Origin of the sequence: Pseudooctadecabacter jejudonensis, from assembly GCF_900172275.1 — a bacterium.
GTDB lineage: Bacteria > Pseudomonadota > Alphaproteobacteria > Rhodobacterales > Rhodobacteraceae > Octadecabacter > Octadecabacter jejudonensis.
In genome coordinates, this window is sequence record NZ_FWFT01000001.1 from 508188 (window position 1) to 564890 (window position 56703).

Annotated in this window: 56 protein-coding genes and 1 tRNA gene (2 of these 57 running past the window's edge); 25 read left to right on the plus strand and 32 right to left on the minus strand. The window is 60.6% G+C overall.

Annotated features, from left to right (window positions below; all coding sequences use genetic code 11):
* Positions 1–28 carry the end of an invasion associated locus B family protein gene (locus tag PSJ8397_RS02410; protein ID WP_085862954.1) on the plus strand. The gene continues 605 nt to the left of window position 1, outside the view, so only the last 28 of its 633 coding nucleotides appear in the window; its start codon lies beyond the left edge, outside the window; its stop codon occupies positions 26–28.
* A 102-nt stretch (positions 29–130) separates the two neighbouring features.
* On the opposite strand, the gene PSJ8397_RS02415 is transcribed toward PSJ8397_RS02410, so the two are convergent.
* The 4 genes from PSJ8397_RS02415 to PSJ8397_RS02430 form a co-directional block, all read right to left on the minus strand.
* Complete coding sequence (locus tag PSJ8397_RS02415) at positions 131–1339, minus strand: beta-ketoacyl-[acyl-carrier-protein] synthase family protein (RefSeq protein ID WP_085862955.1); 1209 nt, start codon at positions 1337–1339, stop codon at positions 131–133.
* Positions 1336–1596 (minus strand): acyl carrier protein, encoded by a 261-nt coding sequence (locus PSJ8397_RS02420; RefSeq protein ID WP_085862956.1) that lies wholly within the window; start codon positions 1594–1596, stop codon positions 1336–1338. Before PSJ8397_RS02420 ends, PSJ8397_RS02415 begins: the two co-directional genes overlap by 4 nt.
* 75 nt (positions 1597–1671) lie before the next feature.
* Positions 1672–2718: a UDP-3-O-(3-hydroxymyristoyl)glucosamine N-acyltransferase gene (locus tag PSJ8397_RS02425; protein ID WP_085863460.1), complete on the minus strand. Its 1047-nt coding sequence runs from the start codon at positions 2716–2718 to the stop codon at positions 1672–1674.
* A gap of 33 nt (positions 2719–2751) precedes the next feature.
* Entirely contained in the window at positions 2752–4356 is a 1605-nt protein-coding gene (locus PSJ8397_RS02430; protein ID WP_085862957.1) for a L,D-transpeptidase family protein, read from the minus strand.
* Between the two features lie 341 nt (positions 4357–4697).
* Between PSJ8397_RS02430 and PSJ8397_RS02435 the strand changes: the two genes are divergently transcribed.
* Both PSJ8397_RS02435 and PSJ8397_RS02440 read left to right on the plus strand, forming a co-directional pair.
* Positions 4698–5267, plus strand: coding sequence for a YcbK family protein (locus tag PSJ8397_RS02435; RefSeq protein ID WP_085862958.1), 570 nt, complete (start codon positions 4698–4700; stop codon positions 5265–5267).
* Positions 5268–5423: 156 nt separating this feature from the next.
* Positions 5424–8135 carry a peroxidase family protein gene (locus tag PSJ8397_RS02440; RefSeq protein ID WP_085862959.1) on the plus strand — a complete coding sequence of 904 codons (2712 nt, stop codon included), beginning with the start codon at positions 5424–5426 and terminating at the stop codon, positions 8133–8135.
* A 3-nt stretch (positions 8136–8138) separates the two neighbouring features.
* On the opposite strand, the gene PSJ8397_RS02445 is transcribed toward PSJ8397_RS02440, so the two are convergent.
* Both PSJ8397_RS02445 and PSJ8397_RS02450 read right to left on the minus strand, forming a co-directional pair.
* Complete coding sequence (locus PSJ8397_RS02445; protein ID WP_085862960.1) at positions 8139–10382, minus strand: molybdopterin cofactor-binding domain-containing protein; 2244 nt, start codon at positions 10380–10382, stop codon at positions 8139–8141.
* Between the two features lie 2 nt (positions 10383–10384).
* Entirely contained in the window at positions 10385–10846 is a 462-nt protein-coding gene (locus PSJ8397_RS02450; protein ID WP_085862961.1) for a (2Fe-2S)-binding protein, read from the minus strand.
* A gap of 59 nt (positions 10847–10905) precedes the next feature.
* On the opposite strand from PSJ8397_RS02450, the gene PSJ8397_RS02455 reads away from it, so the two are divergent.
* Entirely contained in the window at positions 10906–11472 is a 567-nt protein-coding gene (locus PSJ8397_RS02455) for a TetR/AcrR family transcriptional regulator (RefSeq protein WP_085862962.1), read from the plus strand.
* A 51-nt stretch (positions 11473–11523) separates the two neighbouring features.
* On the opposite strand, the gene PSJ8397_RS02460 is transcribed toward PSJ8397_RS02455, so the two are convergent.
* The 13 genes from PSJ8397_RS02460 to iscR form a co-directional block, all read right to left on the minus strand.
* Positions 11524–13965 carry a sensor domain-containing protein gene (locus PSJ8397_RS02460; RefSeq protein ID WP_085862963.1) on the minus strand — a complete coding sequence of 814 codons (2442 nt, stop codon included), beginning with the start codon at positions 13963–13965 and terminating at the stop codon, positions 11524–11526.
* A 136-nt stretch (positions 13966–14101) separates the two neighbouring features.
* Positions 14102–14178, minus strand: a tRNA-Arg gene (locus PSJ8397_RS02465).
* A gap of 42 nt (positions 14179–14220) precedes the next feature.
* A complete protein-coding gene (locus PSJ8397_RS02470) occupies positions 14221–15444 on the minus strand; it encodes a cysteine desulfurase (protein ID WP_085862964.1) in 1224 nt (407 codons plus the stop codon).
* Positions 15444–16058 carry a YIP1 family protein gene (locus tag PSJ8397_RS02475; RefSeq protein ID WP_085862965.1) on the minus strand — a complete coding sequence of 205 codons (615 nt, stop codon included), beginning with the start codon at positions 16056–16058 and terminating at the stop codon, positions 15444–15446. The genes PSJ8397_RS02470 and PSJ8397_RS02475 overlap by 1 nt, the downstream gene beginning before the upstream one ends.
* Positions 16058–16543: a hypothetical protein gene (locus PSJ8397_RS02480; protein WP_085862966.1), complete on the minus strand. Its 486-nt coding sequence runs from the start codon at positions 16541–16543 to the stop codon at positions 16058–16060. Before PSJ8397_RS02480 ends, PSJ8397_RS02475 begins: the two co-directional genes overlap by 1 nt.
* Positions 16543–17832 (minus strand): Fe-S cluster assembly protein SufD, encoded by a 1290-nt coding sequence (gene sufD, locus PSJ8397_RS02485; RefSeq protein WP_085862967.1) that lies wholly within the window; start codon positions 17830–17832, stop codon positions 16543–16545. The genes PSJ8397_RS02480 and sufD overlap by 1 nt, the downstream gene beginning before the upstream one ends.
* A complete protein-coding gene (sufC, locus tag PSJ8397_RS02490) occupies positions 17832–18587 on the minus strand; it encodes a Fe-S cluster assembly ATPase SufC (RefSeq protein WP_085862968.1) in 756 nt (251 codons plus the stop codon). The genes sufD and sufC overlap by 1 nt, the downstream gene beginning before the upstream one ends.
* A gap of 81 nt (positions 18588–18668) precedes the next feature.
* Positions 18669–19193: a hypothetical protein gene (locus PSJ8397_RS02495; RefSeq protein ID WP_085862969.1), complete on the minus strand. Its 525-nt coding sequence runs from the start codon at positions 19191–19193 to the stop codon at positions 18669–18671.
* A 119-nt stretch (positions 19194–19312) separates the two neighbouring features.
* Positions 19313–20188 carry a polysaccharide pyruvyl transferase family protein gene (locus tag PSJ8397_RS02500; RefSeq protein WP_085862970.1) on the minus strand — a complete coding sequence of 292 codons (876 nt, stop codon included), beginning with the start codon at positions 20186–20188 and terminating at the stop codon, positions 19313–19315.
* The gene (locus PSJ8397_RS02505) at positions 20185–21087 is read right to left on the minus strand and encodes an FkbM family methyltransferase (RefSeq protein WP_085862971.1); all 903 of its coding nucleotides are present in this window, start codon (positions 21085–21087) and stop codon (positions 20185–20187) included. Before PSJ8397_RS02505 ends, PSJ8397_RS02500 begins: the two co-directional genes overlap by 4 nt.
* A gap of 65 nt (positions 21088–21152) precedes the next feature.
* Positions 21153–22676, minus strand: coding sequence for a Fe-S cluster assembly protein SufB (sufB, locus tag PSJ8397_RS02510; RefSeq protein ID WP_085862972.1), 1524 nt, complete (start codon positions 22674–22676; stop codon positions 21153–21155).
* Positions 22677–22691: 15 nt separating this feature from the next.
* A complete protein-coding gene (locus tag PSJ8397_RS02515; protein WP_085862973.1) occupies positions 22692–23735 on the minus strand; it encodes a cysteine desulfurase family protein in 1044 nt (347 codons plus the stop codon).
* Positions 23736–23880: 145 nt separating this feature from the next.
* Entirely contained in the window at positions 23881–24339 is a 459-nt protein-coding gene (gene iscR / locus PSJ8397_RS02520; RefSeq protein ID WP_085862974.1) for a Fe-S cluster assembly transcriptional regulator IscR, read from the minus strand.
* Positions 24340–24514: 175 nt separating this feature from the next.
* On the opposite strand from iscR, the gene PSJ8397_RS02525 reads away from it, so the two are divergent.
* The 8 genes from PSJ8397_RS02525 (at position 24515) to PSJ8397_RS02560 (ending at position 30591) form a co-directional block, all read left to right on the plus strand.
* A complete protein-coding gene (locus PSJ8397_RS02525; protein ID WP_085862975.1) occupies positions 24515–25168 on the plus strand; it encodes an alpha/beta hydrolase in 654 nt (217 codons plus the stop codon).
* A complete protein-coding gene (locus tag PSJ8397_RS02530) occupies positions 25168–25401 on the plus strand; it encodes a hypothetical protein (RefSeq protein WP_085862976.1) in 234 nt (77 codons plus the stop codon). The genes PSJ8397_RS02525 and PSJ8397_RS02530 overlap by 1 nt, the downstream gene beginning before the upstream one ends.
* Positions 25382–25834 carry a hypothetical protein gene (locus PSJ8397_RS02535; RefSeq protein WP_143515324.1) on the plus strand — a complete coding sequence of 151 codons (453 nt, stop codon included), beginning with the start codon at positions 25382–25384 and terminating at the stop codon, positions 25832–25834. Before PSJ8397_RS02530 ends, PSJ8397_RS02535 begins: the two co-directional genes overlap by 20 nt.
* 125 nt (positions 25835–25959) lie before the next feature.
* Positions 25960–27126, plus strand: coding sequence for an HD domain-containing protein (locus PSJ8397_RS02540; RefSeq protein WP_085862978.1), 1167 nt, complete (start codon positions 25960–25962; stop codon positions 27124–27126).
* A gap of 205 nt (positions 27127–27331) precedes the next feature.
* Positions 27332–28543 (plus strand): NADP-dependent isocitrate dehydrogenase, encoded by a 1212-nt coding sequence (locus PSJ8397_RS02545; protein WP_085862979.1) that lies wholly within the window; start codon positions 27332–27334, stop codon positions 28541–28543.
* Between the two features lie 96 nt (positions 28544–28639).
* Positions 28640–29269, plus strand: a complete 630-nt coding sequence (locus PSJ8397_RS02550) for a YitT family protein (RefSeq protein ID WP_085862980.1) — start codon at positions 28640–28642, stop codon at positions 29267–29269.
* Positions 29270–29277: 8 nt separating this feature from the next.
* Positions 29278–29613, plus strand: coding sequence for a DMT family transporter (locus PSJ8397_RS02555; RefSeq protein ID WP_085862981.1), 336 nt, complete (start codon positions 29278–29280; stop codon positions 29611–29613).
* A 159-nt stretch (positions 29614–29772) separates the two neighbouring features.
* Entirely contained in the window at positions 29773–30591 is an 819-nt protein-coding gene (locus tag PSJ8397_RS02560) for an isocitrate lyase/PEP mutase family protein (protein WP_085862982.1), read from the plus strand.
* A gap of 59 nt (positions 30592–30650) precedes the next feature.
* Here PSJ8397_RS02560 and PSJ8397_RS02565 read toward each other — a convergent pair whose 3' ends face one another.
* Positions 30651–31250 (minus strand): outer membrane protein, encoded by a 600-nt coding sequence (locus PSJ8397_RS02565; RefSeq protein ID WP_085862983.1) that lies wholly within the window; start codon positions 31248–31250, stop codon positions 30651–30653.
* A 429-nt stretch (positions 31251–31679) separates the two neighbouring features.
* On the opposite strand from PSJ8397_RS02565, the gene PSJ8397_RS02570 reads away from it, so the two are divergent.
* Complete coding sequence (locus PSJ8397_RS02570; RefSeq protein ID WP_085862984.1) at positions 31680–33269, plus strand: trimethylamine methyltransferase family protein; 1590 nt, start codon at positions 31680–31682, stop codon at positions 33267–33269.
* A gap of 115 nt (positions 33270–33384) precedes the next feature.
* Here PSJ8397_RS02570 and PSJ8397_RS02575 read toward each other — a convergent pair whose 3' ends face one another.
* A complete protein-coding gene (locus PSJ8397_RS02575) occupies positions 33385–34494 on the minus strand; it encodes an anhydro-N-acetylmuramic acid kinase (RefSeq protein ID WP_085862985.1) in 1110 nt (369 codons plus the stop codon).
* Positions 34495–34553: 59 nt separating this feature from the next.
* On the opposite strand from PSJ8397_RS02575, the gene tyrS reads away from it, so the two are divergent.
* The 6 genes from tyrS to eno all read left to right on the plus strand — a co-directional run bounded on the left by tyrS (position 34554) and on the right by eno (position 40162).
* On the plus strand, positions 34554–35837 hold the full coding sequence (gene tyrS / locus PSJ8397_RS02580) for a tyrosine--tRNA ligase (RefSeq protein WP_085862986.1): 1284 nt from the start codon (positions 34554–34556) through the stop codon (positions 35835–35837).
* Positions 35838–35981: 144 nt separating this feature from the next.
* Positions 35982–36767 (plus strand): GNAT family N-acetyltransferase, encoded by a 786-nt coding sequence (locus PSJ8397_RS02585; RefSeq protein WP_235000544.1) that lies wholly within the window; start codon positions 35982–35984, stop codon positions 36765–36767.
* A 56-nt stretch (positions 36768–36823) separates the two neighbouring features.
* The gene (locus PSJ8397_RS02590; protein WP_085863461.1) at positions 36824–37246 is read left to right on the plus strand and encodes a Fur family transcriptional regulator; all 423 of its coding nucleotides are present in this window, start codon (positions 36824–36826) and stop codon (positions 37244–37246) included.
* Positions 37236–37937 carry an NYN domain-containing protein gene (locus tag PSJ8397_RS02595; RefSeq protein WP_085862987.1) on the plus strand — a complete coding sequence of 234 codons (702 nt, stop codon included), beginning with the start codon at positions 37236–37238 and terminating at the stop codon, positions 37935–37937. Before PSJ8397_RS02590 ends, PSJ8397_RS02595 begins: the two co-directional genes overlap by 11 nt.
* Before the next feature lie 4 nt (positions 37938–37941).
* Positions 37942–38832 carry a DMT family transporter gene (locus tag PSJ8397_RS02600; protein WP_085862988.1) on the plus strand — a complete coding sequence of 297 codons (891 nt, stop codon included), beginning with the start codon at positions 37942–37944 and terminating at the stop codon, positions 38830–38832.
* Between the two features lie 55 nt (positions 38833–38887).
* Positions 38888–40162 carry a phosphopyruvate hydratase gene (gene eno, locus PSJ8397_RS02605; RefSeq protein WP_085862989.1) on the plus strand — a complete coding sequence of 425 codons (1275 nt, stop codon included), beginning with the start codon at positions 38888–38890 and terminating at the stop codon, positions 40160–40162.
* 74 nt (positions 40163–40236) lie between these two features.
* On the opposite strand, the gene PSJ8397_RS02610 is transcribed toward eno, so the two are convergent.
* Both PSJ8397_RS02610 and PSJ8397_RS02615 read right to left on the minus strand, forming a co-directional pair.
* On the minus strand, positions 40237–41295 hold the full coding sequence (locus PSJ8397_RS02610; RefSeq protein ID WP_085862990.1) for an NAD(P)/FAD-dependent oxidoreductase: 1059 nt from the start codon (positions 41293–41295) through the stop codon (positions 40237–40239).
* A 221-nt stretch (positions 41296–41516) separates the two neighbouring features.
* Positions 41517–42116 (minus strand): superoxide dismutase, encoded by a 600-nt coding sequence (locus PSJ8397_RS02615; protein ID WP_085862991.1) that lies wholly within the window; start codon positions 42114–42116, stop codon positions 41517–41519.
* A 141-nt stretch (positions 42117–42257) separates the two neighbouring features.
* On the opposite strand from PSJ8397_RS02615, the gene PSJ8397_RS02620 reads away from it, so the two are divergent.
* From PSJ8397_RS02620 to PSJ8397_RS02630, 3 genes are read left to right on the plus strand one after another with little or no spacing between them, the layout of a single operon-like run.
* Complete coding sequence (locus PSJ8397_RS02620; protein WP_235000545.1) at positions 42258–44156, plus strand: glycosyltransferase family 2 protein; 1899 nt, start codon at positions 42258–42260, stop codon at positions 44154–44156.
* Positions 44153–45181, plus strand: a complete 1029-nt coding sequence (locus tag PSJ8397_RS02625) for a glycosyltransferase family 2 protein (RefSeq protein WP_085862992.1) — start codon at positions 44153–44155, stop codon at positions 45179–45181. The genes PSJ8397_RS02620 and PSJ8397_RS02625 overlap by 4 nt, the downstream gene beginning before the upstream one ends.
* Positions 45178–45990: a sulfotransferase domain-containing protein gene (locus tag PSJ8397_RS02630; protein WP_085862993.1), complete on the plus strand. Its 813-nt coding sequence runs from the start codon at positions 45178–45180 to the stop codon at positions 45988–45990. Before PSJ8397_RS02625 ends, PSJ8397_RS02630 begins: the two co-directional genes overlap by 4 nt.
* Here PSJ8397_RS02630 and PSJ8397_RS02635 read toward each other — a convergent pair.
* From PSJ8397_RS02635 to PSJ8397_RS02670, 8 genes are all read right to left on the minus strand, one after another.
* Positions 45963–46973: a glycosyltransferase family 2 protein gene (locus PSJ8397_RS02635; protein ID WP_085862994.1), complete on the minus strand. Its 1011-nt coding sequence runs from the start codon at positions 46971–46973 to the stop codon at positions 45963–45965. The genes PSJ8397_RS02630 and PSJ8397_RS02635 overlap by 28 nt on opposite strands.
* Before the next feature lie 123 nt (positions 46974–47096).
* A complete protein-coding gene (locus tag PSJ8397_RS02640) occupies positions 47097–47624 on the minus strand; it encodes a sarcosine oxidase subunit gamma (RefSeq protein ID WP_085862995.1) in 528 nt (175 codons plus the stop codon).
* Entirely contained in the window at positions 47617–50625 is a 3009-nt protein-coding gene (locus PSJ8397_RS02645) for a sarcosine oxidase subunit alpha family protein (protein WP_085862996.1), read from the minus strand. Before PSJ8397_RS02645 ends, PSJ8397_RS02640 begins: the two co-directional genes overlap by 8 nt.
* Positions 50622–50951, minus strand: a complete 330-nt coding sequence (locus tag PSJ8397_RS02650) for a sarcosine oxidase subunit delta (RefSeq protein ID WP_085862997.1) — start codon at positions 50949–50951, stop codon at positions 50622–50624. The genes PSJ8397_RS02645 and PSJ8397_RS02650 overlap by 4 nt, the downstream gene beginning before the upstream one ends.
* A gap of 33 nt (positions 50952–50984) precedes the next feature.
* Entirely contained in the window at positions 50985–51188 is a 204-nt protein-coding gene (locus tag PSJ8397_RS02655) for a hypothetical protein (protein WP_085862998.1), read from the minus strand.
* 120 nt (positions 51189–51308) lie between these two features.
* Positions 51309–51542, minus strand: coding sequence for a hypothetical protein (locus PSJ8397_RS02660; protein WP_085862999.1), 234 nt, complete (start codon positions 51540–51542; stop codon positions 51309–51311).
* A gap of 403 nt (positions 51543–51945) precedes the next feature.
* Entirely contained in the window at positions 51946–52458 is a 513-nt protein-coding gene (locus PSJ8397_RS02665) for a hypothetical protein (RefSeq protein WP_085863000.1), read from the minus strand.
* Positions 52458–53702: a sarcosine oxidase subunit beta family protein gene (locus tag PSJ8397_RS02670; RefSeq protein ID WP_085863001.1), complete on the minus strand. Its 1245-nt coding sequence runs from the start codon at positions 53700–53702 to the stop codon at positions 52458–52460. Before PSJ8397_RS02670 ends, PSJ8397_RS02665 begins: the two co-directional genes overlap by 1 nt.
* Before the next feature lie 174 nt (positions 53703–53876).
* On the opposite strand from PSJ8397_RS02670, the gene ccmI reads away from it, so the two are divergent.
* The 3 genes from ccmI to PSJ8397_RS02685 are packed head-to-tail and all read left to right on the plus strand — an operon-like array spanning position 53877 to position 55813.
* Positions 53877–55088, plus strand: coding sequence for a c-type cytochrome biogenesis protein CcmI (ccmI, locus tag PSJ8397_RS02675; protein WP_085863002.1), 1212 nt, complete (start codon positions 53877–53879; stop codon positions 55086–55088).
* On the plus strand, positions 55085–55558 hold the full coding sequence (ruvX, locus tag PSJ8397_RS02680; RefSeq protein ID WP_085863003.1) for a Holliday junction resolvase RuvX: 474 nt from the start codon (positions 55085–55087) through the stop codon (positions 55556–55558). The genes ccmI and ruvX overlap by 4 nt, the downstream gene beginning before the upstream one ends.
* The gene (locus PSJ8397_RS02685) at positions 55559–55813 is read left to right on the plus strand and encodes a DUF1289 domain-containing protein (RefSeq protein WP_085863004.1); all 255 of its coding nucleotides are present in this window, start codon (positions 55559–55561) and stop codon (positions 55811–55813) included.
* Positions 55814–56284: 471 nt separating this feature from the next.
* Here the strand turns inward: PSJ8397_RS02685 and PSJ8397_RS02690 are convergent, their stop codons facing one another.
* Positions 56285–56703, minus strand: the 3' portion of a protein-coding gene (locus PSJ8397_RS02690; protein WP_085863005.1) for a hypothetical protein. The gene runs 322 nt beyond the window's last position; 419 of the gene's 741 nt are visible here — the last part of the coding sequence; the start codon falls outside the window, past its right edge — the gene reads right to left on this strand; its stop codon occupies positions 56285–56287.

Here is a 56703-nt window from a genome sequence, read left to right on the forward strand (position 1 = left end):
CGCCTTTGACGCGGTTGCCGCACAATAGACGCGTTCAGGCGTGTTGAAGCGCCGGGTTTCAGGTATTTTTGACCCAAAGAAACAGAAGGTCGCGCCCCTCAGGTGCGGCCTTTTTCAATGGCGGCGGGGTTTAGATGGACCGTAGGGCGATTACGGCGTTGAGGCCACCAAAGGCAAAGGCGTTGGACAAGGTGGCTGTCACTTTTGCGTCGCGTGCAATGTTGGGGACCACGTCTAGCGCGCATTCGGGGTCCGGTTCTTCGTAGCCGATGGTGGGCGCAATGACACCGTCGCGCAGTGCCATGAGACAGGCCAAAAGTTCGACCGCGCCGGTCCCGCCGATCAGGTGGCCATGCATGGATTTCGTGGATGAGATCATCAGATCGTCGGCGTGCGCCCCAAAAACATCCGCAACTGCGGCGCATTCGGTCTTGTCGTTGGCCGCTGTCCCTGTTCCGTGGGCGTTGATATACCCCACATCCCAAGCGTTCAGTTTGGCGTCGTGCAACGCGCCCGCGATGGCACGGCCTGCGCCTTGTTTGCTGGGCGTCACAATGTCGGAGGCATCAGAGGTCATGGCAAAGCCCGCGACCTCTGCCAGAATATCCGCGCCACGCGCGCGGGCGTGGTCATACTCTTCAAACACGAAAACGCCGGCACCTTCACCCTGCACCATGCCGTTGCGGGTCGCGGAAAACGGGCGGCAGGCGTCCTTGGACATCACCCGCAGCCCTTCCCAGGCTTTGACCCCGCCAAAGCACAACATGGATTCCGACCCGCCCGTGATCATCACATCCGCCATGCCGCCGCGGATCATCGCAAAGGCCTGTCCCATGGCGTGATTGGACGAGGCACAGGCCGTGGCCACCGTAAAGGACGGCCCCCGCAGGTTGTGTTGCATCGACACATGAGACGCGGCGGCGTTGTTCATCAGTTTGGGGACGATAAATGGATGGACGCGGTTCTTCCCGTCTTCATAGACCGCGCGGTAGTTTTCATCCTGCGTGTTCAGCCCCCCACCTGAGGTTCCCAACACAACGCCCGACCGATCAGACAGCGCGCCCGAAAACGACAGCCCCGCCTGCGCCAACGCCTGGTCAGCGGCCAGCAGCGTGAATTGCGTAAACCGGTCGTAAAGGCTGATCTGCTGGCGGTTGAAGTGGGCGTGTTCGTCATACCCCGTCACCTGTCCGCCGATCTTGACCGCCAAGCGGTCCACATCTCGGATGTCCAGCCGCCCGATGCCACAGCGCCCTTCGCGCATGGCCTCAAGGGTTGAGGCCACGTCATGCCCCAGCGCGTTGATCGTTCCCGCACCGGTGATGACAACCCGTCTCACCCGCGTTGATCCTGAATAAGCTTTTCCACCGCCTTGACGATGGCACCGACGGACGAGATGTCAAAGTCGCTGGCCTGTGGATCATTGGCATTGAAGGGCACATTGATATCGAAGGCTTCTTCGATGGCAAAAATGCTCTCGACGAGGCCTAGGCTGTCAATCCCCAGATCTTCGAGCGATTTTTCAGCGGTCACGTCGCTGATATCCAGCAACGCCTGCTCTGCGATAATTTGTCTGACTTCGGTGTCGATGGTCATGGGCACGGATCCAGGTCTTGAGGTCTTGGGGATGATGTAGTGCGCGCGCAGGAAATTTGAAACCCAATTGCGGCGCTACCCTGTCGTCAACCGGCGCAACGCCTTTAGCCCTGCGCGGTAAAGGTGGGTGGGCTGCGCGGGATGGCCCGACACAAACACGCCGTCCGCCACGTCCGACAGGATCACCGCCCCGCCGCCTGCAACCACATCGCGGCCCAGCGTCAGGTTGTCGGCCACACCCGCCTTACCGCCCAGGATCACCCGCGCGCCCAGCACGGAGGAGCCCGCCACCGCGGCCTGCGCGCACAACAAACAGTCCTCGCCCAGCACCACGTTGTGGCCAACCTGCACAAGGTTGTCGATTTTCACGCCATGGCCCACGCGCGTGGCACGGATCGTGCCGGCATCAATCGTAGCATTCGCGCCGACCTCAACATCATCGCCAATCTCAACCGCGCCCAGCGAATGAATGCGGTGCCAGGTCCCGTCTGTGGGTTCAAGCGGCACACCGGGCCGCGCCCGCACGGCGCGTTCCACGTTGGACGGCCCTTGCGTGGTAAAGGAGAACCCGTCGCCGCCAATCGCAGCCCCCGCTTGCGCGATGAACCTGTCACCGATGGTCACGCGCGCACCGATTTTTACGCCTGCAAAAAGGGTCGCCGCTGCGCCAATCTGTGCCTCAGGCCCGATGGAGACGTGGGACGCAATCCGCGCGCCCGCCCCCACCACAGCGCCCGCACCGATGACCACGAAGGGACCGATCTGTGCGCCCTCCCCGACAACCGCCGCAGGATCAATCACCGCAGATGGGTGTACGCTAGCCCCGGCCGCAAAGGTCGGATCATCATCCATCGCTTGGGTCAGGCCTGCCATGGCAAGCCGCCCGCGCGGGGCCACGATAGCGCCCTTTAGCCCCAGCGCGTCCAAATCGGCCCCCGCCCAGACCACCGCCGCCCGCGCCCTGGAGGCGGCCAGTTGGTCTGCGAATTTCGGGGCCACGGCCAGCGCCAGATCGGCCTCGCGCGCCTCAGCCGGTTCCGCCAAACGGTCCACAATCAAAGACGCATCGCCAAGGGTGTCAGCCCCCAGAGATGCGGCAAGATCTTTCAAACGATGTGGCATGATGGCCCCTTCCATGCGGTTCGGGGGCCAGATTTAGCCTTCAAACGCGCGGACAACCACCCCTTCGTTGGCCAAGGCGTTCCAGATGCGACTGTCCCGGCTGTAGACGTCGCGGCGGAAGTTCAGCAGACCGGTCGTATGCGTGAACGCGGTCCGGTAGACCAAATGCACAGGCACGGGGGCGTCCAGATTGACGCGGCGTTCGCGGCCCGTGTTCAGGATCCCCTGAAAGACCCCGACGGGGTCGGCTTCCTGCACCGCCAACAACGCATAGGCGAAATCAAACGGGTCATTGAGACGGATACAGCCGTGGGAAAACGCCCGCACCTCACGTCCGAACAGGGATTTGGCCGGCGTGTCGTGCAGATAAATGTTGTACTGATTGGGGAACATAAACTTCACCAGACCCAGCGCATTGCGGCTGCTGGGGGGCTGGCGCATGGCAAACGGGAAAGTCCGCGCATTGTACTGGCTGAAGTTCACGGCGCCACGGTTGACGACCCGCCCGTTGCGATCCGTAATCTCGATGTGACCAACCGCATTGCGGTTGCGCTGCAACGCCGGAAGGTATTCGCCCACGATGATGGACCGTGGAACGTACCAGCTGGGGTTGATGACCATATGGCTCATCACGTCAGAAAATTCGGGGCTCTGACGATCCTCATCCAGCGCACCAATCACAGACCGTGTGGAAAACGTGACCGACCCGTGGTCAACAATCGCCGCACTGAAATCGGTCATGTTGACCCAGATATGGCGGTCGCCCCGTTCGAAATTGGTCCAGCGTTCCCGCTCCATCGCGACAATCACCTGTTCCAACCGGCGCGATGCGGGGATGTTGAGTTCTTGCAAGGTGCCCTCACCCGCGATGCCATCCGCGGTCAGACCATGGGCCGTCTGAAAATCCATCACGGCAACCTGCAGTGCCGCGTCATAGCTGCGCGTCACCGACCGATCCATGAACCCCATGGCGACCAGCCGATCCCGTAAGGCCACGACCCGCGCGCCCGTGTCACCCGGTTCCAGCTTCCCGCCGGGCACCGTGGGGCCCCAGCCGCCATTGGCCAACAAGACCTCCATCCGTAACTTTTCACGCAACAGCCGCGCATATTCGGGGGAGCTTGGCGGCAAGCTTGCAAGATAGGCCTGCGGATTGCCCGCCATAATGCCATCAAGGTAGCCGGATCGATCCCGCAACGGGACCTCTCGTTTGATGTCGGACACAACACGACCCGGTGTCAAAATGCCGGTCTGAATATCGCGGGCATAGGACAGGTACAGCTGTGTCAGCTCAACCTCCACCGCGCCTTGATCGGCTGCCGTTGTGGCCGCCTGCATCCGCGCCATCAGCGCCTGTGGGTCATACAGATCCTCAGGCAGGCCGTGATCGGACGCATTGGCAAAGGCCGTCAGCAGCGCATTGCGGCGCGCCTGTGCGGCCTCAGACGTGCCCGTCCAGATGCCTTCAAACGTGCGGGCACGGTAAAATTCCGCGACAACATCGTCCCGCGCGGCCCCTTCGGCCACGGCCTGACGAAAGGCTGTCGTTTGGGCGACCGCAAAATTCGGCGCCACAGCCGTCATCGAAACAGCCAAAGCGATCGCCGCAGCAGCGCGGCTTGCAAAATGCATAAACATAAATCATCCCCCGAGGACTTATCTTAAAATGTCGTGCAAAAACACGGACATGTCTATTGGCAGACAGCAGACTTCGCTTGTCTACTCACAAACCTGTCACAGGGCGATTTGTTTCGAAATCGTTGCGCCAGAGGGCCGATTTAGAGCGACACAAATGCCACAAATCACCTATTGCACACAAATTGCGCAAAATTTCGCCTATTTCCCCCTTGAGGATGGAACCAAATCCAAAGGGGCTTTTTCGAAGATTCGTTTTGTGCAATACAGCACGGGCATCTGGGGATAGATCGCAAAAACGTCCGGACAACGGGCACACAGGTAGACGACGGGACAGCGTTTATATGACAAGTTTGACAGCATCGAGCATTTCTCGACGTGGCCTTCTGGGCGCGTTTGCCGCAACAGCAGTCGTTGCAGCCCCAACGTATTCAAATGCCGCTGGGTTCCTGCGTGGCGGTGGCGACATCCGCCGCATCAAAATGTACAACGGCCGCACCGGCGAAAACATTGACACCATCTACTGGATCGAAGGCCAGTATGTGGGCGACGCAATGTCGGAAGTGTATCGGTTCTTCCGCGATTGGCGGAACGGTCAGACCCATGAAATCGACAGCCGGACGATCGACATCATCGCGGCGACACAGAACCTGCTGGACAGCGATCAGCCCTACACATTGATCTCCGGCTACCGCTCCCCGCAGACAAATTCCATGCTCCGGTCAAATTCGTCCGGCGTGGCGCGCACATCGTTGCACCTGCGCGGTCAGGCCGCTGATTTGCGCATGCAGGGCCGGTCAGTTGCCCAGATGGCCCGCGCCGCGGCCGCATGTCGTGCGGGCGGCGTTGGCCGCTACTCCGGATCCAACTTTGTGCACATGGATTGCGGCCCTGTTCGCAGCTGGGGCAGCTAAGACAGCACCATCGTTACCATAACGTCAACAATCCGAAAGACCGGCCAGAATTGTCCGGTCTTCTCTATATTATATACCCTTTTTTCACCTTAAATTTGCCTCCTCCGTCAGGCCCTATATCACCCTGCTTGGGGGGGACCAAAGGGTGAGTGTGTTGTGGTAAAGAGTTGTCCCTTCCTTGCAGACCTTGAAGAACAAGACCGTCTGACGGACGCGCGATACGACGACGGCGTGTCAGAGACCTTCTCGGGCGGCGCCGATCCGGTCACCGTGTCCATGGTCGTGTTCGATCAAGACGGCGACATGCCCAACAGCGCGGGGCTCAGCACGCTGTTCACCACATTCGGCCAGTTTCTGGATCACGACATGGTCCTCTCCCCCGAGGACCACGACGCGGGCGTTCTGGATCTGGTCGGCATGCCCCACGACATCGCGCGCTCCGCCGTGGCCGACGGCATCGAAGACGGCGAAACCATAGCCCCCACCAACGTTGTCACATGGCAGCTGGACGGAAGCCAGATTTACGGCTCAACCGAAGGCCGCGCCGACGATCTGCGCAGTTTCGAAGGCGGCCGCCTGCGCGTGCAAGAGGATGACACCTCAACCCAAGGCCTTCTGCCCGATGCGGACGCAGACAGCTTCATGGCGGGCGACGTGACCGGCGACGATCCCGTGCATCTGGCCGGTGACGTGCGCGCCAACGAAAACCCCAACCTGTTGTCCATGCACACGATGTTCGTGCGCGAACACAACTATTGGGCCGAACGTCTGGCAGAGGAAAACCCCGATTGGGATGATCAACAGCTGTATGCCGCCGCGCGTTCAATCGTCGAAGTCGAACTTCAACAGATCACCTATGATGAATGGCTGCCCCATCTGATCGGGGACGCGGTGCCCGAAGACGCAGACCATGACCCGGACGCCAACGGTCAGGTCTCGGTGGAATTTTCCACCGCCGCATTCCGGTTCGGCCACACGCTGGTCTCTGAGACCATCGACATTCTGAATGACGCAGGCATCGACATCGGCACCATGGGCCTGATGGACGCGTTCTTTAACCACACCCCGGTTGAGGATTTCGGCATCGACGCCATCCTGCGCGGCCAACTGACCGCCAGCGCCCAGGAACTTGATGCGCACATCGTGGATGACCTGAATTTCTTTCTGGAAACACCCGATGGCATTTCCGGCTTTTCACTGGCGGCCTTGAACCTTGCGCGGGGCCTCGATCACGGGCTGGAAAGCTACATCAACGTCCGCGCCGAACTTCTGGGCGACATTGATCCCGCCACTTTGGACCCCTTGGATTTTTCGATCATCACCAGCGATGCAGACCTGCAGGCCCGCCTCGCTGAGGCCTATGACGATGTGTTTCAGGTCGATCTTTGGGTTGGTGGCTTGGCCGAAGACGCAGCCGAGGGCACCCAGCTGGGCGCCCTTTTCACCCACATCATTGCCGATCAGTTTATCCGCACGATGATCGCGGATGAGACCTTCGGCGCGTTCCACCCCGGCCTCAGCGACGCCATCATTGCCGAGGTCCACGACACCACCTTCGCGGACATCATCGACCGCGTCACCGACATTGATATGATCCAAGAGGACGTCTTCCTCGCCATGGATCGCACCCTGACGGAGCAAACCAACGTCACCGTCTCGTGGAATGCCGACGACGTTCAACTGGCCGCCAAGATCGTCGCGTTTGACATCAACACCTTCGCTGGCGATGACATCCTGACCCTTTCGGGCGGCACCCAAATCGACGGGACCGTCACCATGGGCCGTGGGGATGATACCTATATCGCCACCTCCGGTGAGGTGTCCGGCGATGTCGTTCTGGGCCGTGGCCATGATACGGCGGACCTGTCGGGCACCGCACGCATCCTGGGCGATCTGGAAACCGGACGGGGCCGCGATGCCGTTTCGCTGTCCGATCAGGCCCGCGTCGGCGGCGACGTGGAAACCGGGCGCGGCGATGACGCCGTGACGGTGACAGGGGGCGGCATCATCGACGGACGGCTGCGAACGGGACGCGGCGATGATGACGTCACTCTTGGCGACGGCGTCACTGTGGCAGGCGAAATCCACCTTGGGCGCGGGGATGACGTGATCACCGTTGAGGCCGGTGCCGACATCTCGCTGATCCAGGGGGGCGCGGGCTTTGACACCCTGAAGCTTGGCCCCAACACGCGCGTTGAACTGGGCGACGACCCGACCGACGGGACCGTTTTTTATCTGGACGAGGACGGCAATGAGACAGGTGAGAGTTTCGATTTTCATTCAATCGAACACATCACCTGTTTCACCAAAGGCACCCGTCTGATCACGGCCCGCGGCCTGCAGGCCATCGAAACCCTGACCGTCGAAGACCGCGTCTGGACGCTGGATGCCGGCCTGCAACCGATCACATGGATCGGCACCGCCACTGTTGCGGCACAGGGTGATCTGGCCCCCATCCATATTGCCAAAGGGGCTTTAGGCAATACCCGCGATTTGCTGGTATCGCCCCTACACCGTATGATGTTGGACGACTGGCGCGTGGCCCTTCATTGCGGCGTGGATGAGGTTTTGGCCCCTGCCAAGGGCCTCATCAACGACACCACGATCCGGCCCCAAACGGGCGGCTTGGTCACCTATGTCCATATAGCGTTTGACAGCCACCAGATCGTCATGTCCGAAGGCATCCCGTCTGAGAGTTTTTATCCCGGCGCTGCTGCCCTGAACGCGCTGGACGCCGCGGCGCGCGCGGAAATCCTGACGCTTTTCCCCGAATGGGCCTGCCCGCATCTGCGCCCTGAAACCGCGCGCCCGACCCTCACCAAAGGTGAGACCCGAGCGCTGCAATCGTGCCCTTATGGCCACGACTGACGGTTAGACAAATCCGATGTGATTGCGCATCGGCATCTCACGGATGCGCTGACCGGTGGCCGCAAAGATCGCGTTTGCGAGGGCTGCGGCGGCGGGTGGCACTGGGGGTTCGCCAATGCCGCGCACAGCATCGCCTAACTCAAGCCCCCGCACCTCGATCTGTGGGGCCTGATAATTCCGCATCGCCTCAAACCCATCATAATTCAGCTGATCCGTCATCCCATCGCTGTGCGTGATCTCAGCCGAAATGGCATGGCCCAGGGCCCAGATCACCGCCCCGCTGACGTGATGTTCAAAATTGATCGGATCGACAATGCGGCCCACGTTGGCGGCCGCATAGACCTTATCAATGCGGATGCCGCGGTCGGTGTTCGTCACCTCAACCACTTCGGCGCAGGGCACCCCGAAGGACAGACAAAACGCCACCCCGCGTCCGCGCCCCTGCCCCATCTGCGGGCCATCCCAGCCTGACATCTCGGCCACGGCCTCTAGCGTGGCGCGGGAATTGTCGTCCCACATCAGACGCAAACGTTCCTCCATCGGGTCGGCCCCTGCCGCATGGATCAACTCATCCAGCGCACTTTCATGAAAGAACCCGTTGCTGGACGCGCCGACGCTGCGCCAGCTGGAAATCGGCGCCAGCGGTTCCGCGCGATACCCCGACACGCGGTAATTGGGCACACCGTAGGGCTGATCCCACGCGCCTTGCACAATCGACGCATCGGGCCCGGGCACAGATTGCCCCAACCGGCCCATCTGGCTGCTGATCACCGAGGGCATCGAAATCCCAAGATCAAGGCTTTGCACCTGCCCACCCGACACCGTGCCCTTGACGCGGGCCATGGCGATCTGGCGCAGGTAGTCGTGCGCGGTGTCCTCTTCGCGGCTGTAGGTCAACTTCACCGGCGTGCCCTTGATGGCCATGCCGACCTCGGCCGCCTGTTTCACCACATCAAGTTCCAGCCGGTGCCCAAAAGATCCCCCCATCATCAACACATGGATATGCACATCTTCGACCGGCAAACCGGTGATCTCTGCCACGGCCTCTTGCGCGAAACGGGGCACTTGGGTGCCTGTCCAGATGTCGGCGCGGGTGTCGGTGATCAGGGCTGTCGCGTTGATCGGCTCCAGCGGGGCGTGGGCCAGATAAGGCGCGCGGTATTCGGCCTCCACGGTCGCACCGCCTGCCAAAGCCGCCTCAACATCGCCCTCATCACGGTATTGACTGTCAAGCTGGTCATCATTGAATGCCGCCTCAAGTGCGGCCCAATGATCGGCCTGCTCCGCGGGATAGGGCGCAGGGCCCCAGTCAAACGACACCATGCGGGCGGCCTCAAACGCGCGCCAGGTGTTGTCCGCGATCACGCCAACACCGTTGGTGATTGGCACAACCGCTTGCACACCGCGCATCGCGTCCGCCTCAGAGGCATCAAACGACAGCATTTCGCCCCCCTTGCGCGGGTTCGTCACAACGGTCGCATGCACCATGCCGTCCATCTCAAAATCGATACCGTAGCTTTGCGTGCCTGTGGATTTCGCCAGCACATCCAGCCGCATCATATCCTTGCCGATGTAGCGCCAGTCGCCCGGCTCTTTCAGGGTGACCTCCGTCACCGGATCGATGTCCGCCGCAGCCTCCGCCAACGCCGTATACTCCAGCCGCGCCCCATCGGGCAGCACAACCGCGCCGCGGTCTGTGGTCATATCGGCCACCGATACGCCCGTTTGCGCCGCAGCGGCCGCCTTCAGTGTCTCACGCGCGACAGCCCCTGCCACGCGCAACTTGTCCCAGCCGTCCGCCACAGTGGTCGACCCGCCGGTGATCTGAACGCCCATGATTTTCATGGCCGCATCCATGACCGTGCGCATGGCGTTGGCGCCGAAACTGTCATCTGTGACCATGAAACCGGGCGCTTCGCCTGACAGGGCCGTATTATAATAGGCCGCCGACGGCGGGCCGGGATCGACGGTCACCTGATCGAGGTCAATGTCCAACTCTTCCGCAATCAGCGCGGCCTGCACGTGGTACGCACCCTGCCCCTTGTCCGCGCGCGGCGTGATCAGCGTCACCCCCTCAGGCGTGATGCGCACGTATTCGGTCAGCGATGCCTCCCCCTCAGCCAAATCCGCCAAAAGCGGGTTCTCGACGGGGCGTTTGTACAAATAAACCCCAAAAGCCACGCCGCCCAGAATGGCCGCTGACCCGATCAGAAAGCTCCGCCGTGCGATTGTTTTGACACGTCCCATGATTACGCCTCCCGCAGTTTGGCCGCGGCGGTCACGATGGCCGCGCGGATTTGAGGATAGGTGCCGCACCGGCACAGATTGCCGGACATTTCGGCGTCAATGTCGTCATCGGTGGGGTTCGGGATTGCCGCCAACATGGACGCCGCCTGCATGATCTGGCCCGACTGACAATAGCCGCATTGGGCCACCTGATGTTCGGCCCAGGCCTCTTGCACCGCGTGCATGGCGTCCGGCGTGCCCAGACCGTTGATCGTCGTCACCTCCGCCCCTTCGGCGTCAGCAGCCCAGGTTTGACACGACCGCACCGCGACCCCGTCCAGATGCACCGTGCAGGCCCCGCATTGCGCAATGCCGCAGCCGTATTTCACGCCTTTGATGCCAATCTCGTCCCGCAAGACCCACAACAAGGGCATGTTTTCTTCTACATCGACCTCATGGGTCTGTCCGTCTACAGTCAGTTTCATGGTGACCTCCGCCTTGGGGTTAACTTGACATTCCGTCAAAATTTGTCAAGGTGTCAGTGATGAAAGATGAAACGTCCCCCATTCTCGATGCCGCGTTGGAGGTGTTTGGCCGCTACGGGTACAAACGCGCCACCATGGGGGATATCGCCAAGGCCGCGGGCCTGTCGCGGCAAAGCCTTTATGCGCGGTTTGCTGGCAAAGATGACGTCTACGCCGCGGGCCTTGTTCTTTACGCCACCCGCATGACTGACGCGTTGACGGCGGCCTGGGCTGGCCGAACGGCGCTGTCTGATCAAATGAACGATCTGATGACCCTCGGCACCGTTCCGTCGTTTGAGATGTTGCGGGCCATGCCCGATGCCGCGGATATTCTGAACGCGGCCGAGACGGAGGCGGGCCAGCAGGCCATGACACAGGTCAAGGCGTTGAAGGTCGCACTTTTTGCAGACCTTCTCGCCCCTTATGAGGCCGCCTTGGCAGGTCACGGCCAGACCCCCGCCAGCCTTGCGACGTTCATGGAAACGGCCCTTCATGCCATGTTGATCACCTGCACGACCCGCGCAGACCTCGACGCTCAATTCGCATCCCTCAAGGCAAGTGTCCTGGCCCTGACCGATCAAACCTGATCCCTGCCGCACGCGCGGCGCGGGGATGTTACCATGTTCAAACTCCAGTGTTCAGGCCCCGGCCCGCAATGCGCTTGCGGGCAGACTTGCCGCAAACTCATCCGCAGGAACTGGACGTCCCAACAAAAAGCCCTGCACCGCTTCGCATCCAAGATCGACCGCCGCTTGCAGCTGCGTCTGCGTCTCGATCCCTTCGATCAGGACACCACAGCCCTGCAAAGACGCCACGCACGTCAGGGCCTCAAGGATATGGAATTGCGCGGGGTTTGTCTCCAAAGGGGCCACCAGCTGACGATCGACCTTAACCCGATGAGGTTTGATGGCCTGCAGCGCAACGACCGAGGAATGACCCGACCCGAAATCATCCAGATCAAACGGGATCCCCGCCGCCCGCATCTGCGCCAAAACAGCTGCGATGTCCTCGGTGATATCATCCAGAAACGCCGTCTCCAGCAATTCGAACGAAATGGCATGATGGGGCTGCAATTTCGACTGGACCTGATCCACAAATCCCGGCTGCATCAGATGATCGAACGAGATGTTCAGGGCCACCGTCGGGATCTCCAGCCCCGCATTGGCCCACCGCGTTTGATCCTTCAAAACAACATTCATGACGTATTCATCGAACCGTGACGCCAGGCCGGAGGTTTTGACAATCGGTAAAAAGTCCCCCGGCAAGATCAATCCGTTCTGGGGACAGTTCCAACGGACCAAAGCCTCCGCCCCGATGATCTCAAGGGTGCGGGTGTCGAACTGTGGCTGGTAATAACACTCAATCTCGCAGTCTTCCAACGCGCGCACCAGATCGACATACATCGACACATCCGAATGGGACGTGGTCTGCACATCCGGCTGAAACACCTTGTAGCACGACCGTCCCGCGGACTTGGCCGCATAAAGCGCCAGATCGGCATTTATGAAAACTTCGGACGGATCGGTGCTGTCCCCTTTAGCCAAGGCGACGCCGATACTGATGCCCACATGGCAGCGATGCCCTTGCAGGATCAGCGGCTCCTTCATTTGGTCGATCATACGTTGGCACAGCCGCGCGATGTCCGCTTCATCGGTGACCTTTTCAAGAAGGACCACAAATTCGTCCCCCCCGTTGCGGCACACCAGCCCATCATCCCCCACAAGGGTCCGCAAGGTTTCAGCAACGCGCACCAGCAGTTGATCCCCAACCGCATGCCCCATGGTGTCATTGATCTGCTTGAAGTGGTCCAGATCAATGTGCATCGCGGCAAAGCTGTCTTCGTCCCCCAACCGCGTCAGCAAATCTTCGACAGTTTCATCCAGCAGGCGTCTGTTCGCCAGCCCCGTCAATGCATCGTGGCGGCTGTCATGTTCCAGCCGTTGGCGCGCGGCCTCAAGCTCTTGCGTGCGTTTATGATCCTCGGTGACATCCAAATTCACCCCGACAAGCTTCCCTGCCCCCTCACCATCCGCCAAAAATCGCGCCATGGACCGGATATACCGAATGTCACCATCGCGCCGCACGATACGGTATTCGCCAAGATAATCGCGCCCTTCTTCAAGGGATTTATCCGCCTCTTGGGTGTTCTTTTCGCGATCGTCGGGGTGGAGATAGGTCTCCCACAAATTGTCAGACTGGTCGTTCTCTTGCCCCTCAAGCCCATAAATCGACAGCATCGTGTCATCCCAATTCACACGGGCCGTCGCACTGTCAAATTCCCAAATGCCAATCCCTGCAACATCGAGGGCCAGCTGAAATTTATTGGCCAATTCTTCCTGGGCGACCTGACGATCCTTGAGCAGGGTAATGTCCGTGTCCAGCCCGACCAATTCCAAAGGCGCACCGGTGTCATCCCAACTCATGACTTTGGCGCGGGACAGGATCCAGATCCAATCCCCCTCCATGGTCTGATAACGATATTCCAGCTCGAACGTCTCAGACGCGCCTGACACCAGATCTGCCGCCATTTTCTCGACCGCGGCGCGGTCCTGCGGGTGCACCCGACCATGCAACCAGGGGGCGGATTTCGGATCAATATAGGCGGATATATCCGGTTGGATTTTGCGCATCCGCCGCCAAGCATCGGTCACGCGCAACTTGTCTGAGGGGACGTTGAAACTCCAAACACCTTGATTGAGATGCTCAAGAAGAAAGCGCAGCCGCGTGCTGTCCGTGGCCAAATCCGGTATGATCTGACACAGGACGTGCGCGCCCAGATCATCATCTTCCATCACGTCCAGATTCAGAATGAAGGGACCGGGCCCCATCTCAACCGAAACAGGCTCAAATCCTTCGCCGGCCAGCACCTGACGAAGGGCCTCCGTCCCGTCGATCTTCGCTACCCGTGACAGGACCGCACAGAAATCCGCGCCGACACACTGCATTTTGTGCAGGCCAGTCAGGCCCTTAAAATCAAGGTTTGCAGCCAGGATTCTGCCATCTGCGTCCACCACAGCAGCAGGATGCACGATAACGGATACCAACTGCGACGCGCGTTGGTCACATTTGCGCTGCACCATCGAACCTTGTCCCTTGCCGTTACACTCGGTCTTCGAACGACGTTAGCACTGTGACTGCTCGAAAAAGTTAACGACCGCAGAAAACCCAGGGTTTTTGACAACAAAATTCGCGTTAAATGCAACAAAAACGGCAGATTGGCGGACCCTAGAGGATTCGAACCTCTGGCCTCTGCCTTCGGAGGGCAGCGCTCTATCCAGCTGAGCTAAGGGTCCACTTATGTCGCTATAGCTGCCCCTGCGAAGGGGTGCAACAGATCACGCAAAGAGTTTGTGACAAAGCTCCAGCGCATCCACAAGGCTGTCGACCTCATCGGTGGTGTTGTACATGCCGAACGACGCACGACACGACGCGGTGACCCCCATATGATCCATCAAAGGCCCGCAACAATGCTGCCCCGCACGCACGGCGACACCTTTTTTGTCCAGCACGGTTGAGATGTCATGGGCATGGGCCGCACCCTCCAACGTGAACGAGAATATGGCCCCCTTGCCTGCCGAATGGCCTTGCACGTTCAACCAATTCAGACCGTCCAACCGTTCGCGGGCATAATCGCGCAAATGACGTTCGTGGGCGGCGATGTTGTCCATGCCAAGGCCCATCATATAGTCCAACGCAACCCCCAGACCGATGGTCTGCACGATCCCCGGCGTGCCCGCCTCAAACTTGAACGGGGCATCGTTGTAGATCACCTCGTCCTTGTGGACCTCACGGATCATATCCCCGCCCCCGATAAAGGGCCGCATCTCAGCCATCCGGTCGGGGTGAATATAGATCGCGCCGGACCCAGACGGCCCGTAGAGTTTGTGCCCCGTCACGGGGTAAAAATCGCATCCCAGATCGGTAACATTCACCGGCATATGCACCGACGCCTGCGATCCATCGATCATCGTGGCAATGGCACGCGCGCGGGCGGCCTGACAAATGGTTTTGACATCGACGACAGTGCCCAACACGTTGGACATATGGGTCACCGCGATCAGCTTGGTGCGGTCCGTGCAGGCCTCCATCACCGCTTGCGGGTCCAGATCCCCGTTCACGTCCACATCGACCCAAACCAGCTTCACGCCCATCCGCTCGCGCAGAAAATGCCAAGGCACGATATTGGCGTGGTGTTCCATCACGCTGAGGACAATTTCATCCCCCTCGCGCAAATTCTCCATCGCCCAGCCGTAGGCCACCAGATTGATGCCTTCGGTGGTGCCTGAGGTGAAGATGATCGACGTCTCATCCTCAGCCCCCAAAAACCGCGCCACGATCCCGCGCACGCCTTCATACTTCTCGGTGGCAAGGTTGCTCAGATAATGCAGCCCGCGGTGCACATTCGAATATTCCTGCGTATAGGCCTTGGTGATCGCATCAATCACCACCTGCGGCTTTTGCGCCGAGGCCCCATTGTCCAGATACACCAACGGCTTGCCGTTCACCTCACGGCTGAGAATTGGAAAATCTGCGCGGACAGCCTCTACATCAAACCCCATCAGACAAGACCTCCAAACAACAGCGCAAAGACCGGCAGGGCAAACATCAACCCAAGGAACAGCACGAAAATCGACGCCAGAATGATCATCACCGATTTGCCCACACCGTCCAAAAGATGCGCTTCCTTCACCGAAAAGATCAAACCGCGCACGGTGACCACAACCACGAAAATGACCACCAGAAAGGCAATGAACGGAAAGGCAATGTTAATCACCGACGTCAGGACACTTAGAACCGTCATCGCAATTTGAAAGGCCGCCAACACCGCCAGAACCTGCGGCAACTCCCCCTGCCCGCCACTGCGCCGGCCGACCCAATGGATCAGATAGGCAATGATAACACCCAGCAGCGCCGACACCGCGCCCGTCGTCAGCGGCGACGCCTGTTCAATGACCTGCACCGACCCGTCGGGCATGTTCAATTCAAACGTCTGCACCCCGTAAAGTGCCACCGTCACCGCCGCCATGACGCCAGACATCACCCCCGACAGCACGATCATCAGGATCGACACATTCATCGGCAAATGCGCCGCCATGACAATCCGCGCCGCCTGCGCAGGGTCCCGGATATAAAGCTTGGTCAACGTCCAGACCGAGGTTGCAGAAAAATCCATCACGTCCCCTTCGACGTCTCAATCAGGCCCGACACCCAAAACCAAATCAGGGCCACAAACCAAAGCGCGCCCACCAATGTGGTGCCCGGATGATCCAACCCGTTGAACCCCACCAACAGCCCATAAAACAACGCCAAGGGCGATGCGGCCAACCAGCCCCAAAAGATCGCCAGTCGCGCCCCATAGGCGGTCGCATGGGGTCGCACGATGCGGGTGACGATATAGAACACCAGCGCAATCGCGTAAAACAGCAGCGGCGCAATCATCATCATCGCAAAGAACGCATAAATCGCATCGCGCTGAAAATCAGACCCGGTCTGAATGGCCGCCCGCTGCAAGGCGGGCAAACGCGACAAAAAGACCAACAAACAGCCGATCATCAGCCACGCAATTGCACGATCTTCCCGCACGCCCATGGCGTACAGGTCGCGCACCACGGCGCGCGGACCACGGTAGGTCCGCGCAATATCACGGCTGACCGGCATCAGCCCGCCCGACGTCCCAGCCAGCCTTCAAGGCGCGCATAAATCTCCTCGGCCAGCGTGTCGTCTGCGATCTCTTCCAGGGCTTCCGCCAAAAACGCCAACACCAGCAAATCCGTGGCCTGCGCATGGGGCACGCCCCGCGACCGAAGGTAATACAGCGCCTCCTCATCAATCGCACCAGAGGTCGAACCATGGGAACACGCCACATCATCGGCGTAAATCTCAAGTTCCGGCTTGGCGAGGAACTGGCTGTCCTCGTCCAGCAACAAAGACTGGCTGATCTGGTAGCCATCGGTCTTCTGGGCGCCCTCTTTCACCAGAATCTTGCCCTGAAACACACCCGTGGCCCCGTTGCGCAGCACCTTTTTGAACACCTGACGGCTTTCGCAATTCAGCGCATCATGGGTGATGAACACCGTGTCATCGTGGTGGAAATCATCCCCATCCCCCACACAGGCGCCCGCCACATGGGCCTGGGCATCGTCGCCCGTCAGCTCAATCACGCATTCGTTGCGCGTCAGCGTGCCGTTCATGGTCAATGTGAAAGACTTGAACACTGATTCCGTACCCAGCCGCGCAAAAATGCCCGTCACCGCACGGCGTTCGTGGTCACGCCCCTGCACGCGCACATGATGAAATGCGGCTTTGTCGGCCACATCGACCTCCATCACCTTGTTGAACCGCGCCGCGGCGGGTCCGGTCTCAAGAAGGGTCATCTCGGCCCCCTCTTCGACCTTCACAACATGGTGCAACATCGCATCCGAGGTTTCCGATTGGTGCAGATAAATCAGGTTCACCGGCTTGCTGACCTTGCCCGTGACGCGGATCACCACACCGTCGCTGGCGAAGGCTGTGTTCAACGCAGCAAGCGGGCGCGGCGTGTAGCCGTGTTCGTTTGCCTCCAGCTGACCATACAGGTCCTTCGCCCAGTGAATGTCCTTGCTCGCCGCATCGGCCAGACGTTCGATCTCAAGCCCCTCAAGAGCCAGATCGTCAGACGCCTCTGCATCAAACACACCGTCCACGAAAACGACCTTCAACCGGTCCACGTCCGCCCACAAAGGCCCCTCGTCGTTGTCAAACACCGCAGCCGGTGTGACATCGGCGACCACAAGGGACGCAGGCTTGGTGAATTTCCAATACTCATCGCGCGCATGGGGCAACCCCATGTCACGCACACGGGCCAGCGCCGCAGACCGCGCCTCAGCGGCCCAGGTGCCGCCCTCAGGCACGGTCAGGTCCGCCAAACGGGCCTCCGTCGCATCCGCCTTGATCTGTGGAAGCGCCATTACGCCACCTCCGCCAGAATGTCGGCATAGCCATTGTTTTCGACTTCCAAAGCCAGCTCAGGCCCGCCGGTTTTCACAATGCGACCGTCGGCCATAATGTGCACCACGTCGGGTTTGATGTGATCCAGCAGACGTTGGTAATGGGTGATCACCAGGAACCCACGGCCCGCATCACGCAGCGCATTGACGCCCTCGGACACCAGTTTCATCGCATCCACGTCAAGACCGGAATCCGTCTCGTCCAGGATGCACATCTTGGGCTCCAGCATGGCCATCTGCAAAATCTCGTTGCGCTTTTTCTCACCGCCGGAAAAGCCCACGTTGACGGGACGTTTCAGCATGTCGGCGTCAATCTTCAACGTCTTGGCCTTGGCGCGCACCTCTTTCAGGAAATCGCCTGCCGAAATTTCATCCTCACCGCGCGCTTTGCGCTGTGCGTTCACGGCAGTGCGCAGGAACGTCATGTTGCCCACACCGGGGATTTCAACCGGATACTGGAACGCCAGAAACAGGCCCGCCGCCGCGCGCTCTTCGGTTTCCATCTCCAACAGGTCTTCACCGTCCAGCGACGCGCTGCCGCCCGTGACTTCATAACCCTCTTTGCCGGACAACACGTAAGACAACGTGGATTTGCCCGACCCGTTGGGCCCCATGATCGCGTGCACCTTTCCAGGCTCAACGGTCAGGTTCACACCCTTGAGGATTTTCTTTTCCTCTTCTTCAAGTTCGACGTGCAAGTCTTTGATTTCCAGCATTTTATGCCCTTTCCAAATGCGACAGGAGGGCCCGCGCACGCGCGGCCCTCTGACATGAGTTTTCAGTTGTTGGTATGTGGTTTAGGTAACCAGCGCGGCGCTGGCCATCATATCGGCCACCCAGTTGGGCGGATAGAACTTCGCGTAAACCTCGGGTGCCAGTGCGACCAGATCGCCCTCGAACACCAGCGCGCCGAGAAAGCCCGCCGTTTGGACGGGGATCGCCGTTTTGCGCAGGCCCAGCACCAGCATCAACACAAGGCTGAGAACCAGCGCCAAAATGAACGACGTCGGCACATCCGCGATCATGGACGCCAGATCGACACCCTTGTCCGCTGCCAACGCCAAGGCGTCGTCCAGAAACCGAAAGTCCAGCCAGCGGCCCAGAATGACCGAAGCCACCCCGGACACGAGGGCTGCGACATACAAGACCATCCCCGCCTTTTTCTGCGTGGATTTCTGGCGCATCTTCACGCCTGCCTTGGCCAGAAAACGCCGTTCGTCGCGCACCTCGGCCAGGCCCTCTCCGGGCACTGTCCATGATGTCGTGTTGCCGCTTTCGATCTTGGCCATGCGTTCTGCAAAGGTTGTCTTGCTCACCGCCATAAAGGTCTCTCCCACGTCTGTCCGACGAAAGGGGTAGATAACCTATTGGGCCGAAATGTGGCGCAGGGTTGGCTGTGCTGCGGCGGGTGTCCGCAATTTGCACAAAATGAGGGCAGAGATCACGCATCATCACGTCCCCCCTGCTGCTTCAGACCCTGCGGGAAGGACGCATAAAGCGCCTCTTTGGACGCCGCGATCCCGTCCGCATAGCCCAACGGCCCCGTGGGCGCGCGTTTGGCCACAGCCTCAATTTCCATGGTCTCAATGGGCGTGCCCAGCGCACGGTGAATGCCCGCGGCGTAGTCGTGGAATTTCAACAGCGCGCCGCCGTGAATGCCCGCAGGGTTCAGCCAGGTGTTTGGAATGCCGAAGGCATCGGCCGTCACCAACCCGTGCAGGGATTGGCTGATCACATGGGCGCACGACGCAATGTCACGCACCACACGCAGGGGCACCTCATCGCGCACATCAATCAGCTTGATGCGCGGGTTGTCCGCGGCAATCTGGCGCAAACGCGGGTCATCGGCGTAATGCATATGCGGGACCAAACCCACGATATCCTGACGTGCAGGGGCCTCCCCCAGCACATCGGCAATCAACAGCCCCGGATCGCCAAACACACGGTCATCGCGGTTCATCAAAGCGGCCGTGATCGGCCCGCGCAACAAAGCCACGCGGGTGTGGTGCCGGAAGGCGCGGTTTGGCAGACCGGCCATTGTGCCCGTGCCCCACAAAAACGGTTTGCGTCCGCTGTCCCGCGGGGCCGTCTGGTGGCTGGCCACGGATTTCATCAGGCTGCCCAGCGCATACATCTCGCAATTGCCATGGTGCGCCCATTTCACATCGCGTTTGGACACATGGGACACGATATTGGCCGAAATGGCATCGCCGAAATTGGGTTCATCGCGATACCAATACAGACGCAGCGGCGCCGTATAGGGCGTGTCCCGAACGGGGGTCACAGCTGGATCAGAATGGGCAGGCACTTGCGTCATGCGGCCGCCTGTCTGTCTGTCTTCGGGGCCGCCAGAACATCCTGCGGCAGATGGGCTACAAACTGTTTGGCCGCCTTGGGGTCACAGGCCCCACGGCGGCCGAGTTCATCCAGACAATGCAACGTCAGATCATAGCTTTCGAACACCACCGCCGCAGCAATCGCCAGCTGTTTCAATTGATGTTCCGTCACCGTGCCGATGTCTTCGATGTTGCGAATATAAACCGCATCCCCATCCAACAGCTGCGATCCCACCGATTTGCGATCCAACTGCCGCCATTGGCTGTGTTTGACCGGCAAAGCCTTTTGCGTCAGGAACTTATGCAACTGGAACCCTTGGGCGCGCAGCTCTGCATCCAAATCGCCCCACAGCGGCTCATCCTCATACATGCGGATAAACCGCACCTCGGGGATGACAACCATGGCCTCCGACAAGGTGGTCCGCCCGCCTTGCATCACCGACAACTCCCCGCCCTGCAGATCCATCTTCAACAGATCGACCTTGGGCATATCGGGGATGCTATCGACCGTGACCATATCCATCTCAATCTCGGTGATCTCTTTTTGATACCACCTCTCACGGCCCAGAAAATCAGCCGTGGGTTTGTAGATCTTGAACAGCGACGACAGCACCGCGAATTCATGGGCGTAATAAATGCCCTTGCCCTCGGGCCCCACGGCCTGCGGAAAATAGGTGGCATTGTCGCGCGGCTGTTTTTGCAGTTCCGCAAAGGCACGCGGGTTGGGCTCAAACCCCCAGACGTGGCACATCCCTTCCTCGATCAACAGCTGATAATCTGGCACGTTGATCGGGTTGGCCCCCACATCAAGGATCTTCATATCCTCAGGCGCCAAAGTCTCTTTCAGGAACATCAGCCGATCACGGTTCGTGCGTGCCATATCCAACCACCTCACGTCAGGGAAAGGGCGCACCTGTAATGCGCCCCCAACAGCCCAAAGGCCGCCTAGCCCACCGACCCTTCCAAAGAGATCGCAACCAAGGCCTGTGCTTCCATGGCAAACTCCATCGGCAAAGCCTGCAACACTTCCTTGCAGAACCCGTTGACGACCAAGGCCACGGCCTCTTCCTCGTCCATGCCACGGCTGCGGCAATAAAACAGCTGATCGTCATCCACCTTCGATGTGGTCGCCTCATGCTCGACGCGAGACGAATTGTTCTTAACCTCGATATACGGCACCGTATGCGCCCCGCATTTGTCGCCAATCAGCAGGCTGTCACACTGGGTATAATTGCGGCTCTCCTTGGCCTTGGGATGCATGGACACAAGGCCACGATAGGTGTTCTGCGCCTTACCGGCACTGATCCCCTTGGACACAATGCGTGACTTGGTGTTCTTGCCCAAATGCACCATCTTTGTGCCCGTGTCGGCCTGCTGCATGTTATTGGCAATGGCGATGGAATAGAACTCACCCTGGCTGTCGTCCCCACGCAGGATGCAGCTTGGATATTTCCACGTCACCGCAGACCCGGTTTCCACTTGCGTCCACATCACCTTGGACCGGTCACCCCGACAATCGGCACGTTTCGTCACAAAGTTATAGATCCCGCCCTTGCCGTTCTCATCGCCCGGATACCAGTTCTGCACGGTGGAATATTTCACCTCTGCATCGTCCAGAATGACAATCTCAACCACCGCCGCATGCAGCTGTGCGATGTCACGCTGGGGCGCCGTGCAGCCCTCCAGATAGGACACGTAGGATCCTTCCTCAGCGATGATCAGCGTGCGTTCAAACTGACCGGTGTTTTCAGCATTGATGCGGAAATACGTGGACAGCTCCATCGGGCATTTCGTGCCCTTGGGGATGTACACAAACGACCCGTCCGAGAACACGGCTGAATTCAACGTCGCATAGAAATTGTCCTGCACCGGCACAACGGAGCCCAAATATTTCTTCACCAGCTCAGGATGCTCTTTGATCGCCTCGGAGATCGAACAGAAAATCACGCCCGCCTTCTTCAACTCATCCTGAAAGGTCGTGCCCACGGACACAGAATCAAACACCGCATCCACAGCCACCTTGCGCGGGGCGTCGGACATCTCTTCGGCGCCCTCAACACCGGCCAGAATGGCCTGCTCTTTCAACGGAATGCCCAGCTTTTCGTAGGTCGCCAGCAACTTGGGGTCGACCTCATCCAACGACTTGGGCTTCACCTCCATGCTTTTGGGGCGCGCATAGTAATACTGATCCTGAAAATCGATCTCAGGATAATCCACCATCGCCCACTCAGGCTCTTTCATTTCCAGCCAGCGGGCATAGGCAGCCAAACGCCACTCCAGCATCCACTCCGGCTCTTCATTCTTTTGGGAAATCAGCCGTACGATGTCCTCGGTCAGCCCCTTGGGGGCATAGTCCATCTCAATGTCAGTGTTCCAGCCGTACTTGTAGTCACCGCCCAGCTTCTTGACGGCATCCACCGTCTCCTGCTCGACACCTTCTTTGACCTCAACGTGATCTACGACGTTCATGTGGCTCTCCTCATGTCACACCGACCGCTGCCGGTGGCGCTTTTGCTTCTGTGTCCAGACGTCGACAAACCGCATGACGTCCTCTTGTGTTGTTTCAGGTCCCAGCGACACGCGAATGGCGCTCGCCGCAAGGTCCTCGTCAAATCCCATGGCCTGCAGAACGGTGCTGGCCTTGACCTTCCCGCTTGAACAGGCCGATCCCGCCGAAATCGCGATGCCCGCCAGATCCATCGCCATCACCTGCGTCTCTCCCTTCCAGCCGGGTGTGATCATGCAAGTGGTGTTGGGCAAACGGGCCGCGCCTTTCCCGACTAAAATAGTCTCCTTACTGGCAGCCTCAACCCCACTTTCTAGAATATTTCTAAGTTTCTCGACACGGCTCCACACCCCGTCCTCAAGATCGCGCAAAGCCGCCCCGATCGCAGCCCCCATACCCGCAATCCCGATCACGTTCTCGGTGCCCGACCGGCGCCCCATTTCCTGGCCCCCACCGGTGATCTGGGCCGCCACATCCGTGCCTTGGGGAAAGACCAAAGCGCCCACACCCTTGGGCCCGCCAAACTTGTGCGCCGATAAAAACCCCATTCCAATGCCGGCCCAGGAAAACGCAAACGGCAGCCGCCCGACCCCTTGGGTCAAATCCGACACGGCAAGGCCCTGCGGCAACGCCTGCACCACCCCCGTTTCCGAATTGGCCCATTGCAAAACGGATCGCGCAGGCTCCTCCACCGTCACGCGGCCCTGCCCATCCACCGGCAAAACCGGATCAATCCAGCCCGCAACGGCATCATGTTCCACCGCAGCCCCCAGCAAATCACGGCCCTTGCACGCCAAAGCCGCAGCCTCTGTGGCCCCCGACACAAACACAACATCCGCACCAGACGCCCCAATGGCATCGGCCACCTGCACCCGCGCCGCCTCAACCAGCCCCTTGGCCGCTCGGCCCTCGGCATGCACGGACGACGGATTACCGGCCACATCCATGGCCGCAACCATCGCCTCCCGTGCCTCAGCCCGCACAGGCGTCGTGGCGTTATAGTCCAGATAAACACGGCTCATGGCGCGCGACCGCCCTGCCCCAAACCCGTCTTCGCTGTTTCAAAAATATGCAAACCGCCGACATATCCAAAAGCACGATCGAGCAACCGCCCGCAGGGCGCCACCCGCCCGCCGCAGGCGCCGATCGTCAGATCGTCCCAAGCCCTCATTCGTCGACCACCTCAAACAGGCTTGGCACCGCAGGGCACGGCGCCAACCCGTTGCCCACCACATCCGACAACCGCGTCTGGTGCAAAAACACGTAGACATGCGCGCTCAGCCCCTCCCACAACCGGTTCGTCATCGATTGCGCCCGGCTGCCCGACACAGCACCAGATGCGCCCGCACCGGTGTGCATCGCCGAAACGGTCTCATCCACCGCCGACAAAATCTCCACCACACGGATCTCGGACGCGGGCTTGGCCAGCTGATACCCGCCCCCCGGGCCGCGCACCGACGACACAAGCCCCCCACGCCGTAGCTTCACAAACAACTGCTCCAGATAAGGCAGCGATACACCTTGACGCTTGCTCAACTCCCCAAGGCTCACCAACTCGCCCTCGGGCTGCAGCGCAATATCCGCAAGTGCCACCATGGCATACCGCCCCTTGGTGCTTAGTTTCATGGCTCATCCCCCGCACAATCCAGTGCCAAACCGCCTCAGGCGTTGACGACACCCCAGCGCCCCGATACTTCATGACAACCCCTAAGGGCACACACCGCCCCCAAGGAAATTAGAATCTTTCTAAAGTGCCTGAGTGTTTCCGTCAACAATCAAGCCAAACCAAGAACGGACCAAAATGCCCGAAGTCATCTTCCCTGGCCCAGAAGGCCGCCTCGAAGGCCGCTACCACCCCCAAAAAGAACGCGACGCGCCGATTGCAATCGTGCTGCACCCGCACCCCCAGTTCGGCGGGACGATGAACAACAAGGTCGTCTATAACCTGCACTACGCGTTCTACAACATGGGCTTTACGGTGCTGCGGTTCAACTTCCGCGGCGTGGGACGCAGCCAAGGCGAATATGATCAGGGCGTGGGTGAGCTGTCGGACGCCGCCTCTGCCCTCGACTACCTGCAATCCATGAACACCAACTCCAAACACTGCTGGGTCGCAGGCTTTTCCTTTGGCGCCTGGATCGGCATGCAACTGCTGATGCGCCGGCCTGAGATCACGGGCTTCATCTCCGTCAGCCCGCCCGCCAATATGTACGACTTCAGCTTCCTCGCCCCCTGCCCCTCATCAGGTCTGATCATCAACGGGGCCGCAGACCGCGTGGCGCCCCCCGCCGATACCGTCAGCCTTGTGAACAAACTGCACGAACAAAAAGGCATCACGATCACCCACGAAGAGGTCGAGGGCGCGGGCCACTTCTTTGAGGACCCCCACATGGATCCGATGATCGACAGCGTGCAATCCTACGTCAAACGTCGCCTGACGGAGAACACCCGCTGATGTCCGACAGCGTAAACAAACTGGCGGCCAAAATGGCCGAGGATTGCCTCGAACTTCAGGACGCACTGGATGAACCGCGGCTTTTCGTGGAACTGGGAGAGGCCCTGGGCGCGGCCTCCCAAACCCTGGAAGAGGCCTTTCTGACCGAAATCCGCATTCGTCTCGCGGAACGGTCGGGTCGCAAATTCCTTGAGACCCGCGTGGCCCAGCTGCGTGCCGAAAAGGGGATCTAACATCCAGCAGGCCGATCACATCGCGATCCCACTGCTCAACGGCAGCGCAGGCCTCGCCCAAGTGGCCCTGGCGACAGAACGCGCGGTCTTGCTCTTCCTCACGGCCAAACCCGCCCCCCATAAGGGCCAGATCGCCCCCCTGCGCGCGGCCGACGTGGTCTCCATCCTGCCGGTCACCCGCGCGGGCCTGGGCGACACCCAATGGCCGATCCTTGGATACGATGCCCTGCCCCGCGCGGTCCCGATTGACCCCGCCGCCCTGGATCAAGACCTTCATGATCCAGCACTGGTCGAAGCCTTCGTAAATGCGCTGCACGGCCTTTATCCGTGGGATGCTTTCCCCGACCCCAAGATCTTCAACGCGTTGCTGCGCCCCGATCAGGACGGGGGGCAATTGACCCCCAGCACAGCGCGTCTCACATCTCAAATGTAAAAACTCGGACAACAAAAGCCGTCATCTGGCACAAAACCGCATCCCGCTGACACCAAAATTCCGGAATTTTGGTCCCACCCCTAAAATTACATAATTTTAGGCGCCTCCCAAAGAAACGTTCCCGCATGCCCATCCCCACACCAGCTGACCGCATCGCCCCCCAACTGGCCTTCCTGGCTGAGGCCGACAAACTGAAAACCATCACCCGCGCCAATCCTCTGGCCGATGGCTCCCGCCTTGAAAATTCCGCCGAACACTCGTGGCATCTGTGTCTCTGGGCGTTGGTGTTTGAAGATCAGTCCAGAGGCGCAAATCTCGCCCGGGTCTGGTCCATGCTGCTGCTTCATGACCTCGTTGAAATCGATGCAGGCGATCATCCGATCCACCTGCCCCACGATGCCGATGCCGTCCACGCCGCCGAACGGGCCGCCGCCGACCGCCTTTTCGGCCTGCTGCCCCCCGATCAAACCATCGCCTTCCGCACCCTGTGGGATGAGTTTGAGGACGGCTCCACCACCGATGCCGCCTTCGCCCGCATGCTCGACAAAGCGCAACCGATGTTTCTGGCCCTGTCCAATCCCCACATGACGCCCACCGACCGCGATGTGCTCCACCAGATCCAGACAACCGGACGCTTCGGCCACCTGCACGACGACTGGCCTGAGGTCTTCGACCTTGCCAGCGCATTGCTCAACCGCCGCCAACCGGTGGTGTCCGAAACCCTTGCCGCCCGCATGCGCTTCGTGATGGAGGCCGACCGCCTCAAATCCGTGACGCGAGGCACCACGATCCACGACGGCTCCCGCCGCGAAAACTCGGCTGAGCACAGCTGGCACATCATGCTCTGGGCGCTGACCTTGCAAGAACACAGCACGCAGCCCGTGCGGATCGAAAGGGTGCTGCAAATGCTTCTGTTGCATGACCTGGTTGAGGTCGACGCAGGCGACAATCCGATCCACGGCACCTTCGACGCCGCCGCAGTCGCGGCCCAGGAACAGGCCGCCGCAACCCGCATCTTTGGCCTGCTGCCCGCGGTCCAATCCGCCCCCCTGCGCGCCATCTGGGATGAGTTTGAGGCCGCGGCCAGCCCCGATGCGATCTTCGCCAAATCCCTCGACCGTGCGCAACCGCTGACCTGCAACCTGGCCACCGACGGGGGCAGCTGGCGCGATTACAACGTCACCCGCGACCAGATCGAGACCCGCGTGGGCGTCAAAGTCAAACGGGGTGCCGCAGCCGTCTGGGACGCACTTTGTCCCGAAATCGACGCATGGTTTGCGGCCAATACCTGACCGCCGGGTGAACAGCTGTGCCACCCTGCAGCCATACGCATGCCATACGCCAGCCATACGCCAGCCATACGACGAATTTTTGACAAAGCCTTCACCGCGTGACACGCACATCTATATGTATACATTTGCATACGACCCCTTTTCTTGACAGCAGCAATGGTCTATCCGACCCTCAAATCACAGCCAGATGAAGGGGACCGAACCCATGGACAAGATCAAAGTCACAGGCCAAATCGTTGAGATGGACGGCGATGAAATGACCCGCATCATGTGGGCCTTCATCAAGGACAAACTGATCCTGCCCTATTTGGACATCGATCTGCTCTACTACGATCTCGGGATGGAAAACCGCGACGCCACAGACGACCAAGTCACCGTGCAAGCCGCTGAAAAAACGAAAGAAGTCGGCTGCGCCGTCAAATGCGCCACCATCACCCCCGACGAAGGCCGCGTCGAGGAATTCGGCCTCAAAAAGATGTGGAAATCCCCCAACGGCACGATCCGCAACATCCTGGGCGGCGTCGTCTTCCGCGCGCCCATCATTTGCAAGAACGTCCCCCGTCTGGTGCCAGGCTGGACAAACCCCATCGTCATCGGGCGCCACGCCTTTGGCGACCAGTACAAAGCCACGGACATGAAATTCCCCGGGCCCGGCAAACTGACCATGAAATTCGTCGGCGAAGACGGCGAGGTCATCGAACATGAAGTCTACGACGCCCCCTCCTCCGGCGTCTACATGGGCATGTACAACCTCGACAAATCCATCGAGGATTTCGCACGTGCGTCCTTCAATTACGGCCTCAACCTTGGTTGGCCCGTGTATCTCAGCACCAAAAACACCATTCTAAAACAATACGATGGCCAGTTCATGCTGATCTTCCAACAGATCTTTGACGCAGAATTCAAAGACAAATTCGAAGAGGCCGGCATCTGGTACGAACACCGCCTGATCGACGACATGGTGGCCTCTGCCATGAAATGGTCCGGCAAATTCGTCTGGGCCTGCAAAAACTACGACGGCGACGTCCAATCCGACACCGTCGCACAGGGCTTTGGCTCGCTCGGCCTCATGACCTCGCAACTCATGACCCCCGACGGCAAAATCGTCGAGGCCGAGGCCGCCCACGGTACCGTCACCCGCCACTACCGCCAACATCAGGCGGGCGAAGCGACCTCAACCAACTCCATCGCCTCGATCTATGCGTGGACCGGCGCCCTGAAACACCGCGCCAAACTCGATGAGAACGCGGCGTTAACGAATTTTGCAGAAACTCTTGAGAGAGTAATCGTCGAAACAGTCGAATCCGGTTTCATGACCAAGGACCTTGCCCTCCTCGTGGGTCCCGATCAAAGCTGGCTGACGACAACGGGGTTCCTCGAAAAGATCGATGAGAACCTCCAAAAGGCTTTGGGGTAAAATACCTAATCGGCCCTCCTGATCAGGCCACCCGCCAAAGCCGCGGGTGGCCTTTTCGCTGGACAGCCCACCGTCTGCCCCCTACGCGTAAAACCCATGGCCGACGACACCCGCATCCCACCCAAAAACCGCCCCCGCCGTCATACCCTGCTTGAGGATGTGCAAGGCCTGCTCACGGGCACGACCATGGCGGCAACAGGCCTTGTTTTCCTGACGCATTTGGGGCTTATCACAGGCCAGACTGCAGGCCTTGCGCTGCTGATCAGCTATGCCACAGGCTACAGCTTTGCGCTCACCTTTTTCGTCGTGAACCTGCCGTTCTACTGGCTTGGCCTTCAACGCATCGGCACGCGCTTCGTCCTGAAAACGCTGATCTCCGTGGCGCTTGTTTCCGGCTTTTCTATCCTGTTCCCCGCGCTGATCACCTTCGACACCCTCAACCCCGTCTTCGGGGTCATCGTCTTCGGCCTGCTCACAGGTGCGGGCCTTCTGGCCATCTTCCGCCACGGCGCAAGCCTCGGCGGTGTCGGCATTCTGGCCCTCTATGTTCAAGAAAAAACCGGCTTTCGCGCAGGCTTGGTGCAACTGGCCTTTGATGCCTGCATCTTTCTGGCCGCCTTCGCCCTCCTCAACGTCTCCGCCGTCTTGCTCTCGCTGCTCGGCGCGCTGATCGTCAACCTGATCATCACCTTCAATCACCGCAAAGATTGGTACGTCGCCACCTGAGGTCCCCCATGCCCACCCATCTCATCACCCTCCTCGTCGCCGTGATCTTTGAAACCATCGGCACCACCGCGCTGCAGGCCAGCCAGCAGTTTACCAAACCTCTACCTTCCGTGATCGTGGTGATCAGCTATGCGGCGGCCTTCTACTTGCTGGCGCTCACCCTCAAACACATGCCCGTGGGCATCATGTATGCGATCTGGTCGGGCTCCGGCATCGTGCTCATCGCCCTCATCGGCTGGGTCGTCTTTCGCCAAACCCTTGATCTGCCTGCCATTATCGGAATGACACTGATCCTGACCGGCATCGTTATCATTCAAGTGTTCAGCAAAACCGCAACGCACTAACACCGCCCCTTGCTCCCCCGCTTCTTTGGGTCAAAAATACCTCAGGGGTGAGGGCCGCCAAAGCGGCCCGAGGGGACAGCGTCCCCCAAACCCCCGCCGCGCGCCCGCGCGCGCGGGTCGGATTTGCCCCGCAAATTCGAAACGGACAAAGGACAGACCATGACGTCATTTCGCGACCTTCACCAACCGGGCAACCCTTTCATCCTCGCCAACGTCTGGGATGCAGGCTCCGCGCGCATGTTGGCGGCCATGGGCGCACAGGCTTTGGCGACAAGCTCGGCAGCCCATGCCTTTACGCTGGGCCGCCCCGATGGCCTCGGCGTCACCCGCGATGAGGCGCTGGCCCATGCCCAAGACATCGTGGCCGCCACCCGCCTTCCGGTGCAGGGCGATTTTGAAAACGGCTGGGGCGATGACCCCGACACCGTGGCCGAAACCGTGCGCCTCGCCGCCGAAGTGGGCCTTGCAGGCATCTGCATCGAAGACATCGCCCTGCCCTCACCGGATGCCTACGACATGGACCTCGCCACCGACCGCATTCGCGCCGCGGCCTCCGCCGCCCGCGCCTTGCCCCGCGATTTTGTCCTGACCGCACGGGCGGACGGCATCATGACGGGCGCCTACGATATCGAACAGGCGATCCAACGTCTGCAGGCGTTTGAGGCCGCAGGCGCGGATTGTCTTTACGCGCCTCTTCCCAAATCAATGGCCGACGTGGCGCGCATTTGCTCAAGCGTCTCAGCGCCCGTCAATGTCTTGGTGGCAGGCCCGACCTATACCGCCCAAACCCGCGACGCCTTTGCCCGCGCGGGGGCCGCGCGTCTGTCGCTGGGGTCTGCCATGGCACGGGCCGCCCACAGGGTCATCCACGACGCGGCCGAGGCCATGCTGGGGCGCGGGGATTTCTCGGCGCTTGGCACCTCAATCTCTGGCGACACCGTTGATGGCCTCCTGAGACACGGCACACCCCCCCCCTGAACGCAAAAGCGCGGCGGAAAATCCGCCGCGCCTACGTTACTCGTACTCAAACGAACGGATTAGAACTGGAAGGACACACGCAGCGACGCAGTCGTAGCATCTAGATTCACAGCATCTTCAAAATCATCGAAGTCGTGCTGCAGGATCTCACCACCCACGCGGATGCTGTCGGACATCATGTAATCCATACCAACACCGTAAAAGCTGCCGGTGTCGTCGCCGTCAAGAGCGCCACCGGTGTTCAATTGGGCTGCACCGACAGTCAGATAGGGCAGGAATGCGCCTGCGTCATACCCGGCGCGCAGCTTTGCGCGGGCCACGCTGTCCACATCGATGTCGTTGTCGCTCACATCAAATGCGGAAATCTCAAGCTCACCGCCCAACACGAAGCTGCCGAAGTCGTAATCGTAGCCTGCGTGCACGCCGTAGGTGGCGCCGTCACCGTCAAAGACGGTCTCATCATCTTCGCTCGCCTCGGCGTAGCCCAACGATGCACCTGCATAAAAACCGGTCCAGTCGTTGCCCATCGGAACGGGGGCCACGACCACAGGGGCCGGCGCCATTTCGACAACAGGCTCAGAAATGTTGCCAGCGGTTGCAGCGGTTGCACCGGCTGTCAGCGCGGTTGCGGATGTCAGTGCGATAATCATGCGTTTCATGGGTCATGTCCTTTTTATTTGTCCATGTGGGGCACACCACCGGCGCGCCCCATCTGCTGACACTCAAACGACAAGAGGGACCAAGGGTTCCACGGTATTTCAAACAAATTCAAAAAACGGCGCAGACCTGCGCATCGCGCCCTTATTTGCAGGCGAAACAACGCGCAAGCCCGCAAAACACATCATCGTGAATGATCCAAGTTTCAGGGTCATTCGTCCGGAAGGACAAAAAATCAGACAGGTCGCAAACAGGCAAGATCGCCCCCCGTATACGGCCGCATACTGATCTTATGACGACCGTGGTTTTTACCCAGGCAACCGGATTGCGCGTTTTGCGCACAACAGGCGCGCGGCGTGGCCGTGCCGCGCGGGGCCGCCCCCTTTTGTGAATTCACCCAATTCTTGTGACTTTGCCAAAGGAGACCACCGATGTCCCTCGATACCCCAAACGCTTCACCCGACCCTCAAACAGGCCGCCGCGCCGCGCGCTCCGGCGGACGCGCCGCCCGTCATGCCGCCCGTGCTGCTAAACTCTCCGATGACATGCGCCCAATCCGCCCCGGCATGTCGGGGGGCACCTATAAACCAATGTCCGAGACCGATGTGGCCAAAATCCATGAGGCCGCGCTGACCGCCCTTGAGACCATCGGCCTTGCCGATGCGCCCCCGTCAGGGGTTGAAATCATGGTCGGCGCGGGCGCGCTCCTCGGCGACGATGGACGGCTGCGGTTCCCCCGCGCCCTGGTCGAGGACATGTTGGCGCTGGCATGCAAAGACGTCACGCTGAGGGGGCGCCATCCGCGCCATGACCTCGACCTCAGCGGCACCCGTGTGCACTACGGGACCGCCGGTGCTGCGGTGAATATGGTCGACGTGATGGGCAATGACTACCGCGACAGCACCTTGCAGGATCTGCACGATGCGGCACGGATCACGGACGTTCTGGACAACATCCACTTTCTGCAACGTCCCATGGTCGCCCGCGACATCACCGACAACCTCGAGATGGATTTGAACACCATCTATGCCTGTGCTGCAGGGACAACGAAACACATCGGCACCTCGTTCAGCGACCCGTCGCACATGCCCGACTGTCTTGAGATGCTCTATATGATTGCAGGCGGGGAAGACGTCTTTCGCGCGCGGCCCTTCATGTCGAATTCCAACTGTTTCGTGGTCCCCCCCATGAAGTTCGCGACTGAATCCTGCGAAACAATGGAGATGTGCATCCGTGGCGGGATGCCCGTGCTGCTGTTGTCCGCGGGCATGTCAGGGGCCACCGCGCCGTCGACCACGGCAGGGGCGATCGTTCAGTCGGTGGCCGAATGTCTGGCCGGTGTGGTCTATGTGAACGCCATGGCGCCCGGCCATCCGGCCATCTTTGGCACATGGCCCTTCGGGTTGGATCTGCGGACAGGGGCCATGACTGTGGGCAGCGGCGAACAGGCGCTTTTGACCGCCGGTTGCGCGCAAATGCACGCGTTTTATGGCCTGCCCGGCGGGGCCGCTGGCGGGGCATCGGACAGCAAAATGCCCGATATGCAGGCGGGCTGGGAACAGATGTGTTCCAATGTCATGGCGGGTCTTAGCGGTCTTAACATGGTGTATGAGGCCGCGGGGATGCATGCGTCCCTTCTGGGCTTTTGCCACGAAAGCCTGATCTTGGGTGATGACCTGATCGGCCAGGCCCTGCGCTGCGTGCGCGGGATCGAGGTTGACGACGAAACGATGGCCTTGGATCAAATGGCGCAGGTCTGTCTGGGGACAGCCGACGCCCCAGCGCCGGGTCATTATCTGGGCACGGACCGCACGCTCAGCCATATGGAACGTGATTGCGTGTATCCCGCCTTGGGCAACCGGATGAGCCCGAAGGAATGGGCCGAAAACGACCGCCCCAATCTGGTGCAAAACGCCATCGCACGCAAAGAGGCGATTTTGGCCACACGGTCCGAGGCACGGTTCGACGCTGGCTTGGACGCCCAACTGCGGGCCCGGTTCAACATCCACCTGCCCGCCTGAACGATTGCGCCCGGCAGGCGGGCGGGCGCAAAATCTTGAAAAGATTTTGAGGGCAAAGTCTTTGCAAGACTTTGCTCCTTTTAGGTATTTTTGACCCAAAGAAGCAGAGGTTGTTTTACGACGCAGGCCCGGAGACTGTGCCGCCGCCGATGGCCGCGGCGACCCCTGTTGTGCCGGGGGCCGACGTGGGCAGCCCCTTAAGGACGCGGGCGGCCAGATAGGCAAAGGCCTGTGCCTCAAGCTGGTCACCGTCAAACCCGACATCTTCGATCGCAGAGACGGTCATGGGAACCTGCTGGGCGATCATGGACATCATCGTCGGGTTCAACCGCCCGCCCCCAGCAACCAAAATATGTGAAGGGGGCGTTGGACAGAACGTTACAGCTTGGGAGATGGCAGTGGCCGCGGCAGCCGTCAGTGTGGCGCAGGCGTCTTGCAGGGTCAGATCAGCCACATCCGTCAACAGGTCAGCAAAGGCGTCGCGATCAAGTGATTTGGGCGGCACTTTGTAAAAATACGCATGGTGCATAAACCGCTCGACCATGTCTTGATCCACTGTACCGCTGGCGGCCAGCGCGCCTTGTGCATCGAAAGCCGCGCCTGTGCGGGTTGAGACCAGATCGTTGATCGGGGCATTGGCGGGACCTGTATCGAACGCCAACAAAGCGCCGTCCATTTCGGGCGCGCTGGCCGCCGGGTCAATCCACGTGAGGTTACCCACTCCGCCCAGGTTCAGCATCGCCAATGGGGCATCCGCGCCCAGATGTCTGGCCAGGTGTTGTGCAAGGGCAAAGTGATAAAATGGCGCAAGTGGTGCGCCCTGCCCGCCCATCATCACATCAGCGCTGCGAAAATCCCACACCACCGGTTTGCCCAGGGCCCGCGCCAGTTCCGCGCCATCGCCGGCCTGATGGGTGCCGCGCCCGCCAGGATCATGGGCCAGCGTTTGTCCGTGAAACCCCACGAGGTCCGCATCCGCAAACTCCGCTGCCACCTCGGCGTGCAGGTCTTCGACCATCGTTGCAACCTCGGCCACATCGTCGTCTTGCCAGCGCCCCATCGCCCCTTTGAGAAGCGCGCGTTCGGCATCGGTGTAGGGCCTGTAGGCCACCGGCCCAAACTCCAGCACACGGTGCCCATCGGTCACAATCTCAGCCGCATCAATCCCGTCCAGCGATGTGCCCGACATCAGCCCGACCACGCGCACCACATCCTGTTTCAACATACCCTTCCCCTTTTCCCGCGCGGCCCCTATAGACACATGCAAACTAGCAGGACGAGACCATGACCTACCATCCCAAATCCGATTTCATCCGCATCATGATGGAGCGTGGCTTTCTGGCCGATTGCACGGATTATCAGGGCCTGGATGAGGCGTTCTCGAAGGGCACGGTGCCCGCCTACATCGGCTATGACGCCACCGCGCAGTCGCTACACGTGGGGCATCTGATGAACATCATGGTGCTGCGCTGGCTGCAAAAGACGGGGCACAAGCCGATCACCTTGATGGGCGGCGGCACCACGAAGGTGGGCGATCCGTCGTTCCGCTCAGATGAGCGCCCGCTTCTGGGACCAGAACAGATCGACGCCAATATCGCAGGCATGCAGAAGGTCTTTGCGAAGTACCTCGACTATGGCGATAACCCCACGCCCTCAAGCAGCGAAGCGGTAGGGCATGATAATCGCGCCCTGATGCTCAACAACGCGGAATGGCTGGATCACCTCAACTACCTCGATTTTCTGCGCGACATCGGGCGGCATTTCTCGGTCAACCGGATGCTGTCGTTTGAAAGCGTGAAATCACGGCTGGATCGCGAACAATCCTTAAGCTTTCTGGAATTCAACTACATGATCCTGCAGGCCTATGATTTTCTGGAGCTGAACCGCCGCTACGGCTGTCTGCTGCAGATGGGCGGGTCCGATCAATGGGGCAACATCGTCAACGGGATCGACCTGACGCGCCGTGTGCTCGACAATGAGATTTACGGGCTGACCACGCCGCTTCTCACCACCTCAGACGGGCGCAAGATGGGCAAAAGCCAAGGCGGGGCGGTCTGGCTCAATGGCGACATGCTATCCCCTTATGAATTCTGGCAGTTCTGGCGCAATACCACGGACGCGGACACCGGCAAATTCCTGAAACTCTTTACTGAATTGCCGGTTGAGGAATGTGACCGTTTGGGCCGCCTTGAAGGGTCTGAGATCAACGAGGCCAAGATCATCCTCGCCAACGAGGTCACAACCTTGCTGCACGGGGCCGACGCGGCCGATGCGGCGGCGCAGACCGCCAAAGAGGTGTTTGAAAAGGGCGGCGTGGGCGATGACCTGCCCACCCTGACCCTGACAGCCGAGGACGTGGGCGACGGCATTTCCATCGTTCAGCTGATCGTCAAATCCGGCCTTGCCGGCAGCGGCAAAGAGGCCAAACGCCTGATCGCCGAAGGCGGCGCCAAGATGAACGATGCGGCCCTGACGGACGCGGGCACCTTGATCACCGCCGCCGATCTGGGCACACCAATCAAGCTCAGCGCGGGCAAAAAACGTCACGCGCTGGTGCAACTGGGCTAGAACAGCACCCCCAACAGGGTGCCTACGGGCACGGCGATGATCACCGCAATCAGGGCGGCGGCAAGGGGTGTCAGGCGGGGGCTGGGCAGCGGGGGCAGATGTTTCATGCCCCCATTAACCCTGTCTTAGGTAAAGGTGGGGTTAATGCCCGCCATGACCGCCTTGCCGCCCACTCCTTTGCAGCAATCCCCTGAATTTCTGGCCGCACTGCGCGCCTATGGCGCCTTTGTGGCCTCCGACGCGCCTGTGGTTCTCAAACGCTATCTGGGCCGCGCCCATGTCACCTTTGCCTCACGGGTGCGGGCGGACCAGCTGGGCAGCCGCCCCCGTATCGTCAACGCGGAAACCGACACGCCCCGCGCTTATCGCCGTTTGGGCTATCGCCAAATCCTCACCCCCGCCCATGTGGCCGAATGGGACCTGACACAGCCTGATCTGCGGCGCGCCATGTCCGGCAAATGGCGCAACCGGTTGGTCAAAGGGGAGGCCGCGGGCCTGCGCATCCGCCATCACATCTGGGACGGCCGCCCCCACTGGGTGCTGACCCAAGGCGCCGCACAGGCCCGCGCCCGCAAATACCGCACCTACCCTTCGGCACTCCTGTCGCGCTACGCCGCCCTCTCCCCCGGTGCGGCGCATCTGTTTGAGGCCTACGCCAAGGGCCACCCGGTCGCAGGCTGCCTGATCCTGACCCATGGCATCACCGCCACCTACCAGATCGCGGTCAGCACCCCCTTGGGGCACCACCTCCAGGCCCCACGCGTGCTGCTGACCCATGCCGCTGAAACACTGGCCAGGTCGGGCATCACACGGCTGGATCTGGGCCTTGTCGACACGGACACCGACAGCGGGCGCGGCCTTGCACGGTTCAAACTTGGCACCGGTGCGCAGGCGCGGCCCTTGGGCGGCACATGGCTGCGGCTGTCCTGATCCCTATTTCGCATTCTGGGCTGGCCCCGCCCCAGCCTTTCACTTACACCGCCCCTATGACCGACACGATCCTGTCCCGCTGTGAGGCCCGCGGCCTGCGCATGACCGACCAACGCCGCACGATCGCAGGCGTCCTTGAAGACGCCCAAGACCACCCCGACGTCGAAGAACTCTACGCCCGCGCCTCCGCCAAGGATCCGCGCATCTCTCTGGCGACCGTCTACCGCACGGTCAAATTGTTCGAAGAATCCGGCATCCTCGAAAAGCACGATTTCGGCGATGGCCGCGCGCGCTATGAAACCGCAGGGGGCGAACATCACGACCACCTGATTGATCTGCAAACCGGCGACGTGATCGAATTCATTGATCCAGACATCGAAGCCCTGCAGGAAAAAATTGCCGAAAAGCTGGGCTATACCCTCAAGGGGCACCGTCTGGAACTCTACGGCGTCAAGAAAGGCAAACCCGATGGCAGATGAACGCCCCCTTCTGGCCGTGTTGATTGATGCGGACAATGTGCCCGCCAAACACGCCGAAGCAATCCTCAAAGAGGTGTCGCGCATAGGTGAGCCCGCCCTGCGCCGCGTCTACGGCGATTGGTCGTCGGACATGTTGCGCGGCTGGTCCAAGATCATCCCCTCGCTGGGCCTTGTCGCCCGTCAGGAAACCGCCAACACCCGTCAAAAGAACGCCTCCGACATTGGGCTTGTGATTGACGCCATGGACATCCTGCACACGTCAAAATTCGACGGCTTTGTGCTGGTGTCCTCAGACAGTGACTTCACCGCGCTGGCCAACCGGCTGCGCGAAGACGGTCTGACCGTGATCGGCATCGGAGAGGCCAAGACCCCCGATTCCTTGCGCAATGTCTGCAACCGCTTCATCCTCATCGAAAACCTCACCGGCGATGCAACACCCGCGGCCAAGCCCAAAGCCCAGACCACCGAATTGGCCCAAGCCTACGATTTGTTTGTCGAGGCCATGAACCGCATCGACATCGAAGACGATTGGTACAATCTGGGCGGCGTCGGCTCGATGATCCTGGCCGCCCACCCCGATTTTGATCCGCGCAGCTATGGCCATGCGAAACTGTCCGGTCTGGCGCGGGCGCTCACAGGGATTGAAACCAAGAAAAGCGGCAATAACCTGTTGATCCGGCTCAAGGATTAAACCGATGGAAAACCTGCGGGGCGCGGCCCTGATGACGGCCTCAATGTTTGGCTTCGCAGTCGAAGACGCGCTGATCAAAGGCTTGTCCGGCACTGTCCCCACCGGCCAAATCGTGGCCTTTATCGGGTTGGGCGGCATCATTGCCTTCGCTGTTGGCCTTGTGGCACGGGGCCAGCCGGCGTTCGTGGCCAGCCAACGGGCCCCCAAGGTGGTGCTGCGCTCCGCGCTTGAGGCCGTGGGCTCCATGTTTTTCGTCTCGTCCCTCGCCCTGATTGACCTGACGCTCGCCTCGGCCATCATTCAGGCCACCCCGCTGGTCGTGGCCATGGGGGCGGCGCTGTTCTTGGGCCAAACCGTGGGCTGGCGGCGCTGGTTGGCCATCCTCATCGGCTTTGCAGGCGTCCTGTTGATCGTCAAACCGGGGGCCGCAAGCTTTGACCCACTGGTGATCTTGGCAATCATCGGCATGTTGGGCCTGGCCTCCCGCGATCTGGTCACACGCAGCCTGAACTCCGACATCAGCGGCCCGCATTTGTCCATCGCCGCCTTCATGGGCCTTGTCCCTGCAGGCCTGCTGTTGTGCGTGATCTGGGGGCAACCCCTCGTCTGGCCCACGCTATACGAATGGGCCATCCTGATCCTGTGCGTCTTCGTGGGCATGGTCGCCTATTTGTGCATCATTGCGGCCACCCGTGCAGGTGATGCGGCCTTCATTTCCTCGTTCCGCTACTCCCGCATGCTCTTTGCGCTGGTGCTGGGCGCGCTGTTCTTTTCCGAAGTCCCCGATGCGCTGACCCTGCTGGGCGTCACTATCGTCATCGCCGCCGGTCTTTTCACCCTGCTGCGCGAAGCCCGCCTGAACCGCACTTCCCAAGCGTCAACGGACCCGTTATAGGGGCCGTGTCACCTGCGCTGTTTGCGCTAACACCTCACCATTAGGAGACCTTCTCATGGCCACCATCATCGACATCCACGCCCGCGAAATCCTCGACAGCCGCGGCAACCCAACGGTTGAGGTTGATGTGACCCTTGAAGACGGCACACTGGGCCGCGCCGCTGTGCCCTCCGGCGCCTCCACCGGCGTGCACGAAGCCGTGGAAAAGCGCGACGGCGACAAGGCCCGCTACAAAGGCAAAGGCGTGCTTGAGGCCGTGGCCGCCGTGAACGGCGAAATCGCCGAGGCCATCGTGGGCTTTGACGCCACCGAACAGGTCGCCATCGACATGACGATGATCGAATTGGACGGCACCGACAACAAGGGCCGACTGGGGGCCAATGCCATTCTGGGTGTCTCCATGGCCGTGGCCAAAGCCGCCGCCGAGTTCACCGCCCAGCCGCTGTATCGCTACATCGGTGGCACCGCCGCGCGCACCCTGCCCGTTCCCATGATGAACATCATCAACGGCGGCGAACATGCCGACAACCCGATCGACATTCAGGAATTCATGATCATGCCGGTCAGCGCCACCTCGATCCGCGAGGCCGTGCGCATGGGCTCCGAGGTCTTCCACACCCTCAAGGGGGAGCTGTCCGCCGCTGGCCTCAGCACCGGCATCGGCGACGAAGGCGGCTTTGCCCCCAACCTCAGCTCCACCCGCGACGCGCTTGATTTCATTCTGAAATCCATCGAAAAAGCAGGATATAAGCCCGGTGAAGACATCTATCTGGCCCTCGATTGCGCGGCGACCGAATACTACAAGGACGGCAAATATGAACTGGCCGGCGAAGGCAAATCGCTGACCAGCGCCGAAAACGTCGACTACCTCGCAGCACTGTGCGACGACTACCCCATCATCTCCATCGAAGACGGCATGTCCGAAGACGATTGGGACGGCTGGAAGGCCCTGACAGACCGTCTGGGCGACAACATCCAGCTGGTGGGCGATGACCTCTTCGTCACCAACCCCGCGCGCCTGTCCATGGGCATCGAACGCGGGTCGGCCAACTCCATGCTGGTGAAGGTCAACCAGATCGGGACGTTAACAGAAACCCTGACCGCCGTCGATATGGCCCACCGCGCGCGCTTCACCAACGTGATGTCACACCGCTCTGGCGAGACCGAAGACGCCACCATCGCCGACCTCGCCGTCGCCACCAACTGCGGCCAGATCAAAACCGGCTCTCTGGCCCGCTCCGACCGGCTGGCGAAATACAACCAGCTGATCCGGATTGAGGAAATGCTGGAAGACACCGCCGTTTATGCGGGCCGGTCTATCCTGAAATAAATATCGCTGATCCAGCAAAGGCCCCTGTCTCACGCAGGGGCCTTTTTGCGGCGTCACTGATCCACCGACAAGGCTCAAAACCGTCCCGCGTCAAAGGGCGCGACCAAATGGGCCTGGGCGTTCGTGGCCTGCCCTGTGATCTGCGCGGCCAGAATCTCCCCCACCACGGCGGCCAGCGTCACACCAGAATGCATCACAGCAACGTGCAGGCCCTTTGGCCCCGCAGCCCCAATCACCGGCAAACCGTCAGCGGGCATGGGGCGGTATCCCAAACGCACCTGATCCCACCCAGACACACCGCCGCGCACCAACGGAGACAACCACTCCAAAACGCGGGTGGCAATCTCATCGGGTGTCTCAACCACCGTGTCTGCCTCATCCCCTTGATGATTGGCCACAGCGGACGCCAGCAACCGGCCGCACGGCAACTGTCGCACCTCCCCATGATCGGTGACCAAAATCCGCCCGATCCGCGCCTCCACGGGCGTGGTGCGCACCAACACACCGGGGCGCGTCAGCATCGGCAGACGCACCCCGCAGGTCGCCAAAACCGCCTCAGCGCCTGTGCCCGCCGCGACCACCACATGATCCGCTGCGATGCGACCCAAGGACGTGTCCACGCCGGTCACCGCGTCTGCGCCCAAAATACCAAGGGCCCGCACCCCACGCACCACACGCGCGCCTGACGCTTCCAACACTGCGCGCGCCACACCGGCAGAATCCGCGGCCATCTCTTGTGGAAAAACCAACGTCCGTTCAGGATCGGCCAGCACATCGGGCTCAGCGGCCCGTAGCATCTTGCCCCCCCACACCTCATGGTCATAACCCAAATCGGTCAAGTCCGCCGCCATCTGGTCCAACGCGGCCCCCTGTGCCTCCCATGACACCGCACCGCAAACCTTTATCGGCACATTCGGCACAGCGTCCCGCAACCGCCCCCACGCCGCAAGGCCCTCGGCCCGCAGCGCATGATGGGCCGGATTTGCGAAGAAACTGGCATTGATCCACCCAAATGACGCGGCAGAGGCCGACGCGCCACCCGCATCCAGAACCGTGACATCAATCCCCTTGCGCGCCAAATGCCTTGCCACGCAGGCCCCAATGATCCCCGCACCGATGATACACACACGCATAACGCCATCCCCGTTCACGCCGACACTCTACCCACGCGCGCGGCCCAAACAAGGTGCCGCTCCGTTTCTTTGGGTCAAAAATACCTCCGCCGGAGGCCCCTAAAATTATATAATTTTAGGGCCGGATCGAAGGGGCGGCAGCCCCTTCGAAACACCCCCATCAATCCAACAAAAAACGGCGCCCCCAAGGACGCCGTTCTCAAATGCAGATCGCAATGGTCTCACAGACGCGACGCGACGTTCTCCCAGTTCACCAGATTGTCGAGGAAGTTCGACAGATAATCAGGACGTTTGTTGCGGAAATCGATGTAGTAGGAATGCTCCCACACATCGCAGCCCAACAGCGCCGTCTGGCCGAAACACACAGGGTTCACACCGTTTTCGGTCTTGGTCACCTTCAGGCCACCGTCAGTGTCCTTCACCAGCCACGCCCAACCGGACCCGAACTGACCTGCGCCAGCGGCCTTGAACTCATCCTTCATCTTGTCGACAGACCCGAAGCTTTCAACGATGGCCGTCTCCAACTCTCCGGGCATCGCGCTGTCGCCCGGCCCCATCATTTCCCAGAACTGGTTGTGGTTCCACAGCTGGCTGATGTTGTTGAAGATGCCGTTTTGCGCCACGGCATTGGGATCATAAGTACCCTTGATGATCTCCTCCATGGATTTGTCGGCCCACTCGGTGCCTTCAATCGCCTTGTTGCCGTTGGTCACATAGGCGTTGTGGTGCAGGTCGTGGTGGTATTCCAGCGTCTCCGCGGACATGCCTTTGGCGGCAAGCGCATCATGGGCATAGGGAAGATCAGGAAGTTCGAAAGCCATCAGGGCACTCCTTTAGGTATTGGTAATCTCTGCCACCTAACAAAGCCCTCAGACGGGCGGCGTCAAGGCGATTGGTTCATTTAGACCGCAATTCCCATTGTTTCCCCCTTGGCAACAGTGGACTTGGGGCCTCAGGTCGCTATGCTGTCGCCACAGAAAGCGTCCGGCCAACGGGCCGATCCAATACGCGCACCGCGCGAGAACAGGCAGACCACACGTGACAGGTTTCACACCCCCGCGCCGCAGACCCCTGACATCGGGCCAGAACTGATGGCGAAACACCAATACACCATCCTGTCGATGATGAAGGACGAAGGCCATTCCCTTGTGGAATGGGTCGCCTATCACACCCACATCGGCTTTGATAACATCTGCGTCTACACCAACAACTGTGGCGACGGGACCGATGACATGCTGATCCGCCTTGAAGAACTCGGCTGGGTCAAACATTTCCGCAATGACGTGCCTGAAGGCAAAAAACCCCAGCCCAACGCGCTGATGCTGGCCACCAAAAACCCCGACGTGACGGACAGTGAATGGATCCTCACGATGGACGCGGATGAATTTCTGTCCATCAAATGCGGCCGCGGACATATCGATCATCTGGTCGAACGGATGGACCCCGCGGCTGACGCCATCGCCATCACATGGCGGTTCTTTGGCTCCAACGGGATCACCGACTGGAACCCCGGGCTGGTGACGGAAAACTACACCTCCGCCGCGCCTGACATGTTCAAGAAAGGCTGGGGCGTGAAAACCATGTTCAAGCCCTACCGCGACATGAAACTGGGCATCCACCGGCCCCACATCAAAAAGGCCAAACAGGAACCGGCAAACGCGAAACTGCTGTTTGATCAACTCTGGCTCAACGGCTCCGGCAAACCCATGCCCGATGAATTTTCGCTGTCGGGCTGGCGGTCCACCAAACCCACACTGGGCTACAAATGGGTGGAACTGAACCACTACGCCGTCAAATCGTATGAGGCGTATCTGCTGCGCCGTGTGCGCGGCAACGTGAACAACAAGGAAGACAAATACAACGCCGCCTACTTCGCCCTCTTTGACCGCAACGAAGAGGAACACATGAACGCCGTGCGTCACGCCAAGGGCGTGAAAAAGAAGATGGCAAAGATCCTCAGCGATCCCATCATGCGTGACTTGCAGGACAAAGCGTTGGAGTTTCACGCCAAACGGGTTGAGATGCTGCGCACCTCTGGCGAATACGACACATGGGTGGCTGAACTGAAAGAGGCCTCGCAGATTCCGCTGGATAAACTGGATGAGGTCCTCTTCATTCAGCACCTGCCCAAGGAATGGCAGCAAAAGGTCAAGGAACTGCAGGCCGCAGGCATCCCGGACAAGAAAATCGCCAAAATGATCGCCCAGACGCAAACCGCCAAAAAGGGCGAAACCCGTCAGGCGCTTTTGGCGGCTGCCGGTGAAAATGCGGAAGAAAAGCTTGATGCGCACCAGTTGCGGGGCCGCGAAAGCAAGGGCGACACCTTGGACAATCCGTTTATGAACACGGAGGCCGCCGCAGGGCTGGGCGTGCCCTTGATGAACGAACGCACCCAGAAAATCGCGCTCGCCGCGCAGGCCGCGGACCCCAAGGACGCCAGTGCGGCCAAACTGCTGGCCAAAGCAGAAAACGCCCGCAAGGTCTTGAAAGCACAGGCTAAAACCGCCGCTCAGACGGACCAGCCCCCGCAAGCGGTCGTCGATCTCAACGAACCCGCCCCCTCCCTCGATGCCATTGTCGAAAACGTCACGGTTGAGGCGTCGACCACCATCGAAAGCCCGGACGGCACCGTTCCGGCGGTGGACGCCGCCCCCAAAGCCACATCAACCCGGGCCAAATCAACTGGGGCCAAATCAACCCCGGCCAAATCAACCCCGGCCAAATCAACCCCGGCCAAATCAACCAAGGTCGCCCCCAAAAAGGCCGCCCCCAAGACAACAGCGCGAAAAACCAGCACCAAAAAGACCACGGCAAAGGCGACATCTCGCAAAACCAGCACCAAAAAGGCCGCCTCAAAATGACCAAAGCCCCCAACGCGGGCCGCAAGGTCCTTGTCACCACAATGAAAAACGAAGGCCCCTACCTGCTGGAATGGTTGGCCTATCACAAAAAGATCGGGATCGACGAATTCTGTATCTTTTCAAATGATTGCACCGACGGCACCAACCTGATGCTGAACCGGCTGGACCAGTTGGGCGTCGTCAAACACTACGACAACCCGCAAGGCCCGAATATGGACCCGCAGCGCTCTGCCTATAGCCGCGCCAACCGTCTCAAATGGGTCAAATCCGCCGATTGGGTGCTGATTGTGGACGCGGACGAATTTCTCAACATCCATGTGGGCGACGGCACGCTGGATGATCTGATCCACGCCTGCGGCGATCCTGATGCGATTTCCATCAACTGGCGGCTCATGGGCTCTGTCGGGCAATCCAAGATGTCGATTGACCCGATGAACGGCGAACTGGTCACCGACCGGTTCACCCGTGGGTCCAGCTTCGAAGACCCGGAAAATGGCCTTGTCTGGGGCTTCAAAACCCTCTTTCGGCCCGGCAAGTTTGATTTCTTCGGCGTGCACCGTCCCAAATGGCGCAAGGAAACCGACGTCGAACCCGGCAAAGTCACCTGGACGAACGCCGCCGGCAAACCCATGGGGGACGCCTACCTGCGCAAAGGCTGGCGCGGCAGCAAAGAAAACGTCACCAACGAATTTGCGCAAGTGAACCACTACGCCATCAAATCGCGTGAGGATTTCTTGCTCAAACGTCTGCGCGGCACGGCCAATTCCAAGAACAAGGGCCGCATCGACATGGACTATTGGGACAAATACGACATCAACACACATGAGGATTCGACCATCCGCAATGACGGTGTGCGCGACCAGATGAACACGTGGCTTGAGGACGCGGATCTGGCCGCCCTCGCCCGCGCCTGTGCCGATTGTTCGCAGCGCGTGCTGGACTACCAGCTGACCGTGCCCGAATTCCGCACCTTCATCGACACCGGCATATTTGAGCCTATGAAGAAGCCCGAAGACGTCCCATGAGCCAACCGCGTTTCCTCTGCATCGGCACCCACCACAAAACCGGCACCGTCTGGATGCGGCGCACGTTTCACCGCTTTGCGACATCGCGCGATATTCCCGTGGTGCGCGTGAATGGCAAATCGACGCCTGCCGATCTGCCCGAACGCGGGCCCGCGCTGGTGGTGAACTGGTCCTCCGACATCCCCACCGCGATCCTTGATCTGCCCGAAACCCGCGCCCTGCACATGATCCGCGACCCCCGCGATGTGCTGATTTCCGGCGCGCGCTATCATCTGACGGCCAAAACCGGCAATGAAAAATGGCTGGCCCGCCCGCGTGATCAATGGGGCGGCATGAACTATCAGGAAAAGATCAATTCCCTGACCCGCCCGCTGGATCAGATGCGGTTTGAAATGCACCACAAACACAAGGCCACCTTGCGCGAAATGCTGCGCTGGCCCGCGGGTCACCCCCATGTGGCCGACGTCAAATACGAAGACATGATTGAAGATGCGGACATGGCGCGCATGCGCCAGATCATCACCGATTTCGACGTCGAGGGCTTCGACGTGGACGGCGTGCTGCAGTCCTATTGGGAACAATCGCTGTTCGGTGGCCAAAAAGACGGCCGCAAAGGCAACGTCAAAGACCACGTCAAATCCGGCAAAGCCGCCCAATGGATGCGCAAACTGCCCCTGGAAATCGCGGTGGAATATCACGCGGCCTACGGCGATGCCCTGATCAAACTGGGCTATGCCACAGACGGCACATGGATCGACCAATGCCGCCCCGCCGCACAGGTTTATGCGGACGATGCCGCCAACGTGTGATTTTCGCGGTAACGTTTGATCTTACTCAGCAGGGATTGCATCTCGGGCTGCTTCTTGAACGCCGCAATGCGCCGCTGCGCCACATCCACCGCCGCTGTGTGTAGGCTTTTCAGCTCCGCATCCTTCAGCAACTCATCGCGGGCCGTGTCAATGTCATCGGTCATGCGCTGGATGTTGGTGTCGTGCAGGTCGTTGTTGTCGTAGCGCCGCCAATAGGCCATCGCGTCCTTTGCGTCCGCATGGTTCGCATTCCCGCGATCGACCTTCAGCATATAGGTCTCAACCGCGCGCAGGGCGTAATGGTTCAACTGCACCAGATCGAACCCGAAATGCGGATGCAGTAAGCTTTTGATGTCTTTGGTGAAATCCTGCTCCGTCTGTCGGATGCCTGAACCGTTGACGCAATGCACTTTGTCCAGCTTGTCGCCATGAAACACCGGCGAATGGTTGTGCCACGCCTTCGCTTCCGCCGATTGGTGGGTCAGCGTTTTCGTCCCCCGCCGGTTCAACCGCGCGTGATAGGCCTTTTCCTTGTCCCAGGCGTATTGAAACTGCCGCGTCAGCAACGCGTCCTCAAAGGGCACAATGTCTGAACAGCCAAAATTGTGCTGGTTCATCACGATCATGTTTGCGTCGGGCACGGCGTTGAACAGATCCTCCAGATGGCCCTTACCGGTGTTCACACAAATGAATTCATCGACGTCAAAACTCACCACCCAGTCAGACCGCGGCAGCCGTTCGGAGGTGTTGATGTAGCGGATGACCTGCAGATGGTGTTTGTCGCGCGCCAGATACATGGACGGGTTGGGGTAGTGCCGCAGCACGCCCATTTCATCCAGACGTTCCAACATCAGGTTGGTGCCATCCGTGCAATCGTTGGAAAAAACCAACATATCGTTGACGCCGATCATGCGGTGATAGGCCACCCATTCCAACAGAAACGGCGCCTCGTTTTTCATCGGCGTGACGGATGTGATGCGCATGGTGCGGACTGCCCTTGTTTGTTTGTCGCACCATACCAAAGCGATGCCGCCGCGTCATGACAAAGCGTAGCCGGACACAAAGGTGTCGCGCCAGAGAGACACAGAGGGCGACACCACGCGGCGTCAGCCCAAGGCCCCCGTTGGGGCCGCCGCCGCCGCGTTGCGCAACAGCCCTTCGGCATAATCCCCGACAGAGCGGAAACAGATCACGTCAAACCCTGCCTCATGCCGCCAGATCGCCGCCGCCACCTGCGCCATCCGCGTGCGCCGAAACGCGCCAACGGCAAAACTGTCTGCATGCAAATCCACAGGGCAAACCCGCGCCAAAACCTCATGGGCCTGCGCGCCTTCAACCGTAAAAACAGCCCGCGCATCCGACACGTCAACCGCCAAATAATGCTTACCCAACAGGGTCTTATCCAGCGCAGCTAATGTCGCCTCGACCTCCCCATAAGGCACCATCACCAACAGCTCATCCGGTGACATCCAGATTACACCCTTGGTGTCATCCCCCGCGATGTGGCCCGCCTTGGGCACCGTATATCCGGTCGCGGCCTTGACGGCCTTCTTCAACGGGGACGACGTCAGATCGCCCCGCAGCGTGATCATCCCGCGCGCGCTATGGCGGATCACTTTGGCCAGATCAGACATTCTGTTTCTCCCCGTCCACATCATAAAACACCGGCGACACGATCTTGGCATGCACAACCGTGCCATCCACCCGCGGAAACTGGATCACCTCGCCCATGCGGTCCGGCCCATGCCGCACCAACCCCATGGCAATCCCGCGCCCCAAATTGGCGCTGTAATAGGTTGAGGTCACACGCCCTTGCACATTGCGTTGCCCATTCGCATTCTCGCCCTCATCCGTCGCATAGGCCCCGTCCGGCAGGACAGATCCGTCCACCGTCTCAAGCCCCACCAAGGTCCAACGATCCGGGTCTTGCATCGCCGTGCGCTGCTGGCCGCGCTTACCCAGATAATCATCCTTCTTCTTGGACAGCGCCCAATTCAGCCCCAGATCCTGCGGGATCACGGTGCCATCCGTCTCATCCCCGATCATGATGAAGCCCTTCTCGGCCCGCAAGATGTGCAAGGCTTCGGTGCCGTAAGGCATAACGCCAAGCTCCGCCCCCGCCTCCATCAAGGCATCCCAAAACGCCGCCCCGTCTGAGGCTTTGACCGCAATCTCATATGACAATTCGCCCGAGAATGAGATCCGGTAAGCCCGGCAGTCAAACCCGCCAATCACCCCGTCGCGCCACTGCATAAACGGCAGCGCCTCTTTCGACACATCCATCCCGCCGAGCTTTTCCAGAACCTTGCGCGCCTTGGGCCCAACCACAGCCACCTGCGCATATTGTTCGGTGACATTGGCGACGTAGACCTTCCAATCCCACCACTCGGTCTGCAACCATTCTTCCATGTGCCCATGGATATGGTCCGCCCCGCCGGTGGTGGTGTGACACAGCCACGTGTCCTCATCGATGCGGGCGACCACGCCGTCATCCATCAAGAACCCCTGTTCGTTGCACATCAATCCGTACCGGCATTTGCCCACCGGCAAGGTCGACATCAGATTGGTGTACATCATGTCCAGAAAGCGCCCCGCATCGGGGCCCTTGACGATCAACTTGCCAAGTGTCGAAGCATCGAGCAGGCCCAAATTCTCACGCGTGTTTTTCACCTCACGGTTCACGGCGTCCTCAACACTCTCACCGGTCTGCTGATAGGCATAGACACGGCGCCACTGGCCCACAGGCTCCCAATCGGCCCCATGGGCGTCGGACCAGTCATGGATCGGCGTTTTGCGCAGCGGCTGGAACAATGCCCCCGACGCCTCACCGCCGATAGATCCAAGCGAAATCGGCGTATAGGGCGGGCGGAACGTCGTTGTGCCCGTCGCGGGAATGGGCTGGCCCAAAGCGTCCGACAAAATCGCCAAACCATTGATGTTGCTCAACTTCCCCTGATCTGTTGCCATCCCGAGGGTGGTATAACGTTTGGTGTGCTCGACGCTCTCATACCCCTCTTGCGCGGCCAGCTGCACATCAGACACTTTGACGTCGTTCTGATAATCCAGCCACATCTTGGACCGGAGTTTATAAGACGCACCCTGCGGCATCATCCACACGGCCTCCATCGGGGCCTCATCGGGCGCATCTGCGGCAGGCGCGGTGCCGGGCGCGTTGAACTGCCCTGCCGCCTTCGCCGCATCGGCGCCCGCACGGTGGGCGGTCACGACGCAGTCGTGGGTGCTCAGTGCGCCCGTGGCGGCCCCTGCGGGCAGAACAAAGCCAGCACCATCCGCGCCCAGTGGCGGGCGGTCCGGATCGGGACGGAAATGGCTCTGGCCCGCGTCCCACAACAATTTGCCCCCGCAATGGGACCACAGATGCACCACGGGTGACCAGCCGCCGGACATGGCCACCGAATCACAGGCGATCTCTTCCAGCGGCGCGCCCTCACCCGCTTGGGCGCAAATCTCAACACCGGTCACGCGCTTGCCGCCCTTTACGGACGCTATGGCTTTGCCAAACATCACCTTGATACCCAGGCCTTCGGCCTCACGGGCCAACGGCCCAGCACCGCTGCGCGCGTCAATCACCGCAGGCACCTCCAGCCCTGCCTTTTTCAGCGCAATCGCCGTGCGGTAGGCGTCGTCGTTGTTCGTCACAACCACCGTCCGGTCGCCCACAGATGCGCCGTAATTTACCACGTAATCGCGCACGGCAGAGGCCAGCATGACCCCGGGCACATCGTTGCCCGCAAAACTCAAGGGGCGTTCAATCGCGCCCGTTGCGGTCACAATCTGCGCCGCCCGCACCCGCCACAGCCGATGCCGTGGCCCGGATTTGTCGCCCAAATGATCGGTCAGACGTTCATACGCCAGCACATAGCCATGATCATAAACGCCAGCCCCCATGCACCGGGACACGACCGTGACATTGGGCATCTTTTCAAGGACTTGCAGGGCATTCTGCACCCAAGCGTCCGCATCCAGCCCGTCAATCTGCACTCCATCCACCGGCGCACGCCCGCCCCAATGGGCGGTCTGTTCCACCAGCAACACCCGCGCGCCCGCGCGTCCTGCGGCCAGGGCAGCGGTCAAACCCGCCACACCGCCCCCCACGACCATCACGTCGCAGTGGAAATAGAAATGTTCATACACATCCGCATCACGGTCCTTGGGCGCGCGGCCCAGACCGGCGGCCTTGCGGATAAACGGCTCATACACATGTTTCCACAACGGGCGCGGATGAATGAACATCTTGTAGTAAAAGCCCGCAGGCATGAACTTCGACAGCTTCGCGTTCACCGCGCCCACGTCAAATTCAAGACTGGGGAAGTGGTTCTGCGACGTGGCCTCCAGCCCCTCAAACACCTCTTGCGTGGTGACCCTTTGGTTGGGCTCAAACCGGCCATCCGCACCAAGGTTCACCAGCCCATTGGGCTCCTCCGCGCCAGACGCCACGATCCCTCTGGGGCGGTGATATTTGAACGACCGCCCCACCAGCATCTGGTCATTGGCCAACAAGGCCGAGGCCAGCGTATCGCCCGCAAACCCGCGCATCTGGCTGCCGTTGAACGTAAATTTCACCTGTTGGGACCGGTCAATCAGCCGCCCCTCATTGGCCAGACGTGTGCTCATGCGAAATCCCTCCAGCGCCAGCCCGGTCGTTTGGCGCTGATCTTGTCTTTGATGTCTTTGGGCGGCTCTGTCGTTTGGGCAGGATATGTCCCAAAGACCTCGAGCGTGGTGGTGCAACGGGCCGCGTGAAACCACTTGCCGCAGCCATAGGCATGCCGCCAGCGTTCAAAATGCACGCCCTTGGGGTTTTCGCGCACGAACAAATACCCCTCAAACTCGTCCTCGGACGAGCCTGGGCCAAACCGCTTCAGATGCGCCTCACCTCCGGGGCTCAGCTCCGTTTCTTCGGCATGGACCCCACAATAGGGGCATTCAAGGATCAGCATGGTCGAGCCTCCAGTCCGGAGGCGCGCGCCCCCTTAAAAGTTGGGGTAAACCACCGTGCGATCCGAATCGAGGCGTTCGCCCCCATAGGGCACGCCGGTGATCGCAACGGTAAGGAACGTCGTGACGACAAACAGCCCCACCGTGCCAGCGAAAAGCCCCGCAAACTTGCCCCGATGGCGCGTGGCCCAGTCAGACAGGTCGGTTGGGGAAGGCAGGCGGGAAAGGATGGCGTCCATGGGTCTCTCGTCAGGTTGCAGATGCGGGTTGCACTGCCACCTATGTGCGAATGACCTGTGGTCAAGGGGGCAAGGGCCGCGCCCTGCCCGCCTTGTGCGCTTCGTAAGGGCTCGTGGGCGTTATTGCGCCGGTGCCGCAGGGGCCCCGTCCGCCACTGGGGCCGCAGGGGCCGTGACCTCTGCGGGCGTCTGGTCAACAGGCACCGCAGCCCCGCCGAAGACGGCATACAACACGACCAGAATGATCGCGAGGCCCGCAAGAATAAACCCCACGCCGCCCGCACCCGATCCCCCGTCAATGGGGATGCGATGGGACCGGTCCGGTGCCGGCTTTGAGAAATCGTAGTCAGCCATTTCAAGTCCTCCTTTTTATGGCGTTTGGGAAACACCAGGATGGAAGACGCCGACAAAATGTCCCGAGAGCGCGAAGCGCGGCAGGGTATTTTGGCGACATTCAATTCCCAGAACGCCTTAGGTGGGACTAGAATGAAGCTTGGGCGCTGAAAGCCCATATAAGCGGAAATCGCCGGACGGTTTGGGCGACAGGTGGCCGTTTGGGTTGTCGCGCATCGGCAATCGGTTGCGCAAAGGCGCGAAGGCGCGCGGCCCGACCTCGGGTGGGCCCATGAAGCATAAGGTGCCCTGTGATCTTGATCCACCAGTGATGGCACGCGCGGCACAAGCTGCGCAATCGGCCCTCCCGTGGGGGAGGTCGGGCCGGGCGCGTTCGCGCCGGGGTGTACGGAGCCGAGGCGCGTCAACACTTGAGGACACCCAAAATAACTAAATCCCCAAACCCCCATACCAGCGTACCAACTAGGATAAGTATTCCTTGAGCCTCGAGCGCAGACTCCGCCTTTTTTATATTGTCTCTATGTTTTTGGCCTCGCTCTCTAAGTATCGGGGTCACGGCTACTCGTGCGTCTCTAATTGCAGCCTCAATCTCGTCATATTCCGCACCTCGATTTTTCATCCATGTGGCGATTTCTTCAGCGTCTTTGACAGGCCGTTTGGCGACCTCCCTATCTTGCTCGTATCGATATTGCAGGCTCCGCCACCAACTGGTGTGCTGCCGTTGATCATGGAAATATAGGAAAGCCGTCACCGCGACCAAAACAGCACCGCTGCGCGCGAACATATTGCTCTCTGGCCAAAGCATGCTGACAATCAATCCAACCGCCAATATTGCGGTCATCAATAAATAATATTGGTGGCCAGCCCAGCGAAGCGTTGCTTCTTTCATCCTCTGAATGACGCGATCCATTTTCATCAATGCGCGACCCCCGCCGCCACACTCTCATCAATGAACTTCCCTTCCCTGAACCGGAACATCGAAAACTCATCCGTCAGGGGCGACTGGCCCTTCGCCATCAGCTCTGCCATGGCGAAGCCCGACCCCGGGATCGCCTTGAACCCGCCGGTGCCCCAGCCGCAATTCACGAACACGCCTTCGACCGGCGTCTTTGACAGGATCGGAGACCGGTCGCCCGTCACATCCACGATCCCGCCCCACTGACGCAGCATCTTCAGCCGCGACAGGATCGGGAACGTCTCATTCAGCGCCCGCACCGTCTCCTCAATATGATGGAACGACCCGCGCTGGGTGTAGTTGTTGAACCCGTCGGTGCCGCCGCCGATCACCATCTCGCCCTTGTCGGATTGCGACAGATAGCCATGCACCGTGTTGGCCATCACCACGATATCCATGCACGGCTTGATCGGCTCCGACACCAGCGCCTGCAACGCCACGCTCTCGATCGGCAACCGGAAGCCCGCCATATCCGCCAGATGGGACGCATGCCCCGCCACGACCATGCCCAGCTTGTCGCAGTCGATGGGCCCCTTGGTGGTGTCAACGCCTACAACGCGGCCAGCTTCCGTGCGCACGCCTGTGACTTCGCACTGCTGAATGATGTCCATCCCCATGTCCGAACACGCCCGCGCATAGCCCCAGGCCACCGCATCATGGCGCGCCGTGCCGCCGCGGGCCTGCCACAACCCGCCCAACACCGGATAGCGCGGCCCTTCGATGTTCATGATCGGGCACAGCTCCTTGACGCGCTGCGGGCCAATCCACTCCGTCTTCACCCCTTGCAAGGCATTGGCATGGGCCGTGCGCTGATAGCCGCGCACCTCATGATGGGTCTGCGCCAGCATGATCACGCCACGGGGGCTGAACATGACGTTGTAGTTCAGATCCTGGCTCATCGTCTCATACAGGCTGCGCGACTTTTCATAAATCGCCGCCGACGGATCCTGCAGGTAGTTGCTGCGAATAATGGTGGTGTTGCGGCCCGTATTGCCGCCGCCCAGCCAGCCCTTTTCGATCACCGCCACATTGGTGATCCCGTAGTGCTTGCCCAAATGCCAGGCCGTGGCCAACCCGTGCCCGCCAGCCCCCACAATGATCACATCGTATTTCTTTTTTGGCGCAGGGGACCGCCAGTGACGCTCCCACCCCATATGATGGCGGACGGCTTCGCGTGCGATGGCAAAGGCAGAAAAACGGCGCATGTCAGGTCCCCAGACAGGTGAAGTCTCTTACAGGCCGTTTTGCCCTGATCGGGCGCCAAATGTGACCCCTCAGGGCGGCACTTGGATGCACTTTTCCGACAAGCCGCCGCCCGCGCGCAAAATTCCGCGCGATTGCGCCTTTTGCCGCCCCGCATTTAACCCTACATCTGGGGCATGACAGGTTTCATTCTTATCGCCGCCCTTCTGGCGGGCCTTTCCGCACTGGCGATTGCTGCCCCGCTGTGGCGCACCCGTGGGCGCGTGGACAACACCGACACTGACATTGACATCTACCGCGATCAGCTGGCCGAAGTGGACCGTGACCTGGACCGCGGCACCCTCGACCCTACGGAGGCCGAGCGCACGCGCACCGAAATCTCCCGCCGTCTGCTGGCCGCCGATGCGGCCAGTCGGACTGCGGCCATCGACGCCCCCAAAGCGGTGAACCGCGGGGCGGCCGTGGTCATGGGCGTGGCCCTGCTGGCCGCCGCCGGTTGGCTTTACGCGACACTGGGCGCGCCGGGCTACGGCGATGTCCCGCGTGAGTTGCGCCTTGCAGTGGGCGAAGAGAGGCGCGCGAACCGCCCCGGCCAGCTTGAGGCCGAGGCCGCAACCCAGATCCCCGACGTGCTGGATCAGTTCGATGAGGCGACGCAGGACCTGATCCGAACCCGCCGCGCCGCAACCTTTGAACGACCCGAGGATCTGACCGCCTGGACCGTGCTGGCCCAAACCGAGGCCGCCATCGGCCAATACCACCGCGCCACCCGGGCCCAGGAACGCATCATTGCCCTCAAAGGGTCCACAGTCGAAACCGAAGATTACGAACGCCTCCTCGATATCATGATCGCAGGCACACAAGGTTATGTCTCGCCCGAGGCCGAGGCCGTGGCCCTGCGGGTCTTGCAAGACGCCCCCGACAGCCAGACAGCCCTCTACTACGCAGGGCTGATGTATGCCCAAAACGACCGCCCCGACCGCGCCTTCGATCTGTGGCGCCGCGTGATTGAAAACGGGCCCGTGGGCACCCTGCACTATGAATTTGCCACCGGACAGATTGGCGAAGTCGCAGCCCAGCTTGGCGTGGATTACGCCCTGCCCGAAACCCGCGGGCCGTCGGCGCAGGATCTGGACGCGGCGCAAGACATGTCCCCCGAAGACCGGCGCGCCATGATCGAAGGCATGGTGGGCGGGCTGGCCGACAGGCTCGCCACCGAAGGCGGGCCACCGCAGGATTGGGCCCGTCTGATCACATCACTGATGATCATCGAACAGACCGAGGCCGCCGCCCGCGTGCTGGCCGAAGCCGAATTGATCTTCGGCGGCGACGTGCAGGCGGTGACCCTGATCCGCCGCGCAGCCGCAGAGGCAGGATTGACCGAATGATCTTTGATGACGTGGCAGACTTCGCCGCCACCCTGCCCCGCAATGCACCGCTCGCCGGTCTTGATCTGGGCACCAAAACCATCGGCGTGGCCGTCAGCGATGCGGGCCATCTGATTGCCACGCCCCTTGAGACGATCAGACGCAAGAAATTCGGGCTCGATGCCGCCGCCCTGCTTGAGATCACGTCGAAACGTGAAATCGCAGGGCTGGTCCTTGGCCTGCCCCGCAACATGGACGGCACGGAAGGCCCGCGTGCGCAGGCCACCCGCGCCTTTGCGCGCAATCTGACCCGCCTGACCGACCTGCCCATTACCTATTGGGACGAACGTCTGTCCACCGTGGCCGCCGAACGCGCCCTGCTTGAGGCGGATACGTCCCGAAAACGTCGCGCAGAGGTCATCGACCACGTGGCCGCTGGCGTTATCCTCCAAGGACTGCTTGACCGTTTGCGCAACCTGAAGGCCAGCTGAATGACCACTCCTGAACACTCCGACGCGATCTGGAAACGGGCCGAAATCGAAAGCCCCTGTATCAAGATTTGCGTGATCCACCCCGAAACGCGTCTGTGCACGGGGTGTCTGCGGTCCATTGATGAAATCGGCGGTTGGTCGCAAATGACACCGGACGCACGCCGCAGCGTGATGGACGATCTGCCAAACCGTGCGCCCTTGCTCAAGAAACGACGTGGCGGGCGGGCCGCGCGGCTGAATGGCGGGACCAACTAAAACCGATCCTGCCCTGTCTTCGGCGGTGGATTGAGTTTTTCTGGTCAGATGAAGCCAGAAGGCCCGCGCACTGCAGACGTGCGATCTGTGCCGCTAAGATCTTACAACATTCGCCGTGCGTGTGGGCGACAACTGCCCAGGCGCATTAACCTTAATGGGCCTGCATCCAAGATCGAACGAACGCAGGGGCGATTAACCTTAACGCGTCATGCGAGGTCAGGTGGGGCGTCCTGCCCGCCAAACTGTCGCCCCTCATACATGACCAAGCTTACCCCGGTGCCGCAGAGAGTTCCCCGTCCTGTTTTGGTGCATCTTCAAAACAAGCGGGGCGCAGCACATGCGGCCCGGGGCTTCACCTGACACATGGAGTCGCGCTCCCGCTATCCATGCACCGCCACGATGACGCGTTAAGGTTGACATCAGGTAAAGACGGAGCCGGATCTTCATCTGACCCAAAAAACTCATCCCCCCTTACGGCAAAAGCCAATGGTGTGGATCCGCGCACTCCGGCCGGAAATAGGCCATCATCCGACCCTCTGTGGGCACAGGGACCGCCGGATCGTGGGGGGCGATGCCATGGACACTGTGGCGGTGCACAACGATCGTTTGTCCAACTGCGGCAACGACTGGCACAGGCGTGATTTGGTCCAGCACCTGCTGACGTGCCGCCTGGTACGTCTCCGTCACGTCCACCTGACGCGGATCACGATCACCGATCACCGCACGCAGCGCGGCCCCGATGATCACATGACTGCCAGGCCAGACCATAAGCGGGCACGCGCGCGTCTCGTTCAGTGCAAACCCCACGATGAACGCATGGGGTTCACGGGCGAACCGCCGCCCCCCCTCCAGGTGCAGCCCGTCCACATGGGCCGACGCCCGATTGAGAC

Bases quoted from the DNA above. Each gene is read 5' to 3' on its own strand.
- tyrS (WP_085862986.1), top strand. From the start codon at position 34,554: ATGACCTACCATCCCAAATCCGATTTCATCCGCATCATGATGGAGCGT.
- PSJ8397_RS02595 (WP_085862987.1), top strand. From the start codon at position 37,236: ATGGCAGATGAACGCCCCCTTCTGGCCGTGTTGATTGATGCGGACAAT.
- PSJ8397_RS02650 (WP_085862997.1), bottom strand. From the start codon at position 50,951: ATGCTGATCCTTGAATGCCCCTATTGTGGGGTCCATGCCGAAGAAACG.
- PSJ8397_RS02575 (WP_085862985.1), bottom strand. From the start codon at position 34,494: ATGTTGAAACAGGATGTGGTGCGCGTGGTCGGGCTGATGTCGGGCACA.
- PSJ8397_RS02630 (WP_085862993.1), top strand. From the start codon at position 45,178: ATGAGCCAACCGCGTTTCCTCTGCATCGGCACCCACCACAAAACCGGC.
- PSJ8397_RS02655 (WP_085862998.1), bottom strand. From the start codon at position 51,188: ATGGACGCCATCCTTTCCCGCCTGCCTTCCCCAACCGACCTGTCTGAC.
- PSJ8397_RS02475 (WP_085862965.1), bottom strand. From the start codon at position 16,058: ATGGATTTTTCTGCAACCTCGGTCTGGACGTTGACCAAGCTTTATATC.
- sufB (WP_085862972.1), bottom strand. From the start codon at position 22,676: ATGAACGTCGTAGATCACGTTGAGGTCAAAGAAGGTGTCGAGCAGGAG.
- PSJ8397_RS02560 (WP_085862982.1), top strand. From the start codon at position 29,773: ATGACGTCATTTCGCGACCTTCACCAACCGGGCAACCCTTTCATCCTC.
- PSJ8397_RS02660 (WP_085862999.1), bottom strand. From the start codon at position 51,542: ATGGCTGACTACGATTTCTCAAAGCCGGCACCGGACCGGTCCCATCGC.
- PSJ8397_RS02625 (WP_085862992.1), top strand. From the start codon at position 44,153: ATGACCAAAGCCCCCAACGCGGGCCGCAAGGTCCTTGTCACCACAATG.
- PSJ8397_RS02500 (WP_085862970.1), bottom strand. From the start codon at position 20,188: ATGACGCAAGTGCCTGCCCATTCTGATCCAGCTGTGACCCCCGTTCGG.
- ruvX (WP_085863003.1), top strand. From the start codon at position 55,085: ATGATCTTTGATGACGTGGCAGACTTCGCCGCCACCCTGCCCCGCAAT.
- PSJ8397_RS02590 (WP_085863461.1), top strand. From the start codon at position 36,824: ATGACCGACACGATCCTGTCCCGCTGTGAGGCCCGCGGCCTGCGCATG.
- PSJ8397_RS02455 (WP_085862962.1), top strand. From the start codon at position 10,906: ATGAAAGATGAAACGTCCCCCATTCTCGATGCCGCGTTGGAGGTGTTT.
- PSJ8397_RS02665 (WP_085863000.1), bottom strand. From the start codon at position 52,458: ATGAAAATGGATCGCGTCATTCAGAGGATGAAAGAAGCAACGCTTCGC.
- PSJ8397_RS02420 (WP_085862956.1), bottom strand. From the start codon at position 1,596: ATGACCATCGACACCGAAGTCAGACAAATTATCGCAGAGCAGGCGTTG.
- PSJ8397_RS02460 (WP_085862963.1), bottom strand. From the start codon at position 13,965: ATGGTGCAGCGCAAATGTGACCAACGCGCGTCGCAGTTGGTATCCGTT.
- PSJ8397_RS02620 (WP_235000545.1), top strand. From the start codon at position 42,258: ATGCTGTCGCCACAGAAAGCGTCCGGCCAACGGGCCGATCCAATACGC.
- PSJ8397_RS02685 (WP_085863004.1), top strand. From the start codon at position 55,559: ATGACCACTCCTGAACACTCCGACGCGATCTGGAAACGGGCCGAAATC.
- PSJ8397_RS02545 (WP_085862979.1), top strand. From the start codon at position 27,332: ATGGACAAGATCAAAGTCACAGGCCAAATCGTTGAGATGGACGGCGAT.
- PSJ8397_RS02525 (WP_085862975.1), top strand. From the start codon at position 24,515: ATGCCCGAAGTCATCTTCCCTGGCCCAGAAGGCCGCCTCGAAGGCCGC.
- PSJ8397_RS02430 (WP_085862957.1), bottom strand. From the start codon at position 4,356: ATGTTTATGCATTTTGCAAGCCGCGCTGCTGCGGCGATCGCTTTGGCT.
- PSJ8397_RS02470 (WP_085862964.1), bottom strand. From the start codon at position 15,444: ATGGGGTTTGATGTAGAGGCTGTCCGCGCAGATTTTCCAATTCTCAGC.
- sufD (WP_085862967.1), bottom strand. From the start codon at position 17,832: ATGGCGCTTCCACAGATCAAGGCGGATGCGACGGAGGCCCGTTTGGCG.
- PSJ8397_RS02585 (WP_235000544.1), top strand. From the start codon at position 35,982: ATGCCCGCCATGACCGCCTTGCCGCCCACTCCTTTGCAGCAATCCCCT.
- PSJ8397_RS02570 (WP_085862984.1), top strand. From the start codon at position 31,680: ATGTCCCTCGATACCCCAAACGCTTCACCCGACCCTCAAACAGGCCGC.
- PSJ8397_RS02635 (WP_085862994.1), bottom strand. From the start codon at position 46,973: ATGCGCATCACATCCGTCACGCCGATGAAAAACGAGGCGCCGTTTCTG.
- PSJ8397_RS02615 (WP_085862991.1), bottom strand. From the start codon at position 42,116: ATGGCTTTCGAACTTCCTGATCTTCCCTATGCCCATGATGCGCTTGCC.
- PSJ8397_RS02640 (WP_085862995.1), bottom strand. From the start codon at position 47,624: ATGTCTGATCTGGCCAAAGTGATCCGCCATAGCGCGCGCGGGATGATC.
- PSJ8397_RS02550 (WP_085862980.1), top strand. From the start codon at position 28,640: ATGGCCGACGACACCCGCATCCCACCCAAAAACCGCCCCCGCCGTCAT.
- PSJ8397_RS02445 (WP_085862960.1), bottom strand. From the start codon at position 10,382: ATGGGACGTGTCAAAACAATCGCACGGCGGAGCTTTCTGATCGGGTCA.
- ccmI (WP_085863002.1), top strand. From the start codon at position 53,877: ATGACAGGTTTCATTCTTATCGCCGCCCTTCTGGCGGGCCTTTCCGCA.
- PSJ8397_RS02435 (WP_085862958.1), top strand. From the start codon at position 4,698: ATGACAAGTTTGACAGCATCGAGCATTTCTCGACGTGGCCTTCTGGGC.
- PSJ8397_RS02450 (WP_085862961.1), bottom strand. From the start codon at position 10,846: ATGAAACTGACTGTAGACGGACAGACCCATGAGGTCGATGTAGAAGAA.
- PSJ8397_RS02480 (WP_085862966.1), bottom strand. From the start codon at position 16,543: ATGCCGGTCAGCCGTGATATTGCGCGGACCTACCGTGGTCCGCGCGCC.
- PSJ8397_RS02555 (WP_085862981.1), top strand. From the start codon at position 29,278: ATGCCCACCCATCTCATCACCCTCCTCGTCGCCGTGATCTTTGAAACC.
- PSJ8397_RS02540 (WP_085862978.1), top strand. From the start codon at position 25,960: ATGCCCATCCCCACACCAGCTGACCGCATCGCCCCCCAACTGGCCTTC.
- PSJ8397_RS02670 (WP_085863001.1), bottom strand. From the start codon at position 53,702: ATGCGCCGTTTTTCTGCCTTTGCCATCGCACGCGAAGCCGTCCGCCAT.
- PSJ8397_RS02515 (WP_085862973.1), bottom strand. From the start codon at position 23,735: ATGAGCCGTGTTTATCTGGACTATAACGCCACGACGCCTGTGCGGGCT.
- PSJ8397_RS02425 (WP_085863460.1), bottom strand. From the start codon at position 2,718: ATGCCACATCGTTTGAAAGATCTTGCCGCATCTCTGGGGGCTGACACC.
- PSJ8397_RS02565 (WP_085862983.1), bottom strand. From the start codon at position 31,250: ATGAAACGCATGATTATCGCACTGACATCCGCAACCGCGCTGACAGCC.
- iscR (WP_085862974.1), bottom strand. From the start codon at position 24,339: ATGAAACTAAGCACCAAGGGGCGGTATGCCATGGTGGCACTTGCGGAT.
- sufC (WP_085862968.1), bottom strand. From the start codon at position 18,587: ATGCTGGAAATCAAAGACTTGCACGTCGAACTTGAAGAAGAGGAAAAG.
- PSJ8397_RS02505 (WP_085862971.1), bottom strand. From the start codon at position 21,087: ATGGCACGCACGAACCGTGATCGGCTGATGTTCCTGAAAGAGACTTTG.
- eno (WP_085862989.1), top strand. From the start codon at position 38,888: ATGGCCACCATCATCGACATCCACGCCCGCGAAATCCTCGACAGCCGC.
- PSJ8397_RS02645 (WP_085862996.1), bottom strand. From the start codon at position 50,625: ATGAGCACACGTCTGGCCAATGAGGGGCGGCTGATTGACCGGTCCCAA.
- PSJ8397_RS02610 (WP_085862990.1), bottom strand. From the start codon at position 41,295: ATGCGTGTGTGTATCATCGGTGCGGGGATCATTGGGGCCTGCGTGGCA.
- PSJ8397_RS02495 (WP_085862969.1), bottom strand. From the start codon at position 19,193: ATGGCGGTGAGCAAGACAACCTTTGCAGAACGCATGGCCAAGATCGAA.
- PSJ8397_RS02600 (WP_085862988.1), top strand. From the start codon at position 37,942: ATGGAAAACCTGCGGGGCGCGGCCCTGATGACGGCCTCAATGTTTGGC.
- PSJ8397_RS02530 (WP_085862976.1), top strand. From the start codon at position 25,168: ATGTCCGACAGCGTAAACAAACTGGCGGCCAAAATGGCCGAGGATTGC.